The sequence below is a fragment of the Pseudomonas sp. L13 genome, assembly GCF_009935965.1.
Taxonomy (GTDB): domain Bacteria; phylum Pseudomonadota; class Gammaproteobacteria; order Pseudomonadales; family Pseudomonadaceae; genus Aquipseudomonas; species Aquipseudomonas lactis.
On sequence record NZ_QODJ01000015.1, the window covers coordinates 1 to 56,583 of the forward strand.

Genomic DNA, 56,583 nt, shown 5'->3' on the forward strand with positions numbered 1-56,583 from the left:
AGTGGTGGGGCAAGAGCCCTTTTGGTTACTTTTGGGGCTCTTTTCCAAAAGTGACCCGCTGTAAAAGCGGAACCCTAGGTGGCCGTTACCGCAGCAATGGATATGTACACAATCCAACGGTGTTGACTGCCACACCGCCTTCGCGAGCAAGCCCGCTCTCACACTTTGCTCGCAGGGTGTCAGGTAGACAGGCGTCGGCTGGCGGGCCGTCATCGCAGGCAAGCCAGCTCCCACAGTTGGAGCGCAGGGCGGCAGGGAGATACGCATCGTCTGTTCGGTCGCCACGGGATACAAAACTTTTCAAATCCCGCATGTACAGCCAAAGAACCGCTGACGTACTTTCCGCTACACCAGTCGATGTACCTGAACCCGACCAAGAATAAGAAAAAGGACGTCCCGCCATGACTCACCAGCAAAACGACATGATCACCTGGCGCATGATGTTGCGAAAGGTGCCTGCCATCGTTCGGGCCCTCCCACGCGTGGTGCGCGGCATGCGCGCGGCCAACGTCACCGACCCCAGGCAACCCTGCGGCCTGGGCTGGCATTTCGAACAAGCCGCCTTGCGCAACCCTGAGGGTGCTGCCCTGCTCTATGGGGACAACGTGATCAGCTACCGCGACGCCAATCAGCGCGCTAACCGCCTTGCCCACCACCTGCAGGCCCAGGGCATCGGCAAGGGCGACGTGGTGGCGCTGTTTATCGAGAATCGCCCCGAGTTGTTGCTCAACGTGCTGGCCGTGGCCAAACTGGGCGGCATCTGCGCCATGCTGAATACTGCGCAAACCCAAGGGGCGCTGGTACACAGCCTGACCCTGGTCAACCCGGTTGCCATTGTGGTCGGTGCCGAATTGCTGAGCCCTTACGCGGCGGTGCGCGAACAAGTGCAGATCCCGGCCGAGCGCACCTGGTTCGTGGCCGATCAGCCCGGCAGTGCAGTACCCGATGGCTATATCGACCTGATGGCCGCGAGTGCCGAAAGCCCGGTGGACAACCCGGCGAGCTCCGCGCAGATTTTCCTCCACGATCCCTGCTTTTATATCTACACCTCCGGCACCACTGGCCTGCCCAAGGCCGGCATCATGAAGCACGGGCGCTGGACCAAAACCGCCGTGAGCTTCGGCAGCATCGCCCTGGACATGGGGCCCCAGGACGTCCTCTATTGCACCTTGCCGCTGTACCACGCCACCGGCCTGTGTGTGTGCTGGGGGGCGGCGATTATCGGCGCGTCCGGCTTTGCCATCCGGCGCAAATTCAGCGCCAGCCAGTTCTGGGATGACGCGCGCAAGTTCAAGGCGACCACCCTGGGCTATGTCGGTGAGCTGTGCCGCTATCTGCTCGACCAGCCCGCGAGTGCGCAGGACCGCGATAATCACGTGACCAAAATGGTCGGCAACGGCTTGCGTCCTGGTGTGTGGGCGCAGTTCAAACAGCGTTATGGTGTGGAGCATATCTGCGAGCTGTATGCCGCCAGCGACGGCAATATCGGCTTTACCAACATACTGAATTTTGACAACACCATCGGCTTTTGCCTGCAGCACTGGGCGCTGGTGGACTACGCCCATGACACCGGTGAACCACTGCGCGGCAGCGATGGGTTCATGGTCAGGGTGCCCACCGGCGGGCAGGGCCTGTTATTGGCGCGCATTGATGATAAGTCGCCCTTCGACGGTTACACCGACCCGGAAAAGAACCGCAAGGTGGTACTGACCGACGTGTTCGAAAAAGGCGATCGCTATTTCAACACCGGCGACCTGGTGCGCAGTATCGGTTTCGGCCATGCGCAATTTGTCGATCGCCTGGGGGACACCTATCGCTGGAAGGGCGAAAATGTCTCGACCACCGAAGTGGAAAATGTCTTGCTGCAACACCCGCAGATCGCTGAAGTGGTGGCCTATGGCGTCGAGATCGACAACACCAACGGCCGCGCCGGCATGGTCGCCATCACCCCCAGCGAATCCCTGGCCAGCCTGGATATGCGCGAACTGCTGCAGTTCGCCCACGGCCAGTTGCCCCCTTATGCGGTGCCGTTGTTTTTGCGGATCAAGGTGAAGATGGAAACCACCGGTACGTTCAAGTACCAGAAAGTAAAGCTCAAGGAGCAAGGGTTCGACCCGGACAAGGCTGGCAATGATCCGGTCTACGCCTGGTTGCCGGGTTCGGACAGCTATGTGCCGGTGACCGGGCAATTGCTGGCGCAGATCCAGGGCGGCCACTTCCGTTATTGATTCTGGCTATGGTGGCTTTTGACAAAAAAGCCATGACACCGGGGAACTCCCTCGCGACACTGGGCGCCTTAAACAGTTATGTCAGTCGCCTCAGCAAGGAGCCCCCATGTCAGATCAGCCTAAACAAATGACCGAAGACGAAGCCGCCGAATTTGCCGAGCAAGTCTTCGACGTCGCCCGTCACGGCGACGCCGCCATGCTCGCCGCATTGTTGGCGAAAGGCCTGCCGGCCAATTTTCGTAATCACAATGGTGACACCTTGTTGATGCTCGCGGCGTACCACGGCCATGCCGAGGCGGTCAAAGTGCTGCTGGAGTTCAAGGCCGACCCCCTGATCGCCAACGACAAGAACCAATTGCCGATTGCCGGTGCGGCGTTCAAAGGTAACCTGCCGGTGGTCCAGGCATTGATCGAAGGCGGTACGCCGATTGACGCGGCCTCCTCGGACGGGCGTACGGCCTTGATGATGGCGGCGATGTTCAACCGCGTTGAGATGGTTGATTACCTGCTCGCTAAAGGCGCAAACCCCAAGGCCACTGATGCACAAGGCGCAACGGCACTGGCCGCGGCGCAGACCATGGGCGCGGTGGATACGGCGGCGCAGTTGCAGAAACTGGTGTAGGCTACGCGCCCTTCAAAACTTGCCCGCTACAGGATCGCCCCATGAAAACCGCCCTCGTCGAACTCATCAGCAAAATCAGCGCCGGCGTCATGGGTGCGGACGAAGTAGCGCGTATCGCCGACGAAGCGGCCCAGGCCTATGCGGACCCGGCGGCGTTCCTGGCGGCCAACCCGGATATCAACTACGACGACAGTTTCCCGATCGCTCTGGGAGAGTGGGTGGTGGTGGGTAGCTTGCCGGACACGGTGTTGTTCCAGGCTGATACCTATGGCGACCTGTTTGCCCAGATCGTCGCCTCGTTCGGTCCGGGTGTGGCGTTCAACCTCAAGCCCAAGCAACTGGCCAAGACCGAAGACCTGACCGCGCTGAACCGCATCCAGATCCAGATGAGCGCCCTGAGCCCGGAAGACGGCGGTTATGTGCTGGTGAATTTCAGCCAGTTGCTGGACGACGAGATCCAGGCGGTGCTGGTGTTCGGCAACGACCTGCCCCGGGTGCTGGAACTGTGTGCCGAAGTCGGCATCAAGGCCGAGCCGTCGTTGGAAGCCTTGAAGATTGCCGTACACGTCTGAAATAAAACGGAACCCCCGCCAAGGCTGACTATCCTACAAGGGCATGCCCTCACTTAGGAGCGACACCATGGGTTCCACGTTTAATAGCCTGATTGGCCTGATCATCCTCGCGCTGGACATCTGGGCGATCATCAACGTGTTTAAAAGCGGCGCCAGCACCGGCGCCAAAGTGCTGTGGATCCTGTTGATCCTGCTGTTGCCCGTGCTGGGCCTGATCATCTGGGCTATCGCCGGGCCGCGCGGTAACGTGCGGATCTGACGACCCACTCGATTTGCGGTGGGCACCCTCAATGTGGGAGCTGGCTTGCCTGCGATTGCGGTGTGTCAACCGAAACAATGCAAGCTGACACACCGCCATCGCCGGCAAGCCAGCTCCCACAGGGGGTTTCACAGCATTAAGCAGATTTGTGTGTCGAAACTATTCGCCGCACGAAATTTTCACATCCCATCCAAGACAATTCGCCGGCTTTAACCGGCTGCCAGGGCTCTATCTCCAGTGCCCTTAAAGGCAGGGCCGTGCCTTACGTTCAGTAATTAATAGCCTTGCCGGCCTTGATCGGGCACCATTTGTGCCACCGCGTTAACCGCCTACCCCAGCCAGCCTGGGCGAGGGACGGACGCCACTGCATTATTTCGCAACTTCAACTTCCAATGGGTCCTAAAACGACATGGCAAACCCGGACGCCCTGAATCAGCAGCGAGCTTCAAATCGCCTGCTGCAACCGACCGTCAAATCCCATCTGGCGTACACGCTGCTCTGCGCACTGGTCATGATGGTGATGTTCTCCCTGCTGCGCCTGGCGTTGCTGGTCTACAACCGCGAGATGATCCTGGATACGCCGGCCTCGACGTTCCTGGAAGCGTTCGTCAACGGCACCCGCTTCGACATTCGCTTTGTGACGTACGCGCTGGTCCCGCTGCTGCTGGCTGTGTTCAGCGTACGGGCCATGGCGGCGCGAGGCTTCTTCCGTTTGTGGCTGACCGTTGTGTCCAGCATCGCACTGTTCCTTGGCCTGATGGAGATGGATTTCTACCGCGAATTTCACCAGCGCCTAAACGGCCTGGTCTTCCAGTATGTGAAGGAAGACCCGAAAACCGTGATGAGCATGCTCTGGTACGGTTTCCCGGTGGTGCGTTACCTGCTGGCCTGGGCCGTGGGCACGCTGATCCTGAGCATGGCCTTCAAGGGCGCTGACCGCGCAACGCGCCCACGGGGCCCGTTCAGCGGTGGCACGATCAGCACGCGCCAGGTGGCGCCGTGGTACAGCCGCATCGCAGTGTTCATGGTCTGCCTGCTGGTTGCCGTGGTCGCCATCCGTGGCACCCTGCGCCAGGGGCCACCGCTGCGTTGGGGTGACGTCTACACCACCGATTCGAACTTCGCCAACCAGTTGGGCCTCAATGGCACCTTGTCGCTGATCGCGGCGGCCAAGGCGCGCTTTGGTGAAGACCGCGCCAATATCTGGAAGGCCACTCTGGAACAACCGCTGGCCACCCAGACCGTGCGCGACATGCTGGTGCTGCCGCAAGAGAAGCTGGTAGACACCGACACCGCTGCCGTACGCCGTGACTTCACGCCACCGGCCGAGAAAACCCTGCCGATCAAGAACGTCGTGGTCATCCTGATGGAAAGCTTCGCCGGTCACTCGGTAGGCGCATTGGGGCGTCCAGGCAATATCACCCCGTACTTCGACAAGCTGACCCAAGAGGGCCTGCTGTTCGACCGCTTCTTCTCCAACGGCACCCACACCCACCAGGGTATGTTCGCCACCATGGCCTGCTTCCCGAACCTGCCGGGTTTCGAATACCTGATGCAGACCCCGGAAGGCAGCCACAAGCTGTCGGGCCTGCCGCAGTTGCTCAGCGCGCGTGATTTCGACGACGTGTATGTCTACAACGGCGATTTCGCCTGGGACAACCAGTCGGGCTTCTTCAGCAATCAGGGCATGACCAACTTCATCGGCCGCAATGACTTCGTCAACCCGGTGTTCTCCGACCCGACGTGGGGCGTGTCCGACCAGGACATGTTCAACCGTGGCCTGGAAGAACTGAAGGCGCGCGAAGGTGGCAAGCCGTTCTACGCACTGCTGCAAACCCTGTCCAACCACACGCCGTATGCGTTGCCGACCCCATTGCCGGTTGAGAAAGTCACCGACCGTGGCAGCCTCAACGAGCATTTGACGGCCATGCGCTACTCCGACTGGGCCCTGGGCCAGTTCTTTGAAAAGGCCCGCAAGGAGCCGTACTTCAAGGAAACCCTGTTCGTGATCGTCGGTGACCACGGCTTCGGCAACGAGCAGCAGATTACCGAGATGGACCTGGGCCGCTTCAACGTGCCGATGCTGATGATCGCACCGGGCATGCGTGAGAAGTTCGGTGAGCGTGACCACACCGTGGGCACCCAGATCGACATCGTGCCCACCATCATGGGCCGCCTGGGCGGCGACACCTTGCACCAGTGCTGGGGCCGTGACCTGCTGAACCTGCCGGAAGGTGATAAAGGTTTCGGCGTGATCAAGCCATCGGGCAGCGACCAGACCGTGGCCTTGCTCACCGGCGACCGCGTACTGGTATTGCCCAAGGAAATGCCACCCAAGTTGTGGGAATACACCCTGGGCGCCGAGCCGACTGGCAAGGTGATTCCTGATTCGCCGGACGAAGCCGCACTCAAGCAGAAACTCGAGTCGTTCCTGCAAACCGCGACCAAGAGCCTGCTGGATAACACCGCAGGTGTGGTGGACGGTAAGCCGGACTAACTGACCGGCAATAAAAAAGAGGCCTTCTAGAAGGCCTCTTTTTTTTGCCTCTCAATTGTAGGAGCGAGCTTGCTCGCGAAGAACCTCAACGATAACGCGCGCGTCCTGAATAAACGCGGCGCCTGCAAGTGTTTCGCGAGCAAGCTCGCTCCTACAAAACCGCGGCGTTTATATCTTGCCGAGCAACAACAGCACCAGCAGAACAACCAGTACCACACCCAGGATACCCGACGGTCCATAACCCCAGTTACGCGAGTGCGGGAACACCGGCAGGCCACCGACCAGCAGGAGGATCAGGATAATAATCAGAATGAGGCTCATGGTTTTGTTCCTTATAGGTTCTTTGCAAAAACCGGCTGTTTAACCGTTGGTTCGTCCATGCACAGTGGGACGCCTTACCCATTCCGACTCTGCCGCTTCGTAGAAAATTCATTGTTTTTATAAAACATTTTGATGCGTCGCTTATTTCTTTTAACGCGTACGCAACTTGAACTAATTAGTTGAAAAAAATTGAACTTAGTCTATGCGCGCGGCTGCTACCGAGCCCGCGGTTTGCCTGGGGCATTCATCACCCTGATGGTGCGTGGGTAGAGCAAAAACCTTCGCTACACTGCCGGTCACTTCTTCGTGAACCACAAGGCTACCTCCTATGCAAAACCGCATGATGATCACTGGCGCCGGGTCTGGCCTGGGTCGCGAAATCGCTCTGCGCTGGGCCCGTGAAGGCTGGCAGTTGGCGTTGTCCGATGTCAGCGAGCCTGGGTTGCAGGAAACCCTCAAGCAGGTTCGCGAGGCGGGCGGTGATGGTTTTACCCAGCGTTGTGACGTGCGTGACTACAGCCAGCTCACAGCCTTTGCCCAGGCCTGTGAAGTGAAGCTCGGTGGCATCGATGTGATCGTCAACAACGCCGGCGTGGCCTCGGGCGGGTTCTTCGCTGAATTGTCCCTGGAGGATTGGGACTGGCAGATCGCAATCAACCTGATGGGCGTCGTCAAAGGCTGCAAGGCGTTCCTGCCGCTGCTGGAGAAGAGCAAGGGGCGCATCATCAACATCGCCTCAATGGCCGCGCTGATGCAAGGCCCGGCCATGAGCAACTACAACGTGGCCAAGGCAGGCGTGGTGGCGTTGTCCGAGAGCCTGCTTGTGGAACTCAAGCAACAGGAAGTGGGCGTGCATGTGGTGTGCCCGTCGTTTTTCCAGACCAACCTGCTCGACTCCTTCCGTGGGCCAACCCCAGCCATGAAGGCCCAAGTGGGCAAGCTGCTTGAGAGTTCGCCCATCTCGGCGGCGGATATCGCCGACTACATTTACCAGCGCGTGGCCGCAGGCGAATTCATGATCCTGCCCCACGAGCAAGGCCGCATGGCTTGGGCGTTGAAACAGAAAAATCCGCAACTGCTGTATGACGAAATGACACTGATGGCCGACAAGATGCGCGCCAAGGCGCAGGCTGTGAAGGGCTGATTCGGCTGGGGTCTGTCAGACAAATTACCTACCTGCGTAGGCAGTGCCTGATTTGCCCGCAAGCCATTGCCGGCCCAGCGCCAAGGGGGCATGGTCGAGGTCCTGTTACTGGAAAAGGACAACCGCCATGCTGGTCTTAAGCCGTGCCATAGGCGAAGCCATCGCCATTGGCGATGACATCACCGTACATATCCTTGAAGTGAACGGTACTCATGTGAAATTCGGTATCGAGGCGCCGGTGGGCGTCAACGTGCACCGCGCCGAGGTGTACCGCAAGATTCTCCGGCGCGAGGGGCCGGCGACCCATCCCGTGCCGGTGCCCAACCCTTAGCGGGCGCAGGTTTTCAGTCGAACAGATGCTTGGGCACATCGTGCTTGAGCATCAACTGGCATTGCTCGCTCTCGGGGTCGAAGACGATCAGGGCCTGGCCTTTGGTCAGCGCCTGGCGTACGCGCAGCACGCGGGTTTCCAGGGGCGTGTCGTCGCCATTGTCGGTGCCGTCGCGGGTGACGAAGTCTTCGATGAGGCGGGTCAGGGTGTCGACTTCAAGTGCATCGTAGGGAATCAGCATACAAGCCTCAGGTGTCAGGTCCCGGCGATGCTACTGTGCCGGGACCTTTGTTGCCAGTATCCACTCACACGCGTCAGGACTTCTGGCCGACCAGGCTGTCCACCGACGGCACGCGGGTGTCGCTCTCCATTTGCGTTTCATGCTCGATCTGATGACTGAACCGATCCAGGGAGCCCTGGGCCGGTTGCGCATCGCTGGCAAACACCGGCGGGCTGAGGATGTAGGCGCCCAGCAAGCGACTCAGGGCGGCCAGGCTGTCGATATGGGTACGCTCGTAGCCATGGGTGGCGTCACAACCGAAGGCCAGCAACGCCGTGCGAATATCATGGCCGGCGGTGACCGCCGAGTGCGCATCGCTGAAGTAATAGCGGAACAGATCGCGGCGCACCGGCAGCTCGTTCTCCGACGCCAGGCGCAGCAAGTGGCGGGACAGGTGATAGTCGTAGGGGCCGCCGGAGTCCTGCATGGCTACGCTCACCGCATGTTCGCTGGACTGCTGGCCGGGGGCGACCGGGGCGATATCGATGCCGACAAACTCGCTCACATCCCAGGGCAGGGCGGCCGCTGCGCCACTGCCGGTTTCTTCGGTGATGGTGAACAGCGGGTGGCAGTCGATCAGCAGGGGCTGGCCACTGTCGACGATGGCCTTGAGCGCAGCGAGCAGGGCGGCGACGCCGGCTTTGTCGTCCAAGTGGCGGGCGCTGATATGCCCGCTTTCGGTGAACTCGGGCAGCGGGTCGAACGCCACGTAGTCACCCACGCTGATTCCCAGGGAGTCGCAGTCAGCACGCGTGGCGCAATAGGCGTCCAGGCGCAGTTCCACATGGTCCCAGCTCACCGGCATTTCATCCACGGCGGTGTTGAACGCGTGACCGGAAGCCATCAGCGGCAACACGCTGCCGCGAATCACGCCGTTGTCGGTGAACAGGCTGACGCGGCTGCCTTCGGCAAAGCGGCTCGACCAGCAGCCCACCGGCGCCAGGGTCAGGCGCCCGTTGTCCTTGATCGCACGTACGGCGGCGCCGATGGTGTCCAAGTGCGCGGAGACGGCACGGTCAGGGCTGTTTTTCTGGCCCTTGAGGGTGGCGCGAATCGTGCCGCGCCGGGTCATTTCAAACGGTATGCCGAGTTCTTCCAGGCGCTCGGCGACGTAGCGCACGATGGTGTCGGTAAAACCGGTGGGGCTGGGAATGGCGAGCATTTCCAACAGCACTTTTTGCAGGTACGCGAGATCGGGTTCGGGAATGGTTCGGGTCATGGAAACTCCTGATGAGTTGAGGGCATCGATGGTTTCGATGAGGGGTTCGAGCGTCTTCGCCTGGCCCGGCCTCATCGCGGGCAAGCCCGGCTCCCACATTGGAATGCGGTCAACTGTGGGAGTCGGGCTTGCCCGCGATAGCGCCGGTACAGGCGACACATCACTTAAGTAGCCGGCTGACTGTGTGGAAACAACAAATCCACAAACTTCTCAGCCGTAGGTTGCGGTTCATGGTTGGCCAAGCCGGCCCGTTCGTTGGCTTCGATAAACACATACTCTGGCTGGTCGGCCGCAGGTACCATCAGGTCCAGGCCGACCATGGGAATATCCAGGGCACGGGCCGCACGCACGGCCGCGTCCACCAGCGTCGGGTGCAGGATCGCCGTGACATCTTCCAGGCAACCCCCGGTGTGCAGGTTGGCGGTACGTCGCACGGCCAGTTGCACGCCACGGGGCAGGATGCTGTTGTAGTCGTAGCCTGCGGCTTTGAGGGTGCGCTCGGTTTCCGCATCCAGCGGGATTTTGCTCTCGCCGTCGGTGGCTGCCTGGCGGCGACGGCTTTGCGCCTGGATCAACGCGCGAATCGAATGTTGACCGTCGCCGATCACCTCGGCGGGGCGACGAATCGCAGCCGCAACCACTTCAAAACCGATCACCAGGATGCGCAGGTCCAGGCCTTCGTGGAAGCTTTCCAGCAACACGCGGCTGTCGAACTGGCGTGCCGCTTCGATCGCCTGCTGCACCTCCTCGATGCTCTGCAAATCCACGGCGACGCCATGGCCTTGCTCGCCATCCAGCGGCTTGACCACGATGCGCTGGTGCTCGTCGAGAAACTCCAGGTTGTCGTCGGCACTGCCCGCCAACTGTTGCACCGGCACCTGCAGGCCCGCCGCCTTGAGCACCTTGTGGGTCAGGCTCTTGTCCTGGCACAGGGTCATGCTGATGGCGCTGGTCAAGTCGCTCAGGGACTCACGGCAACGCACGCGACGCCCGCCGTGGCTAAGGGTGAACAGGCCCGCATCGGCATCGTCGACCTGCACATCAATGCCGCGCCGGTGGGCCTCTTCGACAATGATGCGCGCGTAAGGGTTGAACTCCGCCTGGGGCCCCGGGCCTAGAAACAGCGGCTGGTTGATACCGTTCTTGCGTTTGATTGCAAAGGTGGTCAACGCCCGAAAGCCGAGCTTGGCGTAAAGGCTCTTGGCCTGGCGATTATCGTGCAGCACCGACAAGTCCAGGTAGCTCAAGCCACGGCTCATGAAGTGCTCCACCAAGTGGCGCACCAACACTTCACCGACGCCAGGGCGCGTGCATTGCGGGTCCACCGCCAGGCACCAGAGGCTGCAACCGTTCTCCGGGTCGTGGAAGGCCTTGTGATGGTTGAGGCCCATCACGCTGCCAATCACCGCGCCGCTGTCTTCATCTTCGGCCAGCCAGTACACCGGGCCGCCTTGATGGCGTGGGGTGAGGCGTTCCGGGTCGACGGGCAGCATCCCGCGGCCCTGGTATAGGTGGTTGACCGCTTGCCAGTCCGCCTCGCTCTGCACCCGGCGAATACGAAAGCCGCGAAACACGCGGGTGGCCGGGCGGTAGTCGGTGAACCACAGGCGCAGGGTGTCGGACGGATCGAGGAACAGTTGCTGCGGGTCAATGCCCAGGATTTGCTGGGGCGCGGCCACGTACAGGGCGATATCGCGCTCGCCGGGCTGCTCGTTGAGCAGTTCCTGGGCCAGGCTTGCCGGGTCGGGAAAGGTGTGGCCGATCAACAAACGGCCCCAGCCGCAATGTACGGCAATCGGGTCGGCGGCCAGGGCGCTGCCATCTTCGGCCAGGCGCGCTTGCAGGCGCTCGTAGGTCGGCGCCTGGCCTTTGAGTAAGCGTTGGCTGTAAGCCGCGGCATTCGGTTTCATGGATCAGATTCCTTGTTCGCTCAGCCACAGGTTCAGCGCCGCCAACTGCCACAGCTTGGAGCCGCGCAGTGGGGTCAGTTGGCCTTGCGGGTCGGTGAGCAGGCGGTCGAGCATGGCCGGGTTGAACAACCCACGGTCCTGGCTCGGGTCCAGCAGCAACTCGCGCACCCAATTCAAGGTATCGCCCTGCAGGTGCTTGAGGCCGGGTACGGGGAAGTAGCCTTTCTTGCGGTCGATGACTTCGCTGGGGATCACCCGGCGCGCCGCTTCCTTGAGCACCTGTTTGCCACCGTCGGGCAGCTTGAATTTGGCCGGCACCCGGGCTGACAGTTCCACCAGGCGGTAGTCGAGGAACGGCGTGCGCGCTTCCAGGCCCCAGGCCATGGTCATGTTGTCGACGCGTTTGACCGGGTCGTCCACCAGCATCACCGTGCTGTCCAGGCGCAAGGCCTTGTCCACCGCCGCGTCGGCGCCCGGCATCGCGAAATGCTCGCGCACGAAGTCGCCGGCAGCGTCGTTGGCGGTCAGCCATTTGGGCGCGACGGTAGCCGCGTAGTCGTCGTAGCTGCGGTCGAAAAACGCCGCGCGATAGGCCGCATACGGGTCGCTGGCGCCGTCCACTTGCGGGTACCAGTGGTAACCGGCGAACAACTCATCGGCGCCCTGGCCGCTTTGCACCACTTTGCAATGCTTGGCCACTTCCCGCGACAGCAGGTAGAAAGCGATGCAGTCATGGCTGACCATCGGCTCGCTCATGGCGCGGAAGGCTGCCGGCAGTTGCTCGATGATCTCGCTTTCGGCGATGCGCAGTTGGTGGTGATGGGTGCCGTAGTGTTTAGCGATCAAGTCTGAATACTGGAACTCATCGCCACGTTCGCCGCCGGCGTCTTCAAAACCGATGGAGAAGGTCGACAAATCCTCCACGCCCACTTCGCGCAGCAGGCCCACGAGCATGCTCGAGTCGACGCCGCCTGACAGCAACACACCCACATCCACCGCCGCACGTTGGCGAATGGCCACGGCTTCGCGGGTGCTGTCGAGCACGCGGTCGGTCCAGTCTTCCAGTGTCAGGTGTTTTTCGTCCTTATGGGGGCCGTAGGGCAGGGTCCACCAGGTTTTCTGTTCAGTCTTGCCGCTGGCGTCGATGCGCATCCAACAGGCAGGCGGCAGTTTTTCCACACCCGCCAACAGCGTGCGCGGTGCGGGCACCACGGCGTGGAAATTCAGGTAGTGGTTGAGGGCGACCGGATCGAGGATCGGGTTGATGTCACCGCCCTTGAGCAACGCGGGCAGTGCTGAGGCAAAGCGCAGGCGCTGGCCGGTGCGCGACAGGTACAGAGGTTTGACCCCCAGACGGTCGCGGGCGATGAACAGGCGCTGGGCATCACGCTCCCAAATGGCAAAGGCGAACATACCGTTGAGCTTGGGCAGCAACGCTTCGCCCCAAGCGTGATAACCCTTGAGCAACACTTCGGTGTCGCCACCGGAATAGAAGGCGTAACCCAGGGCTTCCAGCTCTTGGCGCAGCTCCGGGAAATTATAGATGGCGCCATTGAAGGCCAGGGACAACCCCAGATGGGCGTCGACCATCGGCTGGGCGGAGCCGTCCGACAGGTCCATGATTTTCAGGCGTCGGTGGCCCAGGGCAATCGGCCCTTGGGCATGAAAACCCCAGGCGTCGGGGCCACGGGGGGCGAGGTGATGGGTGATGCGTTCTACGGCTGCCAGGTCGGCAGGTTGATGATCAAAGCGTAACTCGCCAGCTAATCCACACATAAGTTCCTTACCGGTTTTTCCGTTGGGGAGGGGTCAACACTCAATACGCCAAAAGGGCGCGTACCCAGAAACTGACCCAGGCAAAACCAGGGAGTTTTAGAACGATAAGTTATAAGGAAAATATGGCTAATGGCCCGGCCTCAATCTGCCGGCCGGCGTGGCATGCCTGGAAAGGGCGGTACATAAATGCCAATCGAGTGCGAATTCCAGGTGGTTAACGGGGCGAACCCAGCGACTATTCAAACCCTTCGACGGTCGCGCCGGGCTTATGGTGGAGCGTCAATAGTCAGTGCCATCAAGGAAGGTCATCAATGCATCACGATCATGGAAAGCGCCGGTGCGGTGGGCTGTGGCCCAGGGAGCGCGCATGCCGCAGATAAGCGAAATACTCAGCCCGCCACTGCGCGCGCAGCTGCCGCCCAAATTACTTGAAATGACCCAGGACCTGGATATTTCCCAGGCGCTCCAGGAGGCCCTGCCCGTTTGGCTGGTACAGGCCGACCCCGAAACGCGCGTGCACATCTGGCGCGCCCATGGGCTCAAAGGGCCGCTGCAAGACAGCGTGAGCGCACGGCTGCAAGCCTTGGAGCCTCTTGATGCGTTCTGTATGGAGCGCCTTGAAGCCTTTCTGCTGTCCAAGGGGCACACACTGGATGTGCGCCAGGATGTGCTGGAAATCCCGCATCGCGAAATGACGAATGTGAACCCCGACCTGATCGGGCCGATGTCGGTGACTGTCACCCTCGTCAAACACACGCTGCTGCAAGCCGCCATGCAAAACTTCAGCGCCGCCCGCGCCGAGGCCAATGGCCTGGCGATTGGCGCGTTGATACGCAGCGCCGCCACCGGCCTGGAGGTCGACTCCATCAGCGCGCTCGAATTTGTACGCTATTGCCGCGAACTGGATTTGGGCAGCGCCTATCAACGCCATCTGCGTGAGGTGTTCGATCTGCCGGCACCGACCGACGTGTCGAGTGCCAATCTGTACAACCCGGTGGAGCGGGACGTGGGCCAGCTCAAGCTGTGCGACATGCGTCTGGACCTGCACATGGCTCTGGGCAAGGGGCATGTAAGCAAGGACACCAGTGCGCTGTTGACCAGGCTGCTCAGGATCAATGGCGACACCCCGCCGATCAAGCATCTGCTGATGGACGGGCTGCCGCTGACCTGGCAGGGGCTGAATGTCGATGAGGCTTGTACCTGGAGTGTGCTGGTGTTTTCCGGCGGCGCGACACACAGCCTGCCTACGGGGCATTGCGTGGTCTACATGCCTAACGAGCCGGAGCGCCCCTGGTTCGAATACGACACCCTCGAAGGTTTCCAACGCTACCTGTCCTCCAAACTGCAGGTGCCCGCGTATCGCGAGTTTTTCAAAGGCTACCTGGATGAGTCCGAGCGCCCGGATTTTTTCCTGCGCTTCGATACCCGTGACGCTGTGCAGAGCCTGGAGCCGGTGTCGGTTACCGTCAGCCTTTCGCGGTTTTTCTTCGATGTGTATGTAGGCAAGGCGCAACTGGATGCCAGGGTGCTGGCGGTGCCCGTGAAGGAAGTGGACGAAGCGGCGCGTAAGGCATTGCTGGAACGGTATGTGGAGCTGGGATTGACCTTGGCCAATATCGCTGGTTTTTTTGTACCGGGCCTGGGCCAACTGATGCTGGGAGTGGGCGTCGGGCAGTTGCTCGGTGAAGTTTATGAAGGCGTTGAGGATTGGCGGCATCAACGCAAGACCGAGGCGCTGGAGCATTTGTTCAATGTGGCCGAAGGGGTGGGGTCAATGCTGCTGCTGGCGGCGGGGAGCAAGGTCGTGGGGTCACTGTTCACGCGTACGCCGCAGTTGTCCGCGGACTTCTTCGAGCAGTTTGAGGCGGTGCAATCGCCGAGCGGCGGCCCGCGACTCTGGCGGCGTGACCTGCGCCCCTATCAGCACACCATGGCTGACGAAGTCCTGGCCACGCCGAGCTACCGGGGGATCTATCAACATAGGGGACGCTCTTATGCCCAGGTTGACGGGGCGTTTTACCGCGTCTTTTTCGACCCCGCGCTTGGCCGCTGGCGTGTGGCTCATCCGTCACGTGAGAGCGCTTACAGCCCGTTGCTGGAGCACAACGGTCTTGGCGGTTGGCGCCATCAGTCCGAGCAAGTCGATCAGTGGCAGAGTGCGGCCTATGTGCTTGAACGTCTGGCGCCTGGCCTGAAATCGCTGCCGGAGGGGCGATTGGATGAAATCATCAGCACCACCGACAGCCATTTACCCTGGCTGCGGCAACTGGTCGAGCGCAACCAGGCCTTGCCGCAACGCGTGCGCGACAGTGTGGTGCGCTGGCGACAGGAGCAACTGATCCGTGACTTGATCTGGCAGTTGCAATTTCAGAGCCACACCGATCCTGCGACCGCACGCCTGCAAATGCTTGCCTTGCCGCTGTTGAAAGGCTGGCCGCAAGGGCGTTTTTTCGAGCTGCTGGACGAGCACGGCGACCTGCTTCGACGGTTTCCAGACACGGCTCCGTTTGACTACGAAGACTTGAGCATTCACATCAGCGAACAGCAGATCAACAACGGGCGCCTGATGCCAACCTTGCTCGATGCCTTGAGTGACGAAGAGCGCGAGGCGTTGCTGGGAGTGAACGTCAAGCCTGATGAGGCGCAAAAGGTCTTGTCGGCCCGCCTGCTCGCGGTTGTCAGGGAGCACTATGGTGCGTTGTTCGAGCAGCTTTATACCCACACCGAACCGTTGCCCCGTGGCGCCGCTGCCGTGCTCAAGCATCACTTCCCGCAGCTGCCGACAGCAATGGCCCAGGAGCTAGTCGCCCAGGCGTCTTCGCTTGAGCGCCTGCACCTTGATACTACGCGTCGCGTGCCCCTGCGCCTGGCACAGCGCACAGGGCAGGTGCTGGACGTGCTGCACGAAGACCGCGCCGTGGCGGGGTTTTATCTGCCGCAGCTGGCGAACGAGTCCACCGAACGCTTGGCGATTGCCTTGCTCGGCAAGTTACCGGGCTGGCCGGCGCAAATGCGCTTGCAGTTGCACAGCGAGGCCCTTGAAGGCGCTTTGCTTGGCAAACAGGAAAGTGCAACGGCCAGCGTTGTGCGCAAAGTGATCAAATCTTCGCGAGGCTATCAGGCATTCGATGAGCGTGGCGTTGCCTTGCACGATCCGATACCTGGCCCGCAGGGTTTTTACCAGGCACTGCTCAATACGTTGTCGGCTGCACAGCGCACCGACCTGGGCATCTACGATACCGGTGAGCGGGGGGCCGTGAAGCTGCAATTGAAGTTGCGTTGGTTGGTCAATGATGAGCGCGCGGGTGTCGCACGCTATCTGCGCCAGGCGTCTGCTGAACCCTTGCCGGCGTGGCGCGAGGGATGCGTGCAGGCCGCTCCTCCCGTCGTCGCGCCACAGCCGCCAGCACTGATGCGCAAGACGAAAAAGCTCTTTCCCCTGTTCGATGATGCCCAGGCTTCTAGCTTTATCCAAGCCTTGGGGGTTGATCATCTGGCCCGTGCGCAAGCGCTCAAGGCGCTGCGGCAACGCTATGAAACCTTGCGCTCGGTGCTGGCTGCCTGGCGCAGCGATGAAGCAGCGCTGGCGAAAGTCGCAGGCTCCTTGGCGCAGGCACGTCTGAGTCGCAAGATAATTGCTCAACGGCTTGAAGCCTGCTGGCGACGCATGAGCGACGTCGGTGAAGCGTCGCGGTTGTCACTCGACGAGATGCTCGGCGGGTCGCTGCCGACCTTGCCAGCCGAGATCAATTTCGAACATGTGCATTACCTGAGCCTGAAAAACACCAGGGCCGGTGATGGTGTGGCCTACTTTCTCAAGCATTTCCCCGGGCTCAAGTCCCTGGACCTGTCGGGCAACCGTTTGACGCGCCTGCCAGAAATCCTCTCGCGCATGCCGCAACTGGAATCGTTGTACCTGAATGGCAATCAACTGGTGCTGACGGCCTATACGCGTACCAAACTGGCGGACTTGCGACAACTGAAGTTACTCAACCTGTCGGGCAACCCGTTGATCGACCCGCCTCTGGTGGACCACCTGCTTGATTTGCGCCAATTGATTTTGCGTGAGTGCAAGCTCAAGGCCTTTCCCGAAAACCTGTGGCGCTTGCCTTACCTGGAAAATGTTGACCTGCGCCAGAACGATATCACCGAACTGCCCGCCTGGCTGTTCGAGGCGAGCCGGGAAAGGACCCAGGTCATTAATGTGCGCCACAACCCGTTGTCGGCTGGGGCGAGCAGAAAAGTCTTCGATTACCGGCGCCAGCACGGTGTGGGCATGGGCTTCTATGAAGATGATATCGCGCGCCTGAACGAGCAGGCCGCGCGGGCGGTGTGGATGCCTGATTCGAGGTTGGCGGACTCCCCCCGTAAAGAGGCGATATGGCAAATGCTCAAGGACGAGCCGCGCAGTGATGGGCTGTTCAAACTGTTGGCCGAACTGCGCGGGTCTGCCGACAGCGAGTATGTACGTGAAGACATGGCGCAGCGGGTATGGCGTGTGCTTGAGGCGAGCAGCCGGCGCGCTGATCTGGCTGAGGAAGTGTTTGAGCGCGCCGCCACGCCTTTCAACTGTGATGATGGTGCGGCAGTGAGCTTCAGCGCTCTGGAAATATTGGTAGAAATCAGCGATGCGCGTAAACAGATGGAGGGCGGGCAACTCGCCGCACGGCCATTGTTGGCATTGGGGCGGGGCTTATACCGGCTTGATCGCCTGGAGCGTATTGCATTCAATCACAGCCTGAACCATCCGGGCACCGATCCCTTGGAGGTCAGCCTCGCCTTTCGTACCGGCTTGGCGAGCCGTTTCTATCTGCCGGGCCAACCCCGGCATATGCGCTATGCCCGCTTGAGTGGCGTGACGCCGGCGGTGTTGAGCGATGCCGAAATTCAGGTCAAGGCGGCGGAAGTGTCGCCCGCGCTGTTGCGGTTCCTCAATGAATTGCCGTTCTGGACCGACTATCTCAAGCGCGCGTACGCTACGCGCTTTTCGGACCTCTACGAGCCCTTTGCGACGCGTATGCAAGAGGTGTTCGACCAGCGCGACACGCTCAGTGATGCGATCTACCGTTCGCGCATGGACAGCATTCTGGCGCAACAGAAAGTAGCCGAAGACGCCGAGCTGCAACACTTGACCCTGGCCGCGATGCGCGCTGACGAGTTGGGCGTGTGTGAGATCCGCTAGCCGACACCTTCCTCGCCACAGTACAGCGCTTCTTTTTACGCCTTGCGCCGAATCAACTCGCGCAAGGCAAATCGGTTCGGGTGGCAGGCCTGTGCCACGCTGACGGGCAAGGGCAGCGGTTCGTTGTCCAGCCATGCCGCCAGCAGTTGCGCTGATAACGGCGCGGTGATCAGGCCGCGCGAGCCGTGGCCACTGTTGATATACACGCCCTCCAGCCAGGGGCAGGGCGCCTGGGGGACTTGTCGGGCATCCCGTGCCAGAATCGCGTAGGCCTGGGCGAACGCTTCGGCATCGGCCAGTGGGCCGACAATCGGCAGGTAGTCGGGGCTGGTGCAACGGAAGGCGGCGCGGCCTTCCAGGGCGTCCAGCGCGGCTGTGTCGGGGTGCAGGGCGTGCAGCAGCGTCGGGGAGATTTCCCGCAGCATCTCCAGGTTGTCGGCGTGTTCGGCGAGGGTGGGCGTGAGGTCGTCACTGTTGAAATCAAAACTGGCGCCCAGGGTATGTTCACCCAACCGTGCCGGCGCCACATAACCTTGAGCGCACACCACCGTGCTCAGCGGCTGGCTTTCGGCGGTTTGCGCCAAGCGCGTGATTTGCCCACGAATGCGCTTGAGCGGCAGCGCGGCACTGAAAGGGAAACGCTTGATCTCGGCGGCGCCGGCCAGTATCACCACCGGCGCCTCGGCCACCTGCGTGTCGCCGTCCCACGCCTGCCATTGGCCCTCCACACGTTGCAGCGTCAGCGCCTCCTGATGCAAACGCACGTCGATATGCGGGTGTCGGGCTTGCCAGGCACACAAGGCTGGCGGATGTACCCAGCCGCCTTCGGGGAAGAACAACCCGCCCAGCTCCAGTGGAATATTGGCGTGGACCTGGGCCTGGGCCGCGTCCACCAGGTGCAGCAGGTCCGGCGCGAAGGCCTTGGCCAGTTGGGCCTGGCGCTCGGCCTCCTTGGCATTGAAGGCCAGTTGCAGCACACCGCAGGCATCCCAATCGACGCCGCGTTGCAGATGCTCAAGCAGCCGACGGGTGTAGCCAAAGCCGCTGACGATCAACTGCGACAGCGTCGTGCCGTGGGCTGACAGCTTCAGGTACAGCACGCCTTGCGGGTTGCCAGATGCCTCCTGCGCCAGGGCGGTGTGACGCTCCAGCAAGCACACCTGCCAACCCCGTTCCGCCAGGCTGGCCGCCGTGCCACAACCGGCCAGCCCACCGCCGATCACCAGGGCGCGGCGCTCGCCCGCGTGCGGTGACGGGCGGGCGAACCAAGGGGCGGTGGCGGCGGGCCTGGGCGTACCCTCGGGCCAACCGACAAACTCCCCACGCAGGATCTCCCATTTATGCCCGATGCCCGGCGTGCGTTTCATCTTGAACCCGGCGGCATTGATCAGCCGGCGTACCCAGCCGGTGCTGGTGAAGGTGCTGATGGTCGAGCCCGGGGCTGCCAGGCGCGCTAGCTCAGCGAACAGCTCTGCGGTCCACATGTCGGGGTTTTTCGCCGGAGCGAACCCGTCGAGAAACCACGCATCGATTTGGGCGTCCAGTTGCGGCAACTGTTCCAGCGCATCGCCGATCAACAGGGTCAGGGTCACGCGGCCGTTGTCCAGTACCAGGCGCTGGAAGCCCTGGTGGATGGCAATGTAGTGCGCCAGCAGTTGCTCGGCAAAGGGATGCAGTTCGGGCCAGAGGGCGAGGGCACGTTGCAGGTCGACATGGCTGAGGGGGTATTTTTCCACGCTGACAAAGTGCAGCCGCGCACCGGCCACCGCGTGCTGTTCGAACAACTGCCAGGCGCAAAGGAAATTCAAGCCGGTGCCGAAGCCGGTCTCACCAATCACCAGTCGCCCATCTGCCGGCAAGGCCGTGAAGCGTTCCTGCAAGCGGTTCTGCTCCAGGAACACGTAGCGGGTTTCTTCCAGGCCCGACTGGTCGGAGAAATACACGTCGTCGAATACCCGCGAATGCGGGCGGCCTTGATCATCCCAGTCGAGCTGGGCGTGGGTGATGGGGTTCATGGCGGCTCATAAAGTGAAAGCGGGCAAAGACAAGGCGGCCATTCTAGCCGATCAACAGGCGTTGAATTGACCCATGGCAAGGCTGGGTTGTATTTCCTTGCGCGTGTTGGGGCCCAATCCGCTAGTCTTGAGCCATCTTGAAACGGAGCTGCCCATGTTCGAATCCGCCGAAATCGGTCACGCCATCGACAAAGACACCTACGACGCCGAAGTGCCGGCCCTGCGTGAGGCCTTGCTGGAAGTTCAATACGAGCTGCAACAGCAGAAGCGCTTCCCGGTGATTATCCTGATCAACGGCATCGAGGGCGCGGGCAAGGGCGAAACCGTCAAACTGCTCAATGAATGGATGGACCCGCGCCTGATCGAAGTGCGCACCTTCGACCAGCAAACCGACGAAGAACTGGCGCGCCCACCGGCGTGGCGCTACTGGCGGCAGCTGCCGGCCAAGGGCCGCATGGGTATCTTTTTCGGCAACTGGTACAGCCAGATGCTGCAAGGTCGGGTGCATGGGCAGATCAAGGATGCGCGCCTGGACCAGGCCATCGCCGGCGCCGAACGCCTGGAAAAGATGCTCTGCGATGAAGGTGCGCTGATTTTCAAGTTCTGGTTCCACTTGTCCAAAAAACAGATGAAGGCGCGCCTCAAGGCCCTGGCCGACGACCCGCTGCACAGCTGGCGCATCAGCCCGCTGGACTGGCAGCAGTCCAAGACCTACGACAAGTTCGTGCATTTCGGTGAGCGCGTGCTGCGCCGCACCAGCCGCGATTACGCGCCGTGGCATGTGATCGAAGGCGTCGACCCCCATTACCGTGGGCTGACCGTGGGCAAGATCCTGCTCGATGGGCTGCAAAGTGCCTTGAAGCAGGCCAAGGTCAAGGCCAGCGGCATGAACCCGGCACCGTTGCTGGCCTCGGTGGACCGCAAGAGCCTGCTCGACAGCCTCGACATGACCCTGCGCCTGGACAAGGACGACTACGAAGAACAACTGATTACCGAACAGGCACGCTTCTCCGGCCTGATGCGCGACAAACGCATGCGCAAGCACGCGCTGGTAAGCGTGTTCGAGGGCAACGACGCGGCGGGCAAGGGTGGGGCGATCCGTCGTGTGGCGGCAGCACTGGACCCGCGCCAGTACCACATCGTGCCGATTGCCGCGCCCAGCGAAGACGAACGGGCCCAGCCGTATCTATGGCGGTTCTGGCAGAAGATCCCGGCGCGCGGCATGTTCACCGTGTTTGACCGCTCCTGGTATGGCCGTGTGCTGGTGGAGCGCATCGAAGGCTTCTGTACCCCAGCGGACTGGATGCGCGCCTATGGCGAGATCAATGACTTTGAAGAGCAACTGCGCGATGCGGGGGTGATCGTGGTCAAGTTCTGGCTGGCCATCGACAAGGAGACGCAGTTGGAGCGCTTCCAGGCCCGAGAGGAGATCCCCTTCAAACGCTTCAAGATCACCGAAGACGACTGGCGCAACCGCGACAAGTGGGACGACTACCGTGCGGCGGTGGGCGACATGGTTGACCGCACCAGCACCGAGGTGGCGCCCTGGACCCTGGTAGAAGCCAATGACAAGCGCTGGGCGCGGGTTAAGGTGCTGCGCACCATCAACCGTGCGCTGGAAGAGGCGTTTGATAAAACCGACAAGCACGACAAGAAGAAAAAGAAATAGCCTGTAGGAGCGAGCTTGCTCGCGAAAAACGTCAACGATAACGCGTGCTCCCTTAGTAAACGCGGCGCCTGTGAGTTTTTCGCGAGCAAGCTCGCTCCTACAGAGTCTCCATGCTTTTGCATCCACGCAGTGAATGATCATCGCGGTCGGCCAGGCCTGGATCTATCCTCGATCCACAACCACAAGATCGAGGTAGCCCATGCGTGAAGTAGTGATCGTCGACAGCGTGCGAACCGGCCTGGCCAAATCCTTTCGCGGCAAGTTCAACCAGACCCGTCCCGATGACATGGCGGCCCATTGTGTCAATGCGCTGCTGGCCCGCAACGGCATCGACCCGGCGACGGTGGAAGACTGCATCGTCGGTGCCGGCTCCAACGAAGGCGCCCAGGGCTATAACGTCGGGCGTAACGTGGCGGTGCTCTCGCAACTGGGTACCGGTACGGCGGGCATGACCCTCAATCGTTTCTGTTCCTCGGGCTTGCAGGCGATTGCCATTGCCGCCAACCAGATCGCTTCGGGCTGCAGCGACATCATTGTCGCCGGTGGCGTGGAGTCCATCAGCCTGACCATGAAGAGCGTCAACACCGATAACCTGATCAACCCACTGCTTAAAGAGCAGGTGCCGGGCATTTACTTCCCCATGGGGCAGACCGCCGAAATCGTTGCGCGCCGCTATCACGTCAGCCGCGAAGACCAGGACCTTTACGCGCTGCAAAGCCAGCAGCGCACCGCCCAGGCCCAGGCTGATGGCTTGTTCAACGATGAAATCGTGCCGATGGCGGTGAAGTACAAGGTCGAGGATAAGAACACTGGCGCGGTGCAGATCCTGGATGGCGTGGTCGACCGGGATGACTGCAACCGCCCGGACACCACCCTGGCCAGCCTCAGTGGCTTGAAGCCGGTATTTGCCGAGGATGGCTCGGTGACGGCAGGTAACTCCTCGCAGCTTTCCGACGGTGCGTCGATGACCCTGGTGATGAGCCTGGAAAAAGCGTTGGAACTGGGGCTCAAGCCTAAGGCGTTCTTCCGTGGTTTTACCGTGGCTGGTTGCGAGCCGGATGAAATGGGCATTGGCCCGGTGTTCTCGGTGCCTAAGTTGCTCAAGGCCAAGGGCTTGCAGGTGGCGGACATCGACCTGTGGGAACTCAATGAGGCCTTTGCTTCTCAGTGCCTCTACGCGCGTAACCGCCTGGAGATTGATAACGCCAAGTACAACGTCAACGGCGGCTCCATTTCCATCGGGCATCCGTTCGGCATGACCGGTTCGCGGCAGGTTGGGCATCTGGTGCGCGAGTTGCAACGGCGCAATCTGCGTTATGGGATTGTCACCATGTGCGTGGGGGGCGGGATGGGCGCTACCGGGCTCTTCGAAGCCGTGCGCTGACTGCGGTTGGAACAGCGCCAGTGTGGGAGGGCTAATGTGGGAGCTGGCTTGCCTGCGATGACGGCCTACCAGCCGCCACCTATCTACCTGGCACCCCACGATCAACCTGTGGGAGCGGGCTTGCTCGCGAAGGCGGCCTGACAGCCAACACAGTTATACCGAGTACATATCCATTTCTGCGGTAACGGCCACTTAGGGTTCCGCCCTGACGGCGGGTCACTTTGGAAAAGAGCCCCAAAGTAACCAAAGGGCTCTTGCCCCACCACTCGGCACCTCGCCCAGGCTCGGTGTGCCCGTAATCCGCCAGTGATTTGGGGGGCCGCCGCCACGCGCCATCCATGGCGCGGGGCGGCTAAACCGGCATCCCTGCCGGTTTACCCCCCAAATCCCTGTCGAATTCCGGCCAGCGTGGTTTAACGGGGCGCCTAAGATCAAGATCAACAGCAGATCAAGAGCCAGATCAAGAGCCAGATCAAGAGCGGCTCGCTTCGCATCGTGGTTACCGTCGGCTGCCATCGCAGGCAAGCCAGCGCTCACATTTAAAACGATGGCGTATCCGATGTCGGTGACTTGCCCCTAGAATGCCTGCTCCACTTCCTCTGGCATCTGGGGCTCTCATGCACATCTCTTCCGGCCGCTGGGTCTACGGTTTTTTCCTGACCCTGCTGACCGCGTTTCTGTGGGGCATTCTTCCGATCAAGCTCAAGCAAGTATTGCAGGTGATGGACCCGATCACCGTGACTTGGTTTCGCCTCATGGTAGCGGGCACTTGCCTGTTCGTTTACCTGGCCGCTACCAAACGCCTGCCCAGCCGCAAAGTGCTTGGCCCCAAGGGTGGTTGGCTGGTGGGCATGGCGGTGTGTGGCCTGGTGGGCAACTACGTGCTGTACCTGGTGGGCCTTAAAATGCTTAGCCCAGGCACGGCGCAGTTGGTGGTGCAGATGGGGCCGATCTTTCTGATGGTAGCCAGTGTGTTTGTGTTCAAGGAGCGCTTCAGCCTGGGGCAAGTTATCGGGCTGGTGGTGTTGATCGCAGGCTTTGGCTTGTTCTTCAACCAGCGCCTGGTGGAGTTGCTGACGTCCATGGGCACCTACACCGCCGGTGTGCTGACGATCCTGCTCGCCACTACTATTTGGGTGTTTTATGCACTGGGGCAGAAGCAATTGCTGACGGTGTGGAATTCATTGCAGGTGATGATGGTGATTTACCTGTCGTGTGCGCTGTTGCTCACGCCATGGGCACATCCGCTGGAGGCATTGCAGTTGAGCCCCCTGCAAGGCTGGCTGTTGTTGGCGTGCTGCATGAATACCCTGGTGGCCTACGGGGCATTTGCCGAAGCCTTGGCGCATTGGGAGGCCTCGCGGGTCAGTGCGACCCTGGCGTTGACGCCTTTGGTGACCTTTGTGGCGGTGGCCGTGGCGGCGTGGCTGTGGCCGGAGTATGTGCAGGCTGAGCAGATCAATGCCCTGGGGTATTTCGGCGCCTTTGTGGTGGTGCTGGGGTCGGCGACCGTGGCACTGGCGCCCTCGCTGCTCGCCGGGCTCAAGGCCCGGCGGCTGCGTACGGCGGTGTAGTCAGCTACCCAGCATGTTTTCCGGGCGTACCCACTGGTCAAACTCGGCATCGGTGAGGTAGCCCAGCTCCAGTGCAGCCTCACGCAGTGTCAGCCCTTCGGCGTAAGCCTTCTTGGCGATTTCGGCTGACTTGTCGTAGCCGATATGCGGGTTGAGGGCGGTGACCAGCATCAGCCCGCGTTCCAGGTGCTGGGCCATTTGCTCGGCGTCGGGTTCGAGGCCGGCAATGCAATGCTCCTGGAAATTGTTGCAGCCATCGGCCAGCAGGCGGATCGACTCCAGCAGGTTGTGGATGATCACCGGCTTGTACACGTTCAACTGCAAGTGCCCCTGGCTGGCGGCCATGCCGATGGTCACGTCGTTGCCCAGCACCTGGCAGGCCAGCATCGACAGCGCTTCGCATTGGGTGGGGTTGACCTTGCCCGGCATGATCGAACTGCCCGGTTCGTTGGCCGGCAACTTGACTTCCGCCAGCCCGGCGCGAGGGCCGGAACCCAGCAGGCGCAGGTCGTTGGCGATTTTCATCAGCGCCACGGCCAGGGTTTTCAGCGCGCCGTGCAAGGTGACCAGCGGCTCATGGCCGGAGAGGGCGGCGAATTTGTTCGGTGCGGTCACAAAAGGCAAGCCCGACAACGCGGCCAGCTCGGAGGCAATCGCCTCGCCAAAACCATGGGGTGCATTGAGGCCGGTGCCGACGGCGGTACCGCCCTGGGCGAGCTCGCACACGGCGGGCAGGGCGCTGCGGATCGCACGCTCGGCGTAATCGAGCTGGGCGATAAACGCCGACAGCTCCTGGCCGAAGGTGATCGGCGTGGCGTCCATCATGTGGGTACGGCCGGTCTTGACCAGCTTCATATGCCGTGCGGCCAATTCCGCCAGGCCACCGGACAAGGTGGCGATCGCCGGCAGCAGTTGCTTGTTCACCGCTTGCACCGCGGCAATGCTCATGGCGGTGGGGAAGCAGTCGTTGGAACTCTGGGAACGGTTGACGTGATCGTTGGGGTGCACCGGGCTCTTGCCGCCACGGTTGTTGCCGGCCAACTCGTTGGCGCGGCCGGCGATCACTTCGTTGGCGTTCATGTTGCTTTGGGTGCCACTGCCGGTCTGCCACACCACCAGCGGGAACTGGTCGTCATGCTGGCCGTCCAGGACTTCGTCGGCAGCCTGCTCGATCAGGCGGGCGATGTCGGCGGGCAGGTCGCCGTTACGGTCGTTGACCCGCGCCGCAGCCTTCTTGATCAAGGCCAGGGCATGCAGTACCGCCAGCGGCATGCGCTGCTCGCCAATCGCGAAATTGACCAGCGAACGTTGGGTTTGCGCGCCCCAATAGGCGTCATCAGGGACCTGTACTTCCCCCAGGCTGTCGGTTTCGATACGGCTCATCGGTCACCCTCCTTATCCAGTCGTGATTGGTCAGTTTAGGCCCTGGCGGCCAGCGTGGGTTCCCTAAAAGCGCTTTTGTGTCACCGCGCCCCGTGAAACCGGGGCTTGCCAAGAGGTGGGGTTGAGCCGCGAGGTTTTTTAGGCGCAGAATGGTCGCCCTTGGGGTCTTACCTCGCCTGCTAGAAAAGGAAACTCGATGACTCGTCTTCGTGCCATCTGTACCGCGGTTGCTCTGGTTTGCGCCAGCGGCCAGGTTCTTGCCGATACCGCCAGCCACAACGCCAGTGCCGAAGCCTTCCTTACCCTGGCCCATGCTGACAAGCTGGGGACCCCGGTGTACATGCAAGTGCAGCAAATGTTCGCCCAGCGTTTCGAACAGACCAAGGCGCCTGCCGCCAAGCAGTCCGTACTGGACAGCTACCAGGCCAAGGCCAACGCCGCTCTGGACCAGGCCATCGGCTGGCCGAAGCTCAAGCCAGACATGGTCAAGCTCTACACCACCAACTTCAGCGAATCCGAACTCAAGGACCTGGTAGCGTTCTACCAGTCGCCACTGGGTAAGAAAGTCCTGGAAAAAATGCCCCAGTTGACCCAGCAATCGGCCCAGATGACCCAGGCCAAGCTGGAAAGCGCCGTACCGGTGGTGAACAAGCTGTTGGAAGACATGACCAACGAGCTGGCGCCAAAAGCCGCCGCACCGGCCAAGAAGAAGTAAGCAGGAATGACCATGCAACAGCGTATCGAAACGGCCCTTGCCGCCCTGGCCCCGGAACATTTGAGCGTGCTGGATGAAAGCCACATGCACAGCCGTGGGTTGCAGACCCACTTCAAGGCCGTGCTGGTCAGCCAGCAGTTCGAGGGGCTCAACCGCGTCAAGCGCCACCAGAAGGTCTACGCCACACTGGGTAGCCTGATGAGCGAATTTCATGCGCTGGCGCTGCATACCTATACGCCCGAAGAATGGGCGACAATCGACGCAGCCCCGGCCTCGCCGACCTGCGCCGGCGGACATTGAAGCAGCCACAAGTTTTCAGCTGCAAGCTTCAAGAGTAGAGCCCTCGCAACTGCCTTCTTGCTACAATCCTCAACGCGCCGCTTAGTCGGCGCGTTTTTTTGCTTTTACTTGCAGCTTGCAGCTAAAAACTCGCAGCTGCTGCTATCCGGTTCACCCCTTACGAGGGTAGCCACCTGGAGAGAACACCCATGACTCAACCGATTGTCGTGGCGGCACTGTATAAGTTCGTCACCCTCGAAGATTACGTCGCCCTGCGCGAGCCCCTGTTGCAGGCGATGGTCGATAACGGCATCAAAGGCACCTTGCTGATCGCCGAAGAAGGCATCAACGGCACCGTTTCCGGCAGCCGCGAAGGCATTGACGGCCTGATGGCCTGGCTGAAAAAAGACCCGCGCATGGTCGACATCGACCACAAGGAATCCTACTGCGACGACCAGCCGTTCTATCGCACCAAGGTCAAGCTCAAGAAAGAGATCGTGACCCTGGGCGTCGAAGGGGTCGATCCGAACAAAAAGGTTGGTACCTACGTCGACCCGCAGGATTGGAACGCGCTGATCAGCGACCCGGAAGTGCTGTTGATCGACACTCGTAACGATTACGAAGTGTCCATTGGCACCTTTGAAGGCGCAATCGACCCGAAAACCACCAGTTTTCGCGAATTTCCCGACTATATCAAAGCCAATTTCGACCCGGCCAAGCACAAGAAGGTCGCCATGTTCTGCACCGGCGGCATTCGCTGTGAGAAGGCGTCGAGCTACATGCTCAGCGAAGGCTTCGATGAGGTCTACCACCTCAAGGGCGGTATCCTGAAGTACCTCGAAGAGGTGCCCCAGGAAGAAACCAAATGGCAGGGCGACTGCTTTGTGTTCGATAATCGCGTGACCGTGCGCCACGACTTGAGCGAAGGCGACTACGATCAATGTCATGCCTGCCGCACACCTGTGAGCGTAGATGATCGCGCGTCCGAGCATTATGTGGCGGGCATCAGTTGCCCCCATTGCTGGGATAAGCTGTCGGAGAAAACCCGTCGCAGCGCGATCGACCGCCAGAAGCAGATCGAACTGGCCAAGGCCCGCAACATGCCGCACCCGATTGGTTACAACTACAAGCAAACCCCTTCCGAGGCCTGAGCCATGTCTGCGCGCCTGCTCTATGTAATGGACCCGATGTGTTCCTGGTGCTGGGGCTTTGCCCCGGTGGCACAAGCGCTGGTAGAGCAGGCCCAGGCGGCCGGCGTGGACGTGCACCTGGTGGTGGGCGGCTTGCGCACCGGCAGCGGCGCGGCGCTGGAGCCGACTACCCGGCGCTACATCCTTGAACACTGGCAGGCCGTCACCGACGCCACCGGCCAGCCGTTCAAGCGTGAGGGCGCGTTGCCCGACGGGTTTGTCTACGACACGGAGCCGGCGTGCCGCGCTATCGTCACCGCTCGCAGCCTGGCGCCGGATTGCGCCTGGACACTGCTGGGGTTGATCCAGCGCGCGTTCTATGTCGAAGGCCGGGACGTGACCCTGGCGCCTGTGCTGGTGGAACTGGCCGAGCAGGCCGGTATTCCACGCATCGAGTTTGCCGGCGAGTTCGACCGTGCCGATCAGCACGCGGCCACGGCGGCCGATTTTACTTGGGTGCAAGACCTGGGCATTGCCGGGTTCCCGACCCTGTTGGCCGAGCGCAACGGCCAGTTGGCCTTGCTGACCAATGGTTACCAGCCGCTGTCCGAGCTGTCGCCGTTACTGGGTCGATGGCTGGAGCGAGCTGCCTGTGTATGAACAGCCTCCACGCACCGACCGCCTGACCTGGGCGGAAATTCGCCGCCTGGCGCTGCGTCACAAGAAATCCCTATGGGTCGCCAACGGCGTTGCCGTGCTCGCCACCCTGTGCAGCGTGCCTATCCCGCTGTTGTTGCCGTTGCTGGTGGACGAAGTGCTGCTGGGCCATGGCGACGCGGCCCTCAAGGTGATGAACCACGCGCTGCCCTTGGGTTGGCAAAAAGCCGCAGGCTATATCGGCCTGATGCTCTTGGTCACCCTGGCCCTGCGCTGCGGCGCGCTGGTGTTCAACGTGGTGCAGGCGCGGCTGTTTGCGCGCTTGGCCAAGGACATCGTGTACCGCATCCGCGTGCGCCTGATCGAACGTCTCAAGCGTATCTCCCTGGGTGAGTACGAAAGCCTGGGCAGCGGTACGGTCACCACCCACTTGGTGACCGACCTGGACACCCTGGACAAATTCGTCGGCGAAACCCTCAGCCGTTTCCTGGTGGCGATGCTGACCCTGGTCGGCACCTCGGCGATCCTGGTGTGGATGCATTGGCAACTGGCGCTGCTGATCCTGTTGTTCAACCCGTTGGTGATCTACGCCACGGTGCAGTTGGGCAAGCGCGTCAAGCACCTCAAGAAGCTGGAAAACGACAGCACCTCACGCTTTACCCAGGCGCTGACCGAAACCCTGGATGCCATCCAGGAAGTACGCGCCGGCAACCGCCAGGGCTTTTTCCTCGGGCGCCTGGGCCAGCGTGCCCAGGAAGTGCGTGACTACGCCATTCATTCCCAGTGGAAAACCGACGCGTCGAGCCGCGCCAGTGGCTTGCTGTTCCAGTTCGGTATCGACATCTTCCGCGCCGCGGCCATGCTCACTGTGCTGTTTTCCGACCTGTCCATCGGCCAGATGCTCGCGGTATTCAGTTACCTGTGGTTCATGATCGGCCCGGTGGAGCAACTGCTGAACCTGCAATACGCCTATTACGCGGCGGGGGGCGCGCTGTCGCGGATCAACGAGCTGCTGGCGCGTGCCGATGAACCGCAATACCCAGGCGGCGCAGACCCGTTCAGCGGGCGCGAGACGGTCGGCATCGAAGTGCGCGGCCTCGACTTTGGCTACGGCGAAGACCTGGTGCTCAATCAGTTGAACCTGGCCATCGCACCGGGTGAGAAGGTGGCGATTGTCGGCGCCAGCGGCGGCGGTAAAAGCACTTTGGTGCAACTGTTGCTGGGGCTCTATACGCCCCAGGCCGGCAGTATTCGTTTTGGCGCTGCCACCCAGCAGGAGATCGGCCTGGAGACCATCCGCGAGAACGTTGCGGTGGTGCTGCAACACCCGGCGCTGTTCAACGATACCGTACGCGCCAACCTGACCATGGGCCGCACCCGCACCGATCAAGCCTGCTGGCAGGCGCTGGAAATCGCCCAGCTGGATGCTACTGTCAAAGCACTGCCCTTGGGTCTGGACAGCGTGGTCGGGCGCTCGGGCGTGCGTTTTTCCGGGGGCCAGCGCCAACGCCTGGCCATTGCCCGCATGGTGCTTGCCGAGCCTAAAGTGGTGATTCTGGACGAGGCCACGTCTGCATTGGACGCGGCCACCGAGTACAACCTGCACCAGGCCCTGGCGCGGTTTCTCAGCGGGCGTACTACACTGATCATCGCCCACCGGCTGTCTGCGGTGAAGCAGGCTGACCGAGTGCTGGTGTTCGATGGCGGGCACATTGCCGAGGACGGCGACCATCAGCAGTTGATTGCCGATGGCGGGTTGTACGCCAAACTGTACGGACACTTGCAACAAGTACGTTGATTTAGCTTAGGCTGTGCTATCGGGAGCGGATTTTCGCGTGCGTATCAAGCTGTGCATGTGTAAGGGACTTCATGAAGCAAAAGCGGACTCTCGGAACGCCACGCCTGTTGGGTATTGTCTGGCCCTTTATCGCCGTCGTGTTGTTCCAGGCATTGTTAGGCTGCGTCAGTCTCTACGTGCTTTCGGCAGTGCGGGGCTATGTAGCGGGCGAAAGCCTGTGGTCCAAGGGCCAGAAAGACGCCATTTACTACCTGACCCTCTACGCCGATAACCGCAACGACGCCACCTACCTCAAATACCAGCAGGCCATTGCCGTGCCCCAGGGTGGGCATGAATTGCGCATTGCCCTGGACCGTCCCAATCCCGACATGGAGGCCGCGCGCCTGGGGATTCTCAAGGGCGGCAACCATCCGGACGACGTTGCCAGCCTGATCTGGCTGTACCTCAACTTTCGTCATTTCAGCTACCTGGAAAAAGCCATTGAACTGTGGACGGTGGGCGACGGCTACCTGGTGCAGTTGGATGAGCTGGCCCAGGAGATGCACGGCGCCATTACTTCAGGCTACGTCAGCGATGACGATGTCCATAGTTGGAAGGCGCGCATCACGGCCATCAATGAAGGGGTGACGCCCGCCGCCAAGGCGTTCAGCGATGCCCTGGGCGAAGGCTCGCGGATGATCCTGCGCCTGTTGTTGATCACCAACCTGGCCACCGCCCTGGGCCTGATCGTGTTGGCGTTGCTGCGCACCCACAAGTTGCTGGCCCAGCGTCATGCCTTTGCCGATGCGCTGCAAGCGGAGAAGGAGCGGGCGCAAATCACGTTGGAGTCGATTGGCGACGGGGTGATTACCACCGATGTCGACGGGGCCATTGCTTACATGAACCCTGCAGCCGAAGCTTTGACCCACTGGCGGTCGGAGCAGGCCCAGGGCCTGCCGCTGGCGGCGCTGTTCAAACTGTTGGATGAAAACGCCGAGCCCGACGGCTTCACCCTGATTGAACACATCGTCAAGGGCCAGTTCAGCGGCGGCAGCGAGCATTCCAAGCTGATCCAGCGCCTGGACGGCAGCACGGTCTCGGTCACCCTGGTGGGCGCGCCGATCCGCAGCGCCGGCAAGATCAGCGGTGCGGTGCTGGTGCTGCACGACATGACCCAGGAACGCCAGTACATCGCCAACCTTTCCTGGCAGGCCACCCACGACGCCTTGACCGGCCTGGCCAACCGTCGCGAGTTCGAGTTCCGGCTTGAACAGGTGCTGCAACAGGTCGCGCGCCAGCAAAGCGGGCGACATGCCTTGATGTTCCTCGACCTCGACCAGTTCAAGCTGGTCAATGACACCTGTGGCCATGCGGCGGGTGATGAGCTGCTGCGCCACATCTGCGCGTTGCTGCAGTCGGACCTGCGCGAGGGCGACACCCTGGCTCGGTTGGGCGGCGACGAGTTTGGCATCCTGCTGGAAAACTGCCCGGCGCCGGTGGCGGAAAAAATCGCCGAGAGCCTGCGCCATACCGTGCAGAGCTTGCACTTCGTGTGGAAGGGGCGGCCCTTCATGACCACTGTCAGCATCGGCCTGGTGCATATCTCGCAAACCCCGACCACCCTGGAAACCTCCCTGCGCGCCGCCGACATGGCGTGCTACATGGCCAAGGAAAAAGGGCGCAACCGCGTGCAGGTCTACCACGTCGATGACTCGGAATTGTCTCTGCGATTTGGCGAGATGGCCTGGGTGCAGCGGCTGCATATTGCCCTTGAGGAAGACCGCTTTTGCCTCTACGCCCAGGAAATTGCGCCGTTGGGCACTACCGACGCCGGCAATGGGCACATTGAAATTCTCTTGCGCCTGCATGACGAAGCGGGGCGGATCATTTTGCCCAACAGTTTTATTCCGGCGGCCGAACGTTACGGCTTGATGACGTCCCTGGACCGTTGGGTAGTGGAAAACGTATTCAAGATTATCGCCCGTTGCATGCATGAGCGTCCGGGCCGACCCATGGCCATGTGTGCGATTAATCTGTCAGGAATAACCATTGGCGACGATGACTTTTTAGGATTTTTACGTCAGAAATTCGATACTTACAACATTCCACCGGAAATGATTTGTTTTGAAATAACTGAAACCAGCGCTATAGCCAATTTGGGCAGCGCGATTCGATTTATTAATGAACTCAAAGCGTTAGGCTGCCATTTTTCCCTCGATGACTTTTGCGCCGGAATGTCCTCATTCGCATATTTGAAACATTTACCTGTAGACTTCCTGAAGATCGATGGAAGTTTCGTAAAGGATATGCTGGACGACCCGATTAACCGCGCCATGGTCGAAGTGATCAACCACATCGGCCACGTCATGGGTAAGCGCACAATTGCCGAGTTTGTTGAAACACCGCAGATCGAACAGGCTTTACTTGAGATAGGTGTGGATTACGCTCAGGGCTACCTGATTGAACGCCCGCAATTGTTTACCTTTGATAGTCTGCAGTGCCGCCCTGAGCGGCCGCAGCCACTGTTATTCAAGGCGCCCGGCACTTTCCGCTGAAACGTTTGCTGGTCTGTACAATCACACTTGAAAAGGAGCCCCACAGTGATCGACACCTTCAACAGAACCGGCCCGCTTATGGAAGCCTCGAGTTACCCTGCCTGGGCGCAACAGCTGATCCAGGACTGTAGTGAGAGCAAGCGTCGGGTTGTCGAGCACGAACTGTATCAGCGCATGCGTGACAACGCCCTCAGCGCCAAGACCATGCGCCACTACCTCATTGGTGGTTGGCCGGTGGTGGAACAGTTTGCCTTGTACATGGCGCAGAACCTGACCAAGACCAAGTTTGCCCGCCATCCTGGGGAGGACATGGCGCGCCGTTGGCTGATGCGCAACATTCGTGTGGAGCTCAACCATGCCGACTACTGGGTCAATTGGGCACGGGCTCACGGCGTCAGCCTTGAAGAGCTGCAAGCGCAGGAGGTACCGCCCGAGTTGCACGCCCTGAGCCATTGGTGCTGGCACACCAGCTCGGCCGATGCGTTGATCGTCGCGATTGCCGCCACCAACTACGCCATCGAGGGGGCGACGGGGGAGTGGTCCGCCGTGGTCTGCTCTACCGGTGTGTATGCTGCGGCCTTCCCTGAGGAAGATCGCAAGCGGGCGATGAAGTGGCTGAAGATGCACGCCCAGTACGACGATGCCCACCCTTGGGAAGCCCTGGAAATCATCTGCACCCTGGCCGGGACCAACGCGAGCAAGGCCTTGCAGGAAGAGTTGCGCCAGGCGGTGTGCAAGAGCTACGACTACATGCACTTGTTCCTGGAAAGCTGCATGCGTCTAGAGAACGCGGAGAAAGACAAGGCGCCAGCCGTGCGCGAGCGTCCTGTGCGCATCGCCAGCGAGGCGTAGCGGTAACTGTGGCGAGGGAGCAAGCTCCCTCGCCACAACTGACTTTACCCCGCCATAGCCAGGCGGTTGCGACCTTCGCGCTTGGCTACATACAACGCATTGTCGGCCCGGCGCAGCAGGCTTTCAGCCGATTCTGCCGCCAGCAATGTCGAGCAACCGAGGCTCACGGTCAGTTCGATTCGCGTGCCCTCCACCCAGTAGTCCTGGGCTTGTGCCGCCTGGCGCAGGCGCTCTCCCACCATCCTCGCGGCATCGCGACCGGTATTGGACAGCAGGATCAAAAACTCTTCCCCGCCAAACCGGAACACCATGTCCACGTTACGCAACTGGCGTTTGATCGCCCCGGCCACGGCGCGCAGTACGCTATCGCCCGCGGCATGCCCATGGGTGTCATTGATTTTCTTGAAGTGGTCGATGTCCAGCATCAACAACGACAGCGGGTGCAGGTGCCGGCGTGCCATGTCGATTTCTCGCTGCAGCGTCTGGTCCATGGCCACACGGTTGCCGGTTTCGGTCAACGGGTCGCGCAGGGCGCTGCGGGTGGCGGCGCGGTAGAGCAGGGCGTTGCGCATCGGATAAAGCAAGGTCACCAGCAGCAGTTCAAGCTGGCTCAACTCCTCTTCAAGCAACCGCTGGTTGCGACGAAAGACCAGTTCCCCCAGGTGCTCGCCTTCATGGCTCAGGGTGTAGCTGACGGAGTGATGACCCCGGTGGCCAAACTCCAGGCGCAGGTCGCTGGCGGCGTGACGGTATTGCAGCGCGTCCAGCGGCACCAGGCGCTGTACCTCACGAAAGAACAGGCCCAGGATGCGCTCCGGCTCCAGGCTGGTCTGCAACTGCTGGTTCAGTTGCTGGCGAAGTTCGGCGAGGGTGGCGGGGCGGCGTGGGCGTAAGGATGGCTGGCCAAATCCCAGGCGTTGCAATTTGGCACTGTCAAAGTCAATTGCGTTGGTCTGGGTGGGGGTTTTCATAAGCGGGTGGCCTCTAAGCACTGGGCTGTCTTACAGGCGGGATGAGAGTGGCGAGTGCCAAGCGTCTTACTGATCCGTCAGTTCCGTAAAACATTGGAAACAGTTTAAACCGCTTTTCCTTGGGTTATAACCCCGGGGCACTGCCGCACGTCTTGTCATCGCCGAACCTGCTTGAACAGTACTAGAGCGAGATTCATGCCAAGTGTATTTGGTTGGCAAAAATCCTTATAAATCAATTAACTAATTTTTAAGTAAGAAAAGTCCGTTAAAGCATGGCGCCAGTTATTTGGCTGATTTGGGCCAGCGTTGCCGCCGGCCCGGTTGACGTGACTGTTTCGGTGGGGCGAGTTGCTTGTCGCAAATAAACAACGCTTCGGTTATTCGTAAACAAAGTGCACCGCACCCATCACCATTAGACCAGGGTGGTACGGTCGATTTGCGCGATGGAGGTGACACCAGTCAGGGTCATGGCCACGCGCATTTCCTTGGCAAAGATGTCCAAAAGGTTCTCCACCCCCTGCTGGCCCTCGGCGGCCAGCGCATAGGCGGTGGCACGCCCCAGCAGGCACGCCTTGGCACCCAGGGCGAGCATGCGCACTACGTCGAGCCCGGAGCGAATGCCCGAATCCACCAGCACGGTCAGGTCATCGCCTACCGCTTCGGCAATCGGCGGCAACGCCTTGGCCGTGGAGAGCACCCCGTCGAGTTGGCGGCCGCCGTGGTTGGAGACCACGATACCGTCGGCACCGAAACTCACCGCGTCCTTGGCATCCTGCGGGTCGAGGATACCCTTGATGATCATCGGGCCTTTCCAGAACTCGCGGATCCATTCCAGGTCTTTCCAGCTAATCGACGGGTCGAAGTTATTGGCCAGCCAGCCAATGTAGTCTTCCAGGTGGGTGGGTTTGCCTAGGTATTTAGAGATATTGCCCAGGTCGTGGGGGCGGCCCATCAAGCCCACATCGAAGGCCCATTGAGGCTTGGTCACCGCCTGCAACATGCGCCGCTGCGCCGCATAGGGGCCGGACATGCCCGAGTGGGCGTCGCGGTAGCGTGCGCCCGGTGTCGGCATGTCAACGGTGAACACCAGCGTGGTCACCCCGGCGGCCTGCGCCCGCTCCAGGGCGTTGCGCATAAAGCCGCGATCCTTGAGCACATACAGCTGGAACCAGATCGACTGCGGGCTCTGCGAAGCCACTTCCTCAATCGAACACACCGACACCGTCGACAGGCAAAAGGGGATGTGTTTGTTGGCCGCCGCCTTGGCCGCTTGCACTTCCCCGCGTCGCGCATACATGCCGGTCAGGCCGACCGGGCTGAGGATCACCGGCATCGCCAGTTCGGTGCCGAACAGCTGGGTGGTAAGGCTCAGGTCGTCGACATTGCGCAGGATGCGTTGGCGTAGGCTGATCTCGGCCAGGTCCGAACTGTTGGCGCGCAACGTGTGCTCGGCGTAAGCGCCGCCGTCGATGTAATCGAACAGAAAGCGCGGCAACTTGCGCTTGGCCGCAGCGCGGTAGTCGGAAGCGGACGAGATGATCATCGACGGTGTCTCCACAGGGCAAAGTGCTACACCCTAAGCAAAGTTATGCCATGATGAAAACAACTTTTATCACTGCCATCCAGTCGCCAAAGGAATACTGATGAACCTGCGAACCTTGCGTGCGTTTGTCGAAGTGGTGCGCCAGGGCGGGTTCTCCCAGGCGGCCGAAGTGGTTGCCCTCACCCAGTCTACCGTCAGCAAAGCGGTCAAGACCCTGGAGGACGAATTGGGCATGCCACTGCTCAATCGTCTCGGCCACAAGAACGAACTCACCGCCGCCGGTGAAATTGCCTACCGCCGCGCCTTGGTAATGCTCGCCGAACGCACCGACCTGATGGCCGAAATCAACGACCTGCGCGGCCTCAAGCGCGGCGTGCTGCGCATCGGCCTGCCGCCGGTAGGGTGCGGTGTGTTGTTTGCGGCTATGTTTGCCACTTACCGCAGCCGCTACCCGGGCATCGACATCGAACTGACCGAGTACGGCAGTAAAAGGCTGCGCGAATGCCTGGAAGCGGGGGAGGTGGACCTCGCCGCCTTGCTGCTACCGGTTGATGAAGGCTTCGACTACCAACCGGTGCGCAACGAGCCATTGATCGCCGTGTTGCCCATGGGCCACCCATTGGCCCGGCGCGAGCGTATCGACTTCACTGACCTGGCCGACTCGCCGTTCATCCTGTTCGAAGCCGGCTTTGCCCTCAACGCCAAGATCCTCAGTGCGTGCGAGCGTAAAGGCGTAACCCCCAAAGTCACCGCCCGCAGTGGGCAAATAGACTTTATCGTCGACCTGGTCGCCGCTGGGCTGGGCGTCGCCTTCCTGCCGCGGATGCTGGCGCACAAACACCAACATCCCGGCATCGCCTTGATCCCCCTGGACGAACCCCACACCGATTGGCACATCGCCCTGGCCTGGCGCGCCAGCGCCCACCTGCCACCGGCAGCGCGAGCCTGGTTGGATCTGGCCAGGGAACCGTCGTATTCAAGCGAGCAGGGGGGCGATTTACGGAAAGTGTCAGAGGATGCTTGACTTCTTCTTTTTAATCAGTAACATACGGCGCATTCCGCGATAGCTCAGTTGGTAGAGCAAATGACTGTTAATCATTGGGTCCCTGGTTCGAGTCCAGGTCGTGGAGCCAGATAGAGAAAAGCCTGTAGAGATACAGGCTTTTTTTTTGCTTGGGATTTGACCCAGCAATCCAGACGCTTAGCGCGCTTCCCATGACGCCATCAACGGGCATGATCCGTATGCTTATTTGAAGGACGTGCTCACGCGCCTGCCGTCGCAGCGGGCGAGCGAGATTGAAGCCGCTTGGTCCTACGCGATTTTGATTACTACCTTACCAAAGGCGCCTCTGGCCAAATGTTCGTACGCTTCGCGTGCTTGATCGAATGGATACACGTGGTCGATTACCGGGCGAATCTTGTGCTCATTCAAGAATTCGTTCATTCGGTCAAATGACGAGCGTGGAGCAACGGCTATGCCGCGAATCGTTGTTTGCCGGAAAATCATAGGCATCAGGTTCAAGGCAGAGGTCTGGCCTGTCAGAAAGCCGATCTGTGCGATACGTCCACCTGCCTTTGTCGCAGCAATCGATTGATTGATGCCGTCACCGCCCGCCACATCCAGCAGGAGATCCACTCCCTTGCCGTCAGTGAGCTTCAGAACTTCCTCTGCCCACTCAGGTGTGGTGCGATAATTCACACCCGCAACCGCGCCCAGTTTTTTTACAGCTTCCAGATTGTCATCACGGCTGGAGGTGACGATAACCTTGGCTCCCAAAGCCGTAGCAATTTGTGCTGCAAACACAGAAACACCTCCAGAACCCTGAACCAAAACGGTTTGGCCGGCCTCGATCTGGCCATAGTCGACGAGCGCATACCACGCCGTCAGAGCAGCAATTGGAAGGGTCGCTGCTTCCTCATCTGACATGTTGTCGGGGGCACGTACTGCGCTGTCTTCATGGATGATCATGTATTGCGCCAGACCACCAGGCAATGGCGAGCCGAAGCAGTAGTTGGGTTCATCTGGCCCAGGCATGCCGTCCAGCCAACGTGAGTAGAGGTGTGAGTTGACCCGATCTCCGATAGCAAAGCGGCTGACACCCTCACCCACTGCCACGACAGTCCCCGCCGCATCGCTGACGGGGATCAGCGGCTTGGGCACCCTGTGAGGTTCATAGATGCCGTCAACGATGGCCTTGTCCCGGAAGTTGAGTGATACAGCGCCTACTTTAACCAGCAGCTCACCCGCTTGGGGCACGGGGGTTTCCGTTTCGTCCTGCACCAGATTATCCAAGCCGAAATCTTTCAGAAGCCACGCTTTCATTTTCTGTCTCCAACCATTTTGAATGTGCGGGGGAGCAAAGCTCCTCCTTTACGCTGAGGACATTGTTGAGGTTTCGCGGCTCTAGATAAATGTGCAGAAACGAACAGGATTGTTATCCTGATCAGCAACAATCATCCCGTTAACACGCTTCCCGAGAAGAGACTTATGGAGCTTCTACAGTCGATGCAGGTATTCGCCAAGCTAGCGGAGTTGGGGAGCTTCACCAAAGTCGCTGAGGCAATGCAGGCCGGACGCCCGCACGTCACACGCACCATTCAGGATCTGGAAGCCTCGCTGGGTGTCCGCCTGTTCCAGCGCACTACGCGTAAAGTAAAACTGACTGCTGAGGGCGAGCGGTTTTACGAACGCATCAAAGAGATTTTGGCAACCATCGCAGAAACCACTTCCATGTTCGACCGTAGTGGATCGACGTTGCGAGGGCGGCTTCGAATTGACATCCCCACTGCATTTTCCCAGCACAGTTTCATGGACAGCCTTAGGAGATTTACCGAGGCATTTCCCGAAATCGAGCTCGCGCTAGGCGTGACCGACCGTACGGTAGATCTCGTAGCCGAGGGCATCGACTGTGTATTGCGCATTGGTGACCTTGCGGATTCAAGCATGGTGGCTAGAGAAATTGGCACCGCCACCATGGTGACCTGTGCGTCTGCAGGTTATCTCCAAGCCTGCGGTGCACCCATAACCCTTCAAGATCTCGTAGACCACCAATGTGTCAGCTTCCTTTCCGGTCAAAATAACAGGCCGCTGCCTTGGCACTTCTCGGTAGACGGCGAAGACCGTCCATATACGCCTCGGGGTGGAATCACCGTGAATGAGTCGAATGCCTACGTTCAATGCGGTGTTGCAGGCTTCGGCATTGTTCAAGCGCCTGGAATTGCCGTTGAGACATTCCTCGCAAGCGGAGAACTGGTTGAAGTGCTCAAGGCATTTCGTCCAAAGCCTCGCCTGGTTTCCGTGCTTTATCCAAGCAGAACGCATCTTGCGCCTCAGGTCGACGCATTTGTGGATTGGCTGAAGGAAGATTTTCCTGTGCTACACCCCAGCTGGTTCACCGCGCACTAACCTTGGCTCATAGGCTGACTCCGCACCAAGACGGGCGATTCGCAAGAAGCCAACTCTAGCCCTTCGATTCAGACAGGTTTGCTTTTTGATTTGGCAGGCAGTGGATTAACAAGCATTCGATTCAATTCTCCAGCGAGCGTTATCAACTGCTGTTCCAACGCTTCGACCTCTGAGACGCTGATGCCATTGTTGAGGACTTGCAAGGTTTTGGCTTGCTTCTTCGAGGCTGGCGCTAGGTTATAGGTGTCCTGGGAAACCAATGCCTGCCGCAGTAGATTGTTGATCACGGTCTGATAGCCAGTGCCGGCACTCTGCGCACGTTCGCGGGCGGCTTCGATCACAGCATCGTCCAGCATGATCGTGATACGGGTTTTACCTTTGTTGCTGGCTATAGCGCCTCGTTTGGCGTTATTGAAGTCGTATTCGTCTTTCATGGCTCAAAGCTCCAGGTACTGGCGTCGTTCATTTTTGGATGCAAGCCGGGCGCTGATGATGCGCACGAAATTGGGATCGCCGTAGGTGTAGGCCACTACCAACACGCGTCCGTTTGCGTCGGTGCCCATGATCCCCTCCGATCAGTTGGAGCTTGATCATGCAGAGATTGCCTGGGGATTTCCGTGCGCAACGGGCGTCTGTTTACGTAGCCAGGTTCTGTATGCTTTGTCGGAAGGCATGCATAGACATGCCCGGCCTCAGCCGGCTGTACGCCGGCGAGGAAAAGAAACAAGGTTGGCTGTTGGGGTATTCATCCTTGACCGCCCATGAAATCGAAACAGCCATGCGGCGGTTGGCCAGAGCAATAGGCCCGTAGGAGCGAGCTTGCTCGCGAAAAACTCATAGGCGCCGCGTTCATTCAGGAAGCACGCGTTATCGTTGACGTTTTTCGCGAGCAAGCTCGCTCCTACAGAGGTCACTGAACGGCATGACGTATCTAGAGCCTGCTGGGGGTTTGAAGCGCAGGCAGGATGTGGTCGAACCATTGCGCAAGGTTCGAGCCTGATAGCCGCTGCGCCTCGTCGACATCCATCGACTCCTCATCATCGGCGGTGTAGCACTGGTCACCGCTGCGCCTGTCATCGGGATACACCATAAAACCACCGCGGCCGTCAGGGCAGTCGGGCAGATACACCGAGGACAGGTCGCGTTGCTCATCCAGCTGCGCATTCAAGCGCGCGATATAGATACCCATCGACACCGCCACGCCAATAACCAGCACCACGCAGGCGACCAACTGGCCGGTATAGCTGGCGCCAATCTCATCACGACGCTCGGGCGACATGACACGATCCTGTCAGCTCAACATTCTGGCCAAGCAGAAACCAGCCATTGCCTCCCATGCGTACCCACTGCGTTTGCTGTGGAAGGATGCCCACCATCAGCGTGAAAAAAATCACGGCTAACAGCACCCCTTTGATCATCGAATACAGGTTCATGACGGTGACGAGCTCTGGATAAGAAGAGCCTTAGCCTAAGCAGTACGGGGTTAACGTCAGGTAAACATCACGGGAAACCGCCCGACTTCCGCTATCCTTCACACCGCTGCGCACTGCCTGCCCGAGGGGTTTTTTCCGTGCATATTCATCTGCTGCTGGTCGAGGACAACCTGGACCTGGCCACCACCGTCATCGAGTACCTGGAGATCAGCGGCATCGTCTGCGACCATGCCAGCAATGGCCAGGCCGGGCTCAACCTGGCGCTCAACCAGCATTACGACGTCATTCTGCTGGACATCATGCTGCCGCGCCTGGACGGCCAGCAGGTGTGCGCAGGGTTGCGCCAGCAAGGCGTCCAGACCCCCATCCTGATGCTGACCTCGCTGGATGCGTTGCCGGACAAGCTCGCCAGTTTTGCCGCAGGCGCCGATGACTATCTGGTCAAGCCGTTCGAACTCGCCGAACTGGTGGCGCGGATCCGCGCCTTGAGCCTGCGGCGCAGCGGCCAGACCAGCCGCCTGCAAGTGGACGACCTAGTCATGGAATTGAGCACCCGTAAAGTCAGCCGGGCTGGGCAGGAGTTGCATCTGTCACCCATCTGCTGGGCCTTGCTGGAGCACTTGATGCGCGCCAGTCCCGAGCCTGTTCCCAGGGAGCGGTTGGAAAGCAAAATCTGGGGCGATGAGCCGCCCGACAGCAATACCCTCAAAGTGCATATGCACCGGCTGCGCAAGGCGGTAGACAAACCGTTTGGCCGGCCATTGATCCATACCCTGGCGGGTGTCGGCATACAGGTAAAACCCCATGCGTAACGGCCTGAGCTTGAAGTGGGTGATTAGTGGCAGTTTCCTGTGTTTGATTGCGGTGGTGCTGGTGATCTACAGCAAGCTGCTGCCTGAATTCACCGTGCGCGGCCTGTTCTATACCGCCAGCGCGATGATGGAGGAGGAAGCCCAATACTTCGTCAGGCACTACAAGCAAAACCCGGCCACGCCGACGCCTCACAATTACTTCTATACCAGCGTCATCGGCAAAGAGGCGTTGCCGCAGGACGTGCGCGAGTTGCTGAATGCACCGCCGAGCCTGTCCTTCGGCGCGGTGAATATCTTCGGCGATCTCTATTCCGATGACGACGATGAGCCGTTCCAGATCATCCTCGAACAGCCCCTGGGTGACGGCAAAACCCTCTACATGTACGACATCGACCACGATAAGGAAGCAGGCGGGGAGGTGGAGACGCCGTTGTCTGACGCCTATTTCGATCAGGTGATAGAGAGTGTCAAGTTCATCAGCCTGGCGGTATTCGTGCCGGCGCTGATCATCATCGCCTTGCTGGTCTGGTGGCTGGTTCGGCCGCTGGGGCGCCTGGTGCAATGGTCCGGCACACTCAAAGACCCTGAGGCACTGGCCGGCACACGGCCGGGTTTCAGCTTTAAGGAGTTCAATATGCTGGCCGATGCCCTGGCCAAAAGTGTTGAGCAGGTGCAGGCCGCCAGCGAACGAGAAGGCCGCTTGTTGCGTTACACCAGCCATGAGCTGCGCACGCCCCTGGCGGTGCTCAAGGCCACAATCGAATTGTTGGCTCTGCAATCGGGCGGAGCCCTGCCACCCTCATTGCAGCGCATAGAACGCTCGGTGATGAACATGCAACTGATCGCCGAGACATTGCTGTGGATGAGCCGCGAACGTCCCGAGCCCCTGCCGGAAGAAGACGTTGACCTGAGCGAACTGGTGGGCGACCTGATTGAAAAACACCGCTACCTGATCGGCAACCGCGATATCGAGTTGAGCATCGACATCCACGACGGCCCTTGCCGACTGCCTCCTACCGCATGCCGCATCGTGATCGGCAACTTCCTGCGCAATGCGCTGCAATACGCGGAAGAGGGTACCGTGGAAATCCGCTTCAAATACCCCCGGCTGATGATCGCCAATCACATCAGGGAGGCGGGGCCACAACAGGAATCCGATGATTTTGGCTATGGCCTTGGGCTGCAGTTGATGCGTGAGTTATGCGCAAAACTGGGCTGGCAGATTGAGGTGATTCGTGAGCAGCAGCGGTTTACGGTCATGCTTGATGTGGTGAAGCTGCGGGCTGTGGAGTCGGTAGGGTAAAGGCAGGCAGCGCATTTCACCGGGTGAGTGAGCTGGCCTGCCTGCGCGGCGGTAGGGCACTGAACGACCGAGTGCCTAAGCGAGTTTCACATTCATGGTGATGTGGGCGGTGAATACCTTGGTGCCGCCCGCATCGAACACTTCTACCGGGACGATCTTGTCCCCCGCGGTTTGCCAGTCGATGGCGCCGCCATCGGCCACGGCGCGGATATCGGTTTTCGCCTTGGCCAGGTATTCCACGGTCATGCCCTTGGGAATCCAGCGCGCCCCGGCGGGAATGGAGGCGTCGGTCATCATGCCGCCTGCAAGTTCGGCAGCGTTGCACAGCGCGATGGCGTGCACGGAGGCCAGGTGATTGGTGATTTCCTTGCGAAACGGCACAGTGACCACCGCATGGTTGGGCTTGAGTTCGGCGATCTCGGGCGTGATCGTGCTGAAGTACGGGGCCATCTGGCAGGCCAGGTTGCTGAATGCGGCGGGGCCTACGCTATTGAACATGCTCAGGGCTTGGCTCATCGGAATATCCTCAAGGGTTAGTTGCAGAATAATATTCTGTAGCGGAACAATATTCTGTAAATTCTCTGCCTGTCAACCTGAGCTTTCTCTGCCGGGCAATCAGCCTATAAACTGTTTTGATTTGGCCCTCTCCCATGCACTCCACCGATCTTATCGAGCGCACCTTCCCCGGCAGGCGCAGCGACCTCAAGCGCATCATCCTGCGCGAAGCGCTGGCGTGTTTTAACGAGGTGGGCATCGAGGCGACCTCTATCGAAACCATTCGCGCGCGTTGCGATACCAGCGTGGGCGCTATCTATCACCACTTCGGCAATAAAGAGGGGCTGGTCGCTGCGCTGTTCTTTGCGGCGCTGGAGGACCAGGCCAGCCTGCGTGACCACTATCTGCAAACGGCGGACACTGCCCACGCAGGCGTCGTCGGGCTGGTGTACAGCTATGTTGAATGGGTGACTGAACAGCCGGATTGGGCGCGGTTTGTGTTCCAAAGCCGCTTTGCCGTGTCCAGCGGCCCGTTCAAGGACGAGCTGCTTGCCCGCAACAAACAGCGCAACCGGCAATTGAAGGAATGGATGAGCGGGGAAGGGCGCAAGGAGCATTTCAGCCACTTGCCCGCAGAACTGATTCCCTCGTTGATTATCGGCGCGGCGGAAAGTTACTCGCGTGCGTGGTTGTCGGCGAAGGTCAAAAAGAGTCCATTTGAATACCGCGAACTGCTGGCTGAAGCGGCGTGGAAGTCGATCAGCCTGGGTTAGTCAGGCCTGCTCATGCCCCTGTGGGAGCTGTCGAGCTTTAGCGAGGCTGCGAACGCGGTGGGTCAAACAATGAGCCTTTGGGCAATGCCCCCACCTGATCAAAATCCCTCTGAGGCTATACTTGCCTCCTTCCAACCAATCGAGATCCACATGAGCACCTTTCTTTCCCTGTCGCCGGCGCGCAAGCCTGTCGCGCCACTGATCGCTTTTGTCATCCTGGTGGCTGGCGCTCTGTTCCTGCAAAACACTGTGGGCGCGCGCCAGGTATTGTTGCTGGTGGTCGGCGCCGCGCTCGGCCTGACCTTGTATCACGCGGCCTTCGGTTTTACTTCGGCCTGGCGCGTGTTTATCAATGATCGGCGTGGCGCCGGCTTGCGTGCGCAGATGGTGATGCTGGCGGTGGCGGTGGTGCTGTTTTTCCCGGCGCTGGGCGCGGGCACTTTGTTTGGCCAGCCGGTGACCGGGCTGGTGGCGCCAGCGGGTGTGTCGGTGGTGTTCGGGGCGTTTATTTTCGGGATCGGCATGCAGCTGGGCGGCGGCTGTGCGTCGGGCACTTTGTTCACCGTAGGCGGCGGTAATGCGCGGATGTTGGTGACACTGCTGTTCTTTATCTGTGGCTCGTTGATCGCCACCCATCACGTCGACTGGTGGTTTGCACTGCCATCGTTCCCGGCGGTTTCCATCGTCAAAACCTTCGGTGTGCTGCCGGCTTTGGTCCTGAGCCTGACGGTGTTCTCGCTGATTGCGCTGGTCACCGTGCGCTTGGAAAAACGCCGTCACGGCCAACTTGAACAAGGCGTACAAAGTGAGCACCCAGGGCTGCGCCGCTTCCTGCGCGGGCCATGGCCGTTGGTGTGGGGCGCGATTGGCCTGGCGTTGCTCAACTACGCGACCCTGGCCCTGGCCGGGCGGCCGTGGGGCATTACTTCAGCGTTCGCGCTGTGGGGCGCCAAGGTGGCGAGCGGGCTGGGCGTGGATGTCGCCAGCTGGGCGTTCTGGCAGATGCCGGGCAATGCCAAGGCCCTGGCTGCACCGGTGTGGGAAGACATCACCAGCGTCATGGATATCGGCATTGTTCTCGGTGCGTTGTTGGCCGCAGGCCTGGCCGGGCGTTTCGCCCCCAGCCTGAACATTCCGCTGCGTTCATTAATCGCGGCGGTGATCGGCGGCTTGATGCTCGGCTACGGTTCGCGCCTGGCCTATGGCTGCAACATCGGCGCCTACTTCAGCGGCATCGCCTCGGGCAGCCTGCATGGCTGGTTATGGCTGGTGGCGGCCTTTATCGGCAACAGCGTGGGCGTGCGCTTGCGGCCCTTCTTCTTCGCGGGTGAGCGACCCCAGGTGGCCTTGAGTGGCTGCTGAGCCGTGCGCTCACATTCGCTTGGCGCGAGCGCAAGATGCCAGGTTATTACCCGCCATCGAGCATTGCGCTGCTCAAGCATTCCGGGCCATTGAAGGCCTGGGTTGGCTGGCGGATGCTGCGTCGATCAGTGTCGAGCGCCATCGCCAGTGGATCGCGCTATCGACCTGCTGGGTGGTGGTCGACACCCACGGCCGGCCCCAAGGCTTCCTCAGCGCAGAACGTTTTGGCGACGACCTGCATATCCATGAAGTCTCGGTTGCCCAGCCATTGCAAGGCCAGGGCTGGGGACGCAGGCTGGTGGAAACGGCGGTCCACCACGCACGCACCCAGCAACTGCGTGCGGTGACCTTGACCACCTTCAAGCATGTGCCCTGGAATGCGCCGTTCTATCTGCGTCTGGGCTTTGAACCCTATACCGATCAGCGCCTGGAAAATACCCTGGTGGCTGAATACGCCCAAGGTTTCGCCCCCGGCAGCCGCTGTGCCATGGCGTACAAAGTGGTATGTCCGAATCCGTCCTGAAGTGGTCCGCCTTGCGCCTGTCGGTCTCACGGCGTTGTTCTTACCATGGCTCTATCGTCTCCCCATAGACACAAGCCAAAAGGACAACCCGTGAGTCATAAAGCCCTGATCGTGATCGACGCCCAACATTCCTTCCGCCATTCAACCTACTGGTCCGAAAATGACCTGCCCGAGTACCTGGAAAAACAGCAGGCCCTCATCGATGGCTGTGTTCAGCAAGGCATCCCGGTGGTACAAGTCTTCCATGTTGAAGACCAAGGGCATTTCTCCATGCAATCGGGCAACGTCAGGGCCTTGAGCGAGCTGTCGATCCATCCACAGTGGGTGATCCATAAGCGTTACCACAGCGCCTTCGCCGGTACGCCTCTGGCCGCTCGCCTCACGGAGATGGGCGTCACCACGCTGATCATCAGTGGCATCCGGACCGAGCAATGCTGCGAGACCACCACGCGGCAGGCGTCGGACAGCGGCTTCAAGGTGGATTTTGTCAGCGAGGCGACCCTGACCTTCCCGATGACCCACGCGCGTAGCCGCCGGGTCTATACGCCGGCTGAGATTCGCGAACGCACGGAGTTGGTCCTCGATGACCGCTTCGCACGCATCGTGACGGTCGCCCAGGCACTGGCGGAGTGAAACGGTGAGCGTACCGGTGCTGTTCGTGCTATTGCCAAACGTGCTGATGCTCGACCTGGCCGGGCCTGCTGAAGTGTTGCGCCTGGCCGCGCAAGCCGAGGACCCGGCGGCAGTGGATTTCCACCTGCAGTACGTCAGCCCGGTGGAGTCGCTGCACACCTCCATCGGCTTGCCACTGACCGGGCTGGCGCCCCTGCCACCGACCCTGGCGCCCGGCACGCTGGTGGTGTTGGTGGGCTCCACGATGAACGTATCAAAGGCCCACCAAAAGGCTTTCGAATCGGCCAGCCATCAGCTCACCCAGTGGTTGCAAAACGTGTTCGCGCCCTCGGCTGAGCGCCTGGTGTGCGTGTGCGCCGGCGCCTTGAGTGCCGCCAGGGCCGGGCTGCTCGATGGGCGCCAATGCACCACGCACCATTCGTTGTGTGCCACCTTGCAGGCTCTCGCACCCAAGGCCCGGGTTTTGGAAAACCGCCTGTACGTCACCGATGGCCCGGTCAGTTGCAGCGCCGGTATCACGGCGGGTATCGACCTGATGCTGCAACTGGTTGCCGAACTGGCCGGGCCACGCTTGGCGTGCGCGGTAGCGCGGGACATGGTGGTGTATCTGCGCCGCAGCGGCAGTGACCCGCAGCTATCGCCTTGGGTGACCGGGCGCAATCACCTGCACCCAGCGCTCCATCGCGTGCAGGACGCTATCGCCGCCGCCCCCTGCGAGGCCTGGACGCTCACCCGCATGGCAAGCCTGGCCTGCACCAGCAGCCGACACCTGGCGCGCCTGTTCCAGGAGCATGTCGGCATCAGCCCGTTGGATTACCTGCATCGCCTGCGCCTGGCCGTGGCCCGTGAACTGCTGGCCGAGTCGGCCCTGGACATAGAAACCATCGCCGAGCGCGCAGGCTTTGGCTCGGCGCGGCATCTGCGGCGCATCTGGGGCAAATACGAAGCGGCAACCCCTTCAGCCATGCGCCTTACTCAGCAGGCGTCTCGACAGCCGTGACCGGCTCTTGACCGGCCTCGGTCGTCAGCTTCAAGCGGTCCGCCTTGCTGATGTATTTGTCTTTGCTTTTAGGCGCCAGCTTGGCACTGGCCTTTTTCGCTTTGGCTTTGAAAAGCTGCTGAAGTTTTTTCTGGCGGTTCATGTTTCGTTGCCTGAAGGGGAAAGGCGCGGATGATACTACCGGTTCAGCGCGCCAGGAACTCGCTGATCAGCGTGACCACTTGCTGCTGGATCACGGGCCGTGGCCGCGCGCCTTCGCCGTCCTGGCAATCATCATTGAATTGAAGGACGCAGCATGACTTGAAACGAGCGGTTCAGGTAGAGGGGAGACGGTCACCCGCCCCCCCAATAATCAATCAGCTCCTTATGAACGCCAGCAAATCGGCATTAATCGTATCGGCGTGGGTGGTAGGCATGCCGTGCGGGAAGCCCGGGTAGATCTTCAGCGTGCTGTTTTTCAGCAGTTTGGCGGACAGCACCCCGGCATTTTCATGGGGGACGATCTGGTCATCGTCGCCATGCATGACCAATACGGGTATCTGGATGCTCTTCAGGTCTTCGGTGAAATCGGTCTGGGAAAACGCCACGATCCCGTCATAGTGGGCCTTGGCACAGCCCATCATGCCTTGCCGCCACCAGTTCAGGATGATGCCCTCGGACGGTTTGGCGCCTGGGCGGTTATAGCCGTAGAAAGGTCCAGCGGGAACGTCCTGGTAGAACTGGGCCCGGTTGGCTTTCAGTTGCGCCTGCAAGTCATCGAAGACTGACTTGGGCAGGCCGCCAGGATTGCTCGGGGTCTGGACCATCAAAGGTGGCACGGCGCTGATGATGGCAGCCTTCGAGACGCGGTCTTCACCGTGGCGTGCGATGTAATGAACCACTTCACCGCCGCCGGTGGAGTGCCCGACATGCACCGCGGTTTGTACGCCCAGGTGCTCGACCACGGCCGCGACATCGTCGGCATAATGGTCCATATCGTGCCCGTCCCAGACCTGGCTGGAACGCCCGTGGCCACGCCGGTCGTGGGCAACGACACGGTAGCCTTCGCCCAGGAAGAACAGCATTTGCGCGTCCCAGTCGTCTGCGCTCAGTGGCCAGCCGTGATGAAAGAAAATGACCTGGGCATCGCGTGGGCCCCAGTCCTTGTAGAAAATTTCAACACCGTCCCGCGTGGTGACGTAGCCCATGTTCGCCTCTCCCAAATGAAATGATGGCCTGATCGAATCGCGATCATGGCGCTGGATTGACCCACTGCGGCCCATTCGTGTCTGGCAAGCGTGCCGTCCACCCATTGCCGCCTTGGCCGCCCAATGACTTTAGGTTTAAAGTCAACTTTAAGGTCAATGGTTTTTTGTGGGGGGTACATGAGAATAGGCGAGTTGGCAAAAATCAGCGGGTTGGCGGCCTCACGCATCCGCTTCTACGAGGCGAGCGGCCTGATCCAATCGGTTGAGCGTAAATCCAACGGCTATCGGGACTATGCACCCGGCACCGAGGCGGTGTTGGAGATCATCAAGGGTGCCCAGGCGGCCGGTTTCTCTCTGGAAGAAATCCGGCAGTTAATGCCTCGCAGCGCCGGTGGTTGGCAGCATGACGAGCTGCTCAGCGGGCTCAAGCACAAGGTCGAGGAAATCGAGGTCCTGCAACAACGGCTGGCCCAGAACAAGGCTCAGTTGCTGAACGTCATCCAGGGCATCGAAGGCAAGCCCGAAGGCATGGCCTGTGCGGAGAATGCGCAGATGCTGATTAACCGCCTGCGCGAGGAAGGGGTCGCTCCAGCCTCATCGACAAGAAAAAGCGCCCGCCGGGCCCCGAGGGCCTGACCGGCGCACAAGGTTCAGCGTTCGCCAACCAGGTTGGCGAGTGGCTCTGGCGCATAGAGTGCGCTCTGGAACTCGGGTACGTATTCGTACTTCACCATTTTCCCCAGCTTGAGGTCGCGCAGGTAATTGGACAGGCTGCCATCGCCCAGCGTGAGGGTGGCTGAGCCTGCGTCACGGCTGGAGCCATGGCTGAGCTGGCGGGAAACCGCATACCCGTAGGCCAGTTGGCCGTGGTGATTGAGATTGGTGAAGCTGCTGGTGACCAGGTCCACATCACGGGACAGCTTCTCAAGCTTTTTAGCCTTGAACGACACGTCCAGTTTGCCAGTCTGGCTATCGGTAATGTCATACACCACCGAGTGCCCATCCTCTTTGCGATCAATGCCGGTCAGCCATTTCGGCAGGTTGTAACCGACCACCCCGCGCACCCGCGCCAGCTCGGTATTGACCGGCAGCTTGAGCACATAACCCCAAAAGTCCTGCGACATTGACTGGCCCACCAGCGTGAAGGGGCCCAGGTTGGCTTTGCCGGGTTTGTTGGTGATGATCGACACGGCGACTTCGTTATAGGCGTCGTTATCGCAATGCTCATAGGTATACGCAGTAAACGCGACCAACCCGCGACCCGGCCAGACTTGCAAGGGCTGCACGGCGGCCAGTACCTGCGGCGGCATCAACGCCCGAAGCTTATCGATGTCGGCGGTATAGACCGCTGTTACCCGACTGTTCTGGTAGTAAAAGTTGGGTGAGTAGGATTCAAAGCCGATGTCGACCTTGTGCTTTTGCAACCCTTTGAACCAGCTTAAATCCACCCCAGGCACTTCAGCCGCAATCACCGACAACGGCGGATTGGAGCGAAAGCGGTCGTACAAGCCGCCCTTGACGACGGGTACCTGCTGGCCGGCGATATCGATGTGGGTTGTGTCGTTCGGGCTGGGCATCTCGGGCGTTCCCGCCAACGCAAGGTTGGCAAAAGGGGTGAGCAGCAATGCGGTTAAAACGGCGCTTGGGATGTTCAATCGGTCTTCTCCAGGGAGGGGCTAGGCGCTATCGTTCGTGGGACAGCTCGGTGATCACGGCGAGTGCGACGGCCTTGGGCGATTGCGGGTTCTGGCCCGTGATCAGGCGGCCATCGGTGATGACAAATGAGGTGAACGGCACCCAGCCCTTGCGGTAACGCGCCCCTTGGCTCAGCAGCCGGTCTTCAAGCAAGAACGGCACCTCACGCTTCATGCCCGACAGCAGCTCTTCGCGATTGGAGAAGCCGGTGATGGTTTTGCCCTTGATGATCGCGTTGCCCTGTTCATCCTTCAGATCCAGCAGGCCCGCCACACCGTGGCATACGGCCGAGACGATGCCGCCCTGGTTGTAAATGGTTTGGGCGACACGTTGCAGGTCGAGGTTGCCGGGAAAGTCCCACATGACACCGTGGCCGCCGGTGAAGTAGATCGCGCGAAATTGCGACGGATCGACATCGGCAATGGGCAGCGTGTTTTGCAGCCGGGCGCGAAAGGCTGGGGACTGCAACTGCTCACGCGCCGGCTTGTCCATGTACAGCCAACCGAGGCTGCGCTCGTCCAGAGGCACAGCACCTCCGTTGGGGCTGGCAAATACCGTCGTGTAGCCAGCCGCTTCCACGACCTCGGTGAAATGCGTCAGCTCTGTCAGCCACAGCCCCGTGGTATCGGTCCTTGAGGGGTAGCTGGCGTGGTTGGTCATGATCACCAGGATCTGGCGATTGTTCGCAGCGGCCGTGGAAGGGCCGGGTTCAGCCTGTGCAAATGTCATAAGCGCGCCACCTATCGCTACCAACGCATAAGAAATAAGGGTTTTGAGCATGATCCAGAGTCCAGTAATCCTGCCGATTGGTGCATGCTCACCTTAAACCTCGCTTTAAGGTCAACCCCTGCTTTGGCAAAAAAAACGCCGAGTTGTCGTGGGGCGCGACAGCTCGGCGTTTTCGGCGGTATTGACTGTTTAACCAGCCGCTAGAGCAGCCTCGCGCGCCATCAACTTATCAACCAACAGCATTCCCAACTCACTTAACTGATGAATCGCCAACGCGATATCGCGCTGTTTACCCGTCAGTTCATCCGACAGGTCAAGCAGCAAGGCGGTAACCGAGGAAAAGGTTTCGTAGCTGTTGGCGATGAGCATTTCGCTGCTGGCAGCGTCGGCAACGCTGAACAGCGGTGAGGGAGGTGGTTCCGCGGGGGTGTTAAGGGATGCGTGATCAAGCTTGAGGTTTGGATCGTTTGGAGGGTTAGGCGTGACTTTATACATGTGTGTTGTACCTGTTTTAGGGCCAACACCTCTTCGCTACTAAACGAAGGGTGGCGGCTGTACGCAGGTTAGTAGACCGGGGAAACACACAAAGCCGGCGCGCCCGAGGGCGCCCTGCGCACAGCCACCATCAAGCACAGACAAGAACATCTGATCGATGAGGCTCATGCACTTTATGTTGTCACTCGGGCTACTAAACCCGATCACTGAGTTGTCAGCGACCGAGCCACCTTAGAGACGCCCATCCAAGCGCACAAGCCGGCGGATTCTGACGCAACTGTAGGCAACGGAGCAAGGTGGTGCAGCGCGCTGTAGGACATGTTTACAGGGTGCCGCCGTTACCCCGCTTAGTCGTGGGCGAACTGGTCAATCAACCCCAGACGTGGAACATGGCTGTGTGGCTGTAGCAGCGCGCCAGGAGCAATGACTGCATTCGCGCCAATTTTGCAGCCGTCACCTACCAAGGCACCGAATTTGTTCACCCCCGTCTCGATCACATTATCTGCGTAACGGATCTTGATATTCGCCCCGTCCAGCTCGTTACGATAATTGGCAATGATTGCACCGGCTTCAATATTGACGCCTTCGCCAATCAACGAATCGCCGACGAAATTGAAGTGTGCCAGCTTGCTGGTGGCCAGCATGAAGGTGCTTTTGAGTTCGCAGCTTGGGCCCACAATGCAATGGCTGCCCAAATACACGCCGCCACGCAGGTACGCTCCCGCTGCTACAAATGAGCCTTCGCCGATGATGATTGGGCCCTTGAGCACAGCGCCTTCTTCGACAATGGCGCTTTCGTGGATGGCGCAGTTTCCGTGGCGTCGGTAGCCCGTGCCCAGGCGTGAGAGCAAGGCTAGAACCTGGTTTTCGCAGTCTTGAGCCACCCGCCAAGCGGCAGGCTGCGTCAGGCCAAGGGAGGGCCATTGAGCAATGAATGTACTGATCTCAGGTAGTTTCATGGAGAGCGCTTCCGATGTCGGGAGGGGGATAGAACCGCGCTATTGCCGCTAGAGCAGCGGGCTCAGGCCTCATCTTACAAGGGGCAGCTCCCGATTGACTTCATCCTCAAGAAAGCCGCCAACTCCTCCCGTGCCCAGGCAAAACATCTTGCGGTACTCCGAAGGCGACGTCCCCAGTTGCGCGGCAAAATGCTGCCTCAACGACAGCGCGGTGCCAAACCCCACTTCGCCGGCAATGCATTCAATCGGCAGCTCCGTGGTTTCCAGCAGCGCCTGCGCCCTGGCCACACGTTGCGCGTTGAGCCATTTGGAGACGGTAGTGCCGGTGGCGTCCTTGAAGCGGCGGGTAAAGGTGCGCCGGCTCATCTTCGCCCGGTCGGCCAGCACGTCCAACGAGAGGTCGCTGGCCAGATGGGTGCGCGCCCATGCCAGCACGTCCGACAGGTGTGTCTCGCTGGAGAGTTGCGGCACGGGGTGTTCCACGTATTGCGCCTGGCCACCCTGGCGGTGTGGCGGGGTCACCAGCATCTTTGCGGTGCGGTTCGCCACATCGGCGCCGAGCCGCTGGCGTATCAAGTGCAGGCAGCAGTCGATGGCCGCGACGGTACCTGCGGAGGTGATGATGTTGCCGGCACACACATAAAGCGCCTCCGGCCTGAATCGAGCGCTGGGAAAACGGCGCGCAAACTCGTCACGGGCGGCCCAGTGGGTGGTGGCTTCCTTTTCGTCCAGCAGGCCCGCATCGCCCAGCACGAATGCGCCCAGGCACAAGCCTACGATCAGCTTGCCCTGTGCATCGGCCAGCTGTAGTGCGTGGATGAGTGTGGGGGAGGCCACGACCGATTGATCGCCCCAGGCAGGGATGATGATCACATCGGCGGTGTGCATCAGGTCCAGGCCAAGGCTCACTGAGAGGCCCAGGCCCTGGTCACTGCTGACCATGCCAGGCACTTCTGCGCAGTAACTGATCTGGTAATAAGGCTCATCGGGTGCGGATTGAGCGGTTCCCAACACCATCCCCGGCACGGAAAGATGGAACAGGCTTACGCCATCAAAGGCGAGAACGGCTACGCGGATGGGAGGCATCAGGCCACCTCTGGTGCTGAATCGGTTGGCCCGATTATATCGCTATCTGTCGTTCAGGCCACTGTTGACCCTCGCGGGGTTCGGCAAGAATAAACGCCTCGATCCATCAACAGGGCTCAATTCATGAAACTTACAACGCTCCCTCTGGTTTTCAGCATCGCTTGCGGCGCAGCTGCAACACCTGCACTGGCAGGCTCGGCCATCCCTGACGCCGCCCACAAAGTGGATCTTCAGCAAGTGCGTAACGCGACGGTGAAGATCACCTATGGCGGTACCACCTTCCTGATCGACCCGATGCTGGCCAAAAAAGGCACCTACCCAGGGTTCGAACATACCTACCGTAGCGAGCTGCGCAATCCGCTGGTGGATTTAACCGAGTCGCCGGCACAGGTCATCGCCGGTGTCGACGCTGTGATCGTCACGCACACGCACCTTGACCATTGGGACGACGCTGCACAAAAAGCGTTGCCCAAGGACATCCCGTTGTTTGCCCAGCATGAAGAAGACGCGCAGTTGATTCGGTCCCAGGGCTTCAAGAATGTACGTGTGCTGACCGACGAAGCGGAATTTGGCGGCGTCAAAATCACCAAGACCGGCGGCCAGCATGGCACCGACGAGATGTATGCCGTGCCGGCGCTGGCAAAGCCGCTGGGCGAAGCCATGGGCGTGGTTTTTCAAGCCCCCGGCTACAAGACCCTGTACCTGGCGGGTGACACGGTGTGGCGTAAAGAGGTCGACCAGGCCATCGAGAAGTTCCAGCCTGAGGTGATCGTGCTCAATGCCGGGAAGGCCATGATGGAGGGGTATGAGGGCTCGATCATCATGGGCGAGGACGATGTGCTGCGCGCCGCTCAGGTGGCGAAAAACGCGAAGATCGTGGCCGTGCATATGGACGCCATCAACCACATGTCCCTGACCCGCGAGGCGTTGCGCAGCTACGTCAAGCAACACGGTATCGAGGGGCGTGTGGATATTCCTGAAGACGGCGCTTCATTGGCGTTCTGATGCCAGGCGCAGGTCAAAATGTGGGAGGCGTTGATTGGCCCTCCCTTTTCGGCTGGCGCTACCCCTCGGCTCGATCCCTGATCAGCTGCTTTTGATGTAAGGGACACAAGCGCAAATAGTTTCGCTCGGCTGCCTAGGCGGGTGCTGGACTAGGATTTTTTCTTGCGGTGCACACCGACATTAAAAATTCACTGGCATCTACGAGGAGTAGCCAGTAGGCTACATTTGAATCTGTGACCAATATGATCGGCAGGACGCCCGAGTTCGATACATGGCTCGACGGTATGAAGGATGTGTGGGGTAAGACGGCTGTACTGATCCGCCTGGATCGAGCCGAAGAAAACAATTTTGGCGATTGCCAGCCTGTAGGCGATGGCATGAGTGAAATGCGTGTGTTTGTCGGGCCCGGCTACAGGATTTACTTTGTGCGCACGGGTATCACCGCTTACCTGATGCTGTGGGGGAGCGATAAAACCGACCAGAAACGAGGAATCAAGCGGGCAAAAGAGATTCTTGATGCCCTGAGAGGTCAATGACATGAGTCAATCAACATTCAAACCAGAGGACATGCCGATCCTCGAGCTGGATACATCCAGCACCAGCGCCTATGAGGCTTCACGCTTCCTTGATAGCCCGCAAACCATCAGTGCTTATCTTGCGCAAAGCATGGCGTGCCATGACCCACAAGTCCTTATGAAGGCACTGGCCGAGGTTGCCAAGGCCCAGGGTGTGAACAAGGTTGCCGAAGCGGCGGGGGTGAATCGGGAGAGCCTGTATAAAACCCTGAAAGGCGGCTCAAAGACGCGTTATGAAACGATCCAGAAGCTGATGTTGGCATTAGG

At 60.4% G+C, this 56,583-nt stretch carries 51 protein-coding genes, 1 tRNA gene and 2 pseudogenes (1 of these 54 only partly in view); 33 read left to right on the forward strand and 21 right to left on the reverse strand.

Annotated features, from left to right (window positions below):
- The first annotated feature begins 401 nt into the window (after positions 1–401).
- From DK871_RS10365 to DK871_RS10385, 5 genes are all read left to right on the forward strand, one after another.
- A complete protein-coding gene (locus DK871_RS10365; RefSeq protein WP_161904943.1) occupies positions 402–2,228 on the forward strand; it encodes a long-chain-acyl-CoA synthetase in 1,827 nt (608 codons plus the stop codon).
- A gap of 106 nt (positions 2,229–2,334) precedes the next feature.
- Entirely contained in the window at positions 2,335–2,850 is a 516-nt protein-coding gene (locus DK871_RS10370; protein WP_161904944.1) for an ankyrin repeat domain-containing protein, read from the forward strand.
- Positions 2,851–2,891: 41 nt separating this feature from the next.
- On the forward strand, positions 2,892–3,422 hold the full coding sequence (locus tag DK871_RS10375) for a hypothetical protein (protein WP_161904945.1): 531 nt from the start codon (positions 2,892–2,894) through the stop codon (positions 3,420–3,422).
- A gap of 67 nt (positions 3,423–3,489) precedes the next feature.
- A complete protein-coding gene (locus tag DK871_RS10380; RefSeq protein ID WP_003192770.1) occupies positions 3,490–3,681 on the forward strand; it encodes a PLDc N-terminal domain-containing protein in 192 nt (63 codons plus the stop codon).
- Between the two features lie 409 nt (positions 3,682–4,090).
- A complete protein-coding gene (locus DK871_RS10385) occupies positions 4,091–6,178 on the forward strand; it encodes an LTA synthase family protein (protein WP_161904946.1) in 2,088 nt (695 codons plus the stop codon).
- Positions 6,179–6,346: 168 nt separating this feature from the next.
- Here DK871_RS10385 and DK871_RS10390 read toward each other — a convergent pair whose 3' ends face one another.
- Entirely contained in the window at positions 6,347–6,499 is a 153-nt protein-coding gene (locus tag DK871_RS10390; RefSeq protein WP_003192767.1) for a DUF3309 family protein, read from the reverse strand.
- A gap of 328 nt (positions 6,500–6,827) precedes the next feature.
- On the opposite strand from DK871_RS10390, the gene DK871_RS10395 reads away from it, so the two are divergent.
- Both DK871_RS10395 and csrA read left to right on the forward strand, forming a co-directional pair.
- Complete coding sequence (locus DK871_RS10395; RefSeq protein WP_047711466.1) at positions 6,828–7,643, forward strand: SDR family oxidoreductase; 816 nt, start codon at positions 6,828–6,830, stop codon at positions 7,641–7,643.
- A 127-nt stretch (positions 7,644–7,770) separates the two neighbouring features.
- Entirely contained in the window at positions 7,771–7,974 is a 204-nt protein-coding gene (gene csrA, locus DK871_RS10400; RefSeq protein WP_161904947.1) for a carbon storage regulator CsrA, read from the forward strand.
- 13 nt (positions 7,975–7,987) lie between these two features.
- Here csrA and DK871_RS10405 read toward each other — a convergent pair whose 3' ends face one another.
- The 4 genes from DK871_RS10405 to DK871_RS10420 form a co-directional block, all read right to left on the reverse strand.
- Complete coding sequence (locus DK871_RS10405; protein ID WP_003192759.1) at positions 7,988–8,215, reverse strand: YheU family protein; 228 nt, start codon at positions 8,213–8,215, stop codon at positions 7,988–7,990.
- 73 nt (positions 8,216–8,288) lie between these two features.
- Entirely contained in the window at positions 8,289–9,473 is a 1,185-nt protein-coding gene (locus DK871_RS10410) for an osmoprotectant NAGGN system M42 family peptidase (protein ID WP_161904948.1), read from the reverse strand.
- 164 nt (positions 9,474–9,637) lie between these two features.
- Entirely contained in the window at positions 9,638–11,383 is a 1,746-nt protein-coding gene (gene ngg / locus DK871_RS10415; RefSeq protein ID WP_161904949.1) for an N-acetylglutaminylglutamine synthetase, read from the reverse strand.
- Positions 11,384–11,386: 3 nt separating this feature from the next.
- The gene (locus DK871_RS10420) at positions 11,387–13,159 is read right to left on the reverse strand and encodes an N-acetylglutaminylglutamine amidotransferase (RefSeq protein ID WP_161904950.1); all 1,773 of its coding nucleotides are present in this window, start codon (positions 13,157–13,159) and stop codon (positions 11,387–11,389) included.
- Between the two features lie 367 nt (positions 13,160–13,526).
- Between DK871_RS10420 and DK871_RS10425 the strand changes: the two genes are divergently transcribed.
- Entirely contained in the window at positions 13,527–18,341 is a 4,815-nt protein-coding gene (locus DK871_RS10425; protein WP_161904951.1) for an NEL-type E3 ubiquitin ligase domain-containing protein, read from the forward strand.
- A gap of 35 nt (positions 18,342–18,376) precedes the next feature.
- Here the strand turns inward: DK871_RS10425 and mnmC are convergent, their stop codons facing one another.
- Positions 18,377–20,356, reverse strand: coding sequence for a bifunctional tRNA (5-methylaminomethyl-2-thiouridine)(34)-methyltransferase MnmD/FAD-dependent 5-carboxymethylaminomethyl-2-thiouridine(34) oxidoreductase MnmC (mnmC, locus tag DK871_RS10430; protein WP_161904952.1), 1,980 nt, complete (start codon positions 20,354–20,356; stop codon positions 18,377–18,379).
- A 154-nt stretch (positions 20,357–20,510) separates the two neighbouring features.
- Between mnmC and pap the strand changes: the two genes are divergently transcribed.
- The 3 genes from pap (at position 20,511) to DK871_RS10445 (ending at position 24,983) form a co-directional block, all read left to right on the forward strand.
- Positions 20,511–22,025, forward strand: a complete 1,515-nt coding sequence (gene pap / locus DK871_RS10435) for a polyphosphate:AMP phosphotransferase (RefSeq protein ID WP_161904953.1) — start codon at positions 20,511–20,513, stop codon at positions 22,023–22,025.
- Between the two features lie 199 nt (positions 22,026–22,224).
- Positions 22,225–23,409: a thiolase family protein gene (locus DK871_RS10440; RefSeq protein ID WP_161904954.1), complete on the forward strand. Its 1,185-nt coding sequence runs from the start codon at positions 22,225–22,227 to the stop codon at positions 23,407–23,409.
- Between the two features lie 617 nt (positions 23,410–24,026).
- A complete protein-coding gene (locus tag DK871_RS10445) occupies positions 24,027–24,983 on the forward strand; it encodes a DMT family transporter (protein WP_161904955.1) in 957 nt (318 codons plus the stop codon).
- On the opposite strand, the gene DK871_RS10450 is transcribed toward DK871_RS10445, so the two are convergent.
- Positions 24,984–26,366 (reverse strand): class II fumarate hydratase, encoded by a 1,383-nt coding sequence (locus DK871_RS10450; protein ID WP_032896037.1) that lies wholly within the window; start codon positions 26,364–26,366, stop codon positions 24,984–24,986.
- Between the two features lie 196 nt (positions 26,367–26,562).
- Between DK871_RS10450 and DK871_RS10455 the strand changes: the two genes are divergently transcribed.
- The 7 genes from DK871_RS10455 to DK871_RS10485 all read left to right on the forward strand — a co-directional run bounded on the left by DK871_RS10455 (position 26,563) and on the right by DK871_RS10485 (position 34,331).
- Positions 26,563–27,081 (forward strand): DUF2059 domain-containing protein, encoded by a 519-nt coding sequence (locus DK871_RS10455; RefSeq protein ID WP_014719258.1) that lies wholly within the window; start codon positions 26,563–26,565, stop codon positions 27,079–27,081.
- 6 nt (positions 27,082–27,087) lie between these two features.
- A complete protein-coding gene (locus tag DK871_RS10460; protein ID WP_038450988.1) occupies positions 27,088–27,381 on the forward strand; it encodes a BolA family transcriptional regulator in 294 nt (97 codons plus the stop codon).
- Positions 27,382–27,569: 188 nt separating this feature from the next.
- Positions 27,570–28,511 (forward strand): rhodanese-related sulfurtransferase, encoded by a 942-nt coding sequence (locus tag DK871_RS10465; protein ID WP_161904956.1) that lies wholly within the window; start codon positions 27,570–27,572, stop codon positions 28,509–28,511.
- 3 nt (positions 28,512–28,514) lie between these two features.
- The gene (locus DK871_RS10470) at positions 28,515–29,150 is read left to right on the forward strand and encodes a DsbA family protein (RefSeq protein ID WP_003192732.1); all 636 of its coding nucleotides are present in this window, start codon (positions 28,515–28,517) and stop codon (positions 29,148–29,150) included.
- The gene (locus DK871_RS10475) at positions 29,143–30,945 is read left to right on the forward strand and encodes an ABC transporter ATP-binding protein (protein WP_032896047.1); all 1,803 of its coding nucleotides are present in this window, start codon (positions 29,143–29,145) and stop codon (positions 30,943–30,945) included. Before DK871_RS10470 ends, DK871_RS10475 begins: the two co-directional genes overlap by 8 nt.
- Positions 30,946–31,016: 71 nt before the next feature.
- A complete protein-coding gene (locus DK871_RS10480) occupies positions 31,017–33,479 on the forward strand; it encodes an EAL domain-containing protein (protein ID WP_161904957.1) in 2,463 nt (820 codons plus the stop codon).
- Between the two features lie 78 nt (positions 33,480–33,557).
- On the forward strand, positions 33,558–34,331 hold the full coding sequence (locus DK871_RS10485; protein ID WP_218581383.1) for an iron-containing redox enzyme family protein: 774 nt from the start codon (positions 33,558–33,560) through the stop codon (positions 34,329–34,331).
- A gap of 44 nt (positions 34,332–34,375) precedes the next feature.
- Here DK871_RS10485 and DK871_RS10490 read toward each other — a convergent pair whose 3' ends face one another.
- On the reverse strand, positions 34,376–35,302 hold the full coding sequence (locus DK871_RS10490; protein WP_014719251.1) for a GGDEF domain-containing protein: 927 nt from the start codon (positions 35,300–35,302) through the stop codon (positions 34,376–34,378).
- Between the two features lie 412 nt (positions 35,303–35,714).
- Positions 35,715–36,845: an FMN-dependent L-lactate dehydrogenase LldD gene (gene lldD / locus DK871_RS10495; RefSeq protein WP_161904959.1), complete on the reverse strand. Its 1,131-nt coding sequence runs from the start codon at positions 36,843–36,845 to the stop codon at positions 35,715–35,717.
- Between the two features lie 100 nt (positions 36,846–36,945).
- On the opposite strand from lldD, the gene DK871_RS10500 reads away from it, so the two are divergent.
- From DK871_RS10500 to DK871_RS29075, 3 genes and pseudogenes are all read left to right on the forward strand, one after another.
- Positions 36,946–37,869 carry a LysR family transcriptional regulator gene (locus DK871_RS10500; RefSeq protein ID WP_161904960.1) on the forward strand — a complete coding sequence of 308 codons (924 nt, stop codon included), beginning with the start codon at positions 36,946–36,948 and terminating at the stop codon, positions 37,867–37,869.
- Between the two features lie 33 nt (positions 37,870–37,902).
- Positions 37,903–37,978, forward strand: a tRNA-Asn gene (locus DK871_RS10505).
- 90 nt (positions 37,979–38,068) lie between these two features.
- A pseudogene (locus DK871_RS29075) lies at positions 38,069–38,227 on the forward strand (transposase domain-containing protein); the annotation flags it as partial.
- Here the strand turns inward: DK871_RS29075 and DK871_RS10515 are convergent.
- A complete protein-coding gene (locus tag DK871_RS10515; RefSeq protein WP_161904961.1) occupies positions 38,158–39,168 on the reverse strand; it encodes an NAD(P)-dependent alcohol dehydrogenase in 1,011 nt (336 codons plus the stop codon). The pseudogene DK871_RS29075 and the gene DK871_RS10515 sit on opposite strands and share 70 nt — an antisense overlap.
- Positions 39,169–39,351: 183 nt before the next feature.
- Between DK871_RS10515 and DK871_RS10520 the strand changes: the two genes are divergently transcribed.
- Positions 39,352–40,251, forward strand: coding sequence for a LysR family transcriptional regulator (locus tag DK871_RS10520; RefSeq protein ID WP_161905002.1), 900 nt, complete (start codon positions 39,352–39,354; stop codon positions 40,249–40,251).
- 68 nt (positions 40,252–40,319) lie between these two features.
- On the opposite strand, the gene DK871_RS10525 is transcribed toward DK871_RS10520, so the two are convergent.
- The 3 genes and pseudogenes from DK871_RS10525 to DK871_RS10535 form a co-directional block, all read right to left on the reverse strand.
- Positions 40,320–40,685: a BrnA antitoxin family protein gene (locus DK871_RS10525; protein ID WP_161904962.1), complete on the reverse strand. Its 366-nt coding sequence runs from the start codon at positions 40,683–40,685 to the stop codon at positions 40,320–40,322.
- A 3-nt stretch (positions 40,686–40,688) separates the two neighbouring features.
- A pseudogene (locus DK871_RS10530) lies at positions 40,689–40,817 on the reverse strand (BrnT family toxin); the annotation flags it as partial.
- A 365-nt stretch (positions 40,818–41,182) separates the two neighbouring features.
- Positions 41,183–41,530 carry a hypothetical protein gene (locus tag DK871_RS10535; RefSeq protein WP_161904963.1) on the reverse strand — a complete coding sequence of 116 codons (348 nt, stop codon included), beginning with the start codon at positions 41,528–41,530 and terminating at the stop codon, positions 41,183–41,185.
- Positions 41,531–41,821: 291 nt separating this feature from the next.
- On the opposite strand from DK871_RS10535, the gene DK871_RS10540 reads away from it, so the two are divergent.
- On the forward strand, positions 41,822–42,496 hold the full coding sequence (locus tag DK871_RS10540; RefSeq protein WP_161904964.1) for a response regulator transcription factor: 675 nt from the start codon (positions 41,822–41,824) through the stop codon (positions 42,494–42,496).
- Complete coding sequence (locus DK871_RS10545) at positions 42,489–43,799, forward strand: HAMP domain-containing sensor histidine kinase (RefSeq protein ID WP_161904965.1); 1,311 nt, start codon at positions 42,489–42,491, stop codon at positions 43,797–43,799. Before DK871_RS10540 ends, DK871_RS10545 begins: the two co-directional genes overlap by 8 nt.
- A 75-nt stretch (positions 43,800–43,874) precedes the next feature.
- Here DK871_RS10545 and DK871_RS10550 read toward each other — a convergent pair whose 3' ends face one another.
- Entirely contained in the window at positions 43,875–44,315 is a 441-nt protein-coding gene (locus tag DK871_RS10550) for a hotdog fold domain-containing protein (RefSeq protein ID WP_161904966.1), read from the reverse strand.
- Between the two features lie 134 nt (positions 44,316–44,449).
- On the opposite strand from DK871_RS10550, the gene DK871_RS10555 reads away from it, so the two are divergent.
- The 5 genes from DK871_RS10555 (at position 44,450) to DK871_RS10575 (ending at position 48,585) form a co-directional block, all read left to right on the forward strand.
- Entirely contained in the window at positions 44,450–45,067 is a 618-nt protein-coding gene (locus tag DK871_RS10555) for a TetR/AcrR family transcriptional regulator (protein ID WP_161904967.1), read from the forward strand.
- A gap of 150 nt (positions 45,068–45,217) precedes the next feature.
- Positions 45,218–46,429, forward strand: coding sequence for a YeeE/YedE family protein (locus DK871_RS10560; protein WP_161904968.1), 1,212 nt, complete (start codon positions 45,218–45,220; stop codon positions 46,427–46,429).
- Positions 46,419–46,952 (forward strand): GNAT family N-acetyltransferase, encoded by a 534-nt coding sequence (locus DK871_RS10565; RefSeq protein ID WP_161904969.1) that lies wholly within the window; start codon positions 46,419–46,421, stop codon positions 46,950–46,952. The genes DK871_RS10560 and DK871_RS10565 overlap by 11 nt, the downstream gene beginning before the upstream one ends.
- Before the next feature lie 90 nt (positions 46,953–47,042).
- Complete coding sequence (locus tag DK871_RS10570; protein WP_161904970.1) at positions 47,043–47,585, forward strand: cysteine hydrolase family protein; 543 nt, start codon at positions 47,043–47,045, stop codon at positions 47,583–47,585.
- A gap of 4 nt (positions 47,586–47,589) precedes the next feature.
- Positions 47,590–48,585, forward strand: coding sequence for a GlxA family transcriptional regulator (locus DK871_RS10575; RefSeq protein WP_161904971.1), 996 nt, complete (start codon positions 47,590–47,592; stop codon positions 48,583–48,585).
- Here DK871_RS10575 and DK871_RS10580 read toward each other — a convergent pair.
- Together DK871_RS10580 and DK871_RS10585 are read right to left on the reverse strand one after the other, a co-directional pair.
- On the reverse strand, positions 48,557–48,727 hold the full coding sequence (locus DK871_RS10580; RefSeq protein WP_161904972.1) for a DUF2986 domain-containing protein: 171 nt from the start codon (positions 48,725–48,727) through the stop codon (positions 48,557–48,559). The two genes, DK871_RS10575 and DK871_RS10580, sit on opposite strands and share 29 nt — an antisense overlap.
- Positions 48,728–48,941: 214 nt before the next feature.
- The gene (locus DK871_RS10585; RefSeq protein WP_019817542.1) at positions 48,942–49,772 is read right to left on the reverse strand and encodes an alpha/beta fold hydrolase; all 831 of its coding nucleotides are present in this window, start codon (positions 49,770–49,772) and stop codon (positions 48,942–48,944) included.
- A gap of 177 nt (positions 49,773–49,949) precedes the next feature.
- On the opposite strand from DK871_RS10585, the gene DK871_RS10590 reads away from it, so the two are divergent.
- A complete protein-coding gene (locus DK871_RS10590) occupies positions 49,950–50,408 on the forward strand; it encodes a MerR family transcriptional regulator (protein WP_161904973.1) in 459 nt (152 codons plus the stop codon).
- A 14-nt stretch (positions 50,409–50,422) separates the two neighbouring features.
- On the opposite strand, the gene DK871_RS10595 is transcribed toward DK871_RS10590, so the two are convergent.
- From DK871_RS10595 to DK871_RS10615, 5 genes are all read right to left on the reverse strand, one after another.
- Entirely contained in the window at positions 50,423–51,349 is a 927-nt protein-coding gene (locus DK871_RS10595) for an acetoacetate decarboxylase family protein (protein WP_161905003.1), read from the reverse strand.
- A gap of 106 nt (positions 51,350–51,455) precedes the next feature.
- Positions 51,456–52,196: a type 1 glutamine amidotransferase domain-containing protein gene (locus DK871_RS10600; protein WP_161904974.1), complete on the reverse strand. Its 741-nt coding sequence runs from the start codon at positions 52,194–52,196 to the stop codon at positions 51,456–51,458.
- A gap of 189 nt (positions 52,197–52,385) precedes the next feature.
- Positions 52,386–52,691 (reverse strand): DUF6124 family protein, encoded by a 306-nt coding sequence (locus DK871_RS10605; RefSeq protein ID WP_161904975.1) that lies wholly within the window; start codon positions 52,689–52,691, stop codon positions 52,386–52,388.
- A gap of 347 nt (positions 52,692–53,038) precedes the next feature.
- On the reverse strand, positions 53,039–53,650 hold the full coding sequence (locus tag DK871_RS10610) for a transferase (protein WP_161904976.1): 612 nt from the start codon (positions 53,648–53,650) through the stop codon (positions 53,039–53,041).
- Positions 53,651–53,719: 69 nt separating this feature from the next.
- Complete coding sequence (locus tag DK871_RS10615; protein WP_256677431.1) at positions 53,720–54,736, reverse strand: GlxA family transcriptional regulator; 1,017 nt, start codon at positions 54,734–54,736, stop codon at positions 53,720–53,722.
- A 123-nt stretch (positions 54,737–54,859) separates the two neighbouring features.
- On the opposite strand from DK871_RS10615, the gene DK871_RS10620 reads away from it, so the two are divergent.
- The 3 genes from DK871_RS10620 to DK871_RS10630 form a co-directional block, all read left to right on the forward strand.
- Positions 54,860–55,741 (forward strand): MBL fold metallo-hydrolase, encoded by an 882-nt coding sequence (locus tag DK871_RS10620; RefSeq protein WP_161904977.1) that lies wholly within the window; start codon positions 54,860–54,862, stop codon positions 55,739–55,741.
- A 233-nt stretch (positions 55,742–55,974) separates the two neighbouring features.
- A complete protein-coding gene (locus tag DK871_RS10625) occupies positions 55,975–56,277 on the forward strand; it encodes a type II toxin-antitoxin system RelE/ParE family toxin (protein WP_161904978.1) in 303 nt (100 codons plus the stop codon).
- A gap of 1 nt (position 56,278) precedes the next feature.
- Positions 56,279–56,583, forward strand: the 5' portion of a protein-coding gene (locus DK871_RS10630; RefSeq protein WP_161904979.1) for an addiction module antidote protein. 70 nt of this gene lie beyond the right edge of the window; 305 of the gene's 375 nt are visible here — the first part of the coding sequence; its start codon is at positions 56,279–56,281; its stop codon lies off the right edge, out of view.

Coding starts and splice junctions, on each gene's coding strand:
- DK871_RS10365 (WP_161904943.1), top strand. CDS start 402: ATGACTCACCAGCAAAACGACATGATCACCTGGCGCATGATGTTGCGA.
- DK871_RS10370 (WP_161904944.1), top strand. CDS start 2,335: ATGTCAGATCAGCCTAAACAAATGACCGAAGACGAAGCCGCCGAATTT.
- DK871_RS10375 (WP_161904945.1), top strand. CDS start 2,892: ATGAAAACCGCCCTCGTCGAACTCATCAGCAAAATCAGCGCCGGCGTC.
- DK871_RS10380 (WP_003192770.1), top strand. CDS start 3,490: ATGGGTTCCACGTTTAATAGCCTGATTGGCCTGATCATCCTCGCGCTG.
- DK871_RS10385 (WP_161904946.1), top strand. CDS start 4,091: ATGGCAAACCCGGACGCCCTGAATCAGCAGCGAGCTTCAAATCGCCTG.
- DK871_RS10390 (WP_003192767.1), bottom strand. CDS start 6,499: ATGAGCCTCATTCTGATTATTATCCTGATCCTCCTGCTGGTCGGTGGC.
- DK871_RS10395 (WP_047711466.1), top strand. CDS start 6,828: ATGCAAAACCGCATGATGATCACTGGCGCCGGGTCTGGCCTGGGTCGC.
- csrA (WP_161904947.1), top strand. CDS start 7,771: ATGCTGGTCTTAAGCCGTGCCATAGGCGAAGCCATCGCCATTGGCGAT.
- DK871_RS10405 (WP_003192759.1), bottom strand. CDS start 8,215: ATGCTGATTCCCTACGATGCACTTGAAGTCGACACCCTGACCCGCCTC.
- DK871_RS10410 (WP_161904948.1), bottom strand. CDS start 9,473: ATGACCCGAACCATTCCCGAACCCGATCTCGCGTACCTGCAAAAAGTG.
- ngg (WP_161904949.1), bottom strand. CDS start 11,383: ATGAAACCGAATGCCGCGGCTTACAGCCAACGCTTACTCAAAGGCCAG.
- DK871_RS10420 (WP_161904950.1), bottom strand. CDS start 13,159: ATGTGTGGATTAGCTGGCGAGTTACGCTTTGATCATCAACCTGCCGAC.
- DK871_RS10425 (WP_161904951.1), top strand. CDS start 13,527: ATGCCGCAGATAAGCGAAATACTCAGCCCGCCACTGCGCGCGCAGCTG.
- mnmC (WP_161904952.1), bottom strand. CDS start 20,356: ATGAACCCCATCACCCACGCCCAGCTCGACTGGGATGATCAAGGCCGC.
- pap (WP_161904953.1), top strand. CDS start 20,511: ATGTTCGAATCCGCCGAAATCGGTCACGCCATCGACAAAGACACCTAC.
- DK871_RS10440 (WP_161904954.1), top strand. CDS start 22,225: ATGCGTGAAGTAGTGATCGTCGACAGCGTGCGAACCGGCCTGGCCAAA.
- DK871_RS10445 (WP_161904955.1), top strand. CDS start 24,027: ATGCACATCTCTTCCGGCCGCTGGGTCTACGGTTTTTTCCTGACCCTG.
- DK871_RS10450 (WP_032896037.1), bottom strand. CDS start 26,366: ATGAGCCGTATCGAAACCGACAGCCTGGGGGAAGTACAGGTCCCTGAT.
- DK871_RS10455 (WP_014719258.1), top strand. CDS start 26,563: ATGACTCGTCTTCGTGCCATCTGTACCGCGGTTGCTCTGGTTTGCGCC.
- DK871_RS10460 (WP_038450988.1), top strand. CDS start 27,088: ATGACCATGCAACAGCGTATCGAAACGGCCCTTGCCGCCCTGGCCCCG.
- DK871_RS10465 (WP_161904956.1), top strand. CDS start 27,570: ATGACTCAACCGATTGTCGTGGCGGCACTGTATAAGTTCGTCACCCTC.
- DK871_RS10470 (WP_003192732.1), top strand. CDS start 28,515: ATGTCTGCGCGCCTGCTCTATGTAATGGACCCGATGTGTTCCTGGTGC.
- DK871_RS10480 (WP_161904957.1), top strand. CDS start 31,017: ATGAAGCAAAAGCGGACTCTCGGAACGCCACGCCTGTTGGGTATTGTC.
- DK871_RS10485 (WP_218581383.1), top strand. CDS start 33,558: ATGGAAGCCTCGAGTTACCCTGCCTGGGCGCAACAGCTGATCCAGGAC.
- DK871_RS10490 (WP_014719251.1), bottom strand. CDS start 35,302: ATGAAAACCCCCACCCAGACCAACGCAATTGACTTTGACAGTGCCAAA.
- lldD (WP_161904959.1), bottom strand. CDS start 36,845: ATGATCATCTCGTCCGCTTCCGACTACCGCGCTGCGGCCAAGCGCAAG.
- DK871_RS10500 (WP_161904960.1), top strand. CDS start 36,946: ATGAACCTGCGAACCTTGCGTGCGTTTGTCGAAGTGGTGCGCCAGGGC.
- DK871_RS10515 (WP_161904961.1), bottom strand. CDS start 39,168: ATGAAAGCGTGGCTTCTGAAAGATTTCGGCTTGGATAATCTGGTGCAG.
- DK871_RS10520 (WP_161905002.1), top strand. CDS start 39,352: ATGCAGGTATTCGCCAAGCTAGCGGAGTTGGGGAGCTTCACCAAAGTC.
- DK871_RS10525 (WP_161904962.1), bottom strand. CDS start 40,685: ATGAAAGACGAATACGACTTCAATAACGCCAAACGAGGCGCTATAGCC.
- DK871_RS10535 (WP_161904963.1), bottom strand. CDS start 41,530: ATGTCGCCCGAGCGTCGTGATGAGATTGGCGCCAGCTATACCGGCCAG.
- DK871_RS10545 (WP_161904965.1), top strand. CDS start 42,489: ATGCGTAACGGCCTGAGCTTGAAGTGGGTGATTAGTGGCAGTTTCCTG.
- DK871_RS10550 (WP_161904966.1), bottom strand. CDS start 44,315: ATGAGCCAAGCCCTGAGCATGTTCAATAGCGTAGGCCCCGCCGCATTC.
- DK871_RS10555 (WP_161904967.1), top strand. CDS start 44,450: ATGCACTCCACCGATCTTATCGAGCGCACCTTCCCCGGCAGGCGCAGC.
- DK871_RS10560 (WP_161904968.1), top strand. CDS start 45,218: ATGAGCACCTTTCTTTCCCTGTCGCCGGCGCGCAAGCCTGTCGCGCCA.
- DK871_RS10580 (WP_161904972.1), bottom strand. CDS start 48,727: ATGAACCGCCAGAAAAAACTTCAGCAGCTTTTCAAAGCCAAAGCGAAA.
- DK871_RS10585 (WP_019817542.1), bottom strand. CDS start 49,772: ATGGGCTACGTCACCACGCGGGACGGTGTTGAAATTTTCTACAAGGAC.
- DK871_RS10590 (WP_161904973.1), top strand. CDS start 49,950: ATGAGAATAGGCGAGTTGGCAAAAATCAGCGGGTTGGCGGCCTCACGC.
- DK871_RS10595 (WP_161905003.1), bottom strand. CDS start 51,349: ATGCCCAGCCCGAACGACACAACCCACATCGATATCGCCGGCCAGCAG.
- DK871_RS10600 (WP_161904974.1), bottom strand. CDS start 52,196: ATGACATTTGCACAGGCTGAACCCGGCCCTTCCACGGCCGCTGCGAAC.
- DK871_RS10605 (WP_161904975.1), bottom strand. CDS start 52,691: ATGTATAAAGTCACGCCTAACCCTCCAAACGATCCAAACCTCAAGCTT.
- DK871_RS10610 (WP_161904976.1), bottom strand. CDS start 53,650: ATGAAACTACCTGAGATCAGTACATTCATTGCTCAATGGCCCTCCCTT.
- DK871_RS10615 (WP_256677431.1), bottom strand. CDS start 54,736: ATGCCTCCCATCCGCGTAGCCGTTCTCGCCTTTGATGGCGTAAGCCTG.
- DK871_RS10620 (WP_161904977.1), top strand. CDS start 54,860: ATGAAACTTACAACGCTCCCTCTGGTTTTCAGCATCGCTTGCGGCGCA.